Source organism: Clostridium senegalense (assembly GCF_018916625.1).
Lineage (GTDB): Bacteria > Bacillota > Clostridia > Clostridiales > Clostridiaceae > Clostridium_J > Clostridium_J senegalense.
On record NZ_JAHLNC010000010.1, the window covers coordinates 1 to 57,671 of the forward strand.

Sequence of the window (57,671 nt, forward strand, 5' to 3'; positions counted from 1 at the left end):
AAATCTTTCTTTATATAATGTTCCGTTTGATCCTTTTTTCTTATTATAATAAAATGTATATCTTTCTTTTATACTTTTCATAATAACTGATATATCCCCACCATAAGAATCCACTATGAGATGAACATGCGTATCCATTAAACAGTAAGCATATATCTTAAATTTATATTTTTCCATACTTTTTGATACTTTGTCCATAAACATTTCTTTATCATAATTATCTTCAAACAAAGGTTTTGCTTTGCATCCTCTTATTCTTACATGATAAATTGCATTTTCTGCTTTGACTCTTGCCTGTCTAGCCAAAATAAAATCCCTCCTAAAATGACTGTTATTATCTAAAGCTTTGACAGTATATAAATAATTAATCAAGAACAAAGTAACTTTTATATAATAAAAAAAGTCATCACACTACTAAATTTAATTTAGTTTTGCAATAACTTTCTAAACTCTACAATTTCAACCTCTTTTTTAGCGTTAATCCTATTGTAATTGCTGATATGTACTTTATTATATCAACTATGATAAATGGCGCTACACAAACTATTAATGCATCTTTTAGAGTAACTTGTGCTAGAAAAGCATATTGCATAGCCCCTAGTCCATAATTTATAATCATAGAACCTATTACACCTAATATCATATAATATAATTTATCTGTCTTGTAGGATATATACCCCATTAACGCAGCTATTAAGGGAAATGATAAAATAAATCCTCCAGTGTAACCTACGATTAAATGAAAACCTCCACTAAGTTGTGTAAAAACTGGTATTCCTATAGAACCTAGTAATATGTATATTATTTGTGATATAAAACCTCTTTTGCCACCTAAAACAACACCAGTTAGAACCACTGCAAAAACCTGCATTGTAATCGGGACTGTTGAAAAAGGCAATGGAATTGCTATCTGTGCAAGAAGTGCGGTTATACTCACAAATAGCCCGCATATTATCATGTCTTTAACTGTAATTTTCATATTTTCCTCCGTAAACTTTAATTTATATTTTAAGTTTACAATCATTTTAAAGTATTGTCAACTTATTTTTTTATTAGGTTTACAATATGTTTTCATAGTAATTTATCATAACTTATTGCAACAAAATACATATTAAATTAAAAATAAGGCACTTTTTTAGTGCCTTATTTTATACTTATTCCTATTTTAACACCAAATGATCTATTAATCCTTTTAAAGTATTGTCCTCTAATTTTTCATTCTCTATACTTGATTTTAATATGGTTTCAGCTTTATTTATATCAATATTTCTTTTTATTAATTCCTTTTCAAAAGTTTCATTCCATTTTTTCGCCCAAGATTTTTTATCATTTTTAATAATTATCCTTTTTAGTGATTGATTAAAGGCTAAGTAACAAGCGATAATTGTAGTTTCACTATAATTTTCTATCTCATCATTTAAAGCATAAACTATATATGATAATCCTTTATTCAATAGGTTTTTATATATATTTATTTCTTCTTTTCCTTCAGTGAATCCTATAATAGACTTAGCTGTATATAGTATTTTATCCTCACTAGTATCTAATATTGAATCCGAGAACGCTCCACTTGCAAATTGATGAGATGCTAAAATCCTCATCATTTCTTTTCTAGTAGCTTCTGAAAAATCTTTATTTAAAGAATTTCTGTAATATACTCCACAAAAATCATCTATATTGTCACTTTCTTCATATTTTATATTAACTGGTAGAAATTTTTTAAATGCAGTGTTTAAAACTGGATCATATACTTCTTCTATAAGAATAAAAGATGTTTTACTTGTTAAGACTCCAATTTTTTTAGATAATTCTATAAGTTTATTTTTCATAGAATTATAAATTTCGCCTCTTTCAAATCTTATTCTTTGTTCAATAGAATCGCATCTTTTTTTATACCAAACCTTTTCTATAACATTCGCATTTTCTTCAAGCTCTAAATTGTTTAAACTAACTCTTCTTTGAACTCTTCTCTCTCCAACCATTCCAGTTAAAGTAACTACCCCTTCTGCTTTTCCTCTTACTTTAGCAAATATAGAAAATGGCTCCTCATCATACATATACTCTATAGTTCTAGGATATGTTTTTTCAACATTCATATCTCCAAAATCTAATTTTATATCTGTAACTTGCAATCCCCTTATTCTATTGAATTGGTTTAATATAGTATCCTCAATTTTATTGTTATCATTTATATACTCTGCTTTACCATAAGTTATTCTAGCTAATTTGTTTATAAAATACGTATTTACTGATGCATCTATACCAAAAGGAAATATCCTACTATTTTCACAAACTTTTTCAACATAATCTAATATCTCTTTTTCATCATCTACTATATCATCAGTAAATAGTAATATAGTATTTTCCTTTCCTTTATGATCATCTTTTAATCCATGTTTTATACCTTCAAATATTAGTGCATCATCTTCACATTGAAGATTATCAATAAATTTTGAAGCTAAAATTAAGTTTTCTTCATTATATAGGACTTTTCCACCTTCATTAAAATAATGAAGTTTGTCACCCATAGCAACTATATTAAATGCATCTTTCTCATTTAAACTTCTAAGACATATTTGAAGAGCATTTTTAGCTTGTAATAATTTTTCTCCTTCCATAGAACTAGATATATCTACCAAAAACTCATACTCATGTACTAAATTTTCTTCTTCCTCTTCTATATCTGGCATAAATCTTAAATATAGTATATTACTATTATCTTTAGGATTTTCATATATCATTCCTGTTGTTTCTTCTAATTCTTTTTCTGTTATATAGATAACTAAATCTCTGTCTAAATATTCTGTTTTATTGAAATAAATTTTATATATATATCCATCACCTTTTTCAACTGCTATATCATGAGTTGGGCTTTCAAATTCTACTTCATTAAAAGGTTCAACTAATAAATTTAAATAGCATTTATAATCATTTTCATTCATCAAATTCTTGCTATTTTCTATGTTTATCGGTTCAACAATTTGAGGTATTGTAAGTTTTAAACTTTTTTCTTCATATTCTAATTCTTCTATATATGATATTTTAAGTTTTATAGTTTCTCCTGATATAATTTTTCCTATAGATATTTTAAAATCATTTGCATTAATTTCTTCTAATAAAAAATTAGAACTTTCTTCTTTTAATTTATCGCAAATCTTTTCTGCTTCTTCTTTACTTTCAATAGTAGTCTTTATAGTTCTTCCACCAATATTCGCTTCAAATCCTGAAAGTACTGCTGTTTCTGGAATTGGGAATGTAAATACCGCTTCTACATCATTTCCCCCTCTATTCTCATAAACATAACTTGTAGAAAACTCTACAAACTCTCCACATACGTAGCCCGTAACGTCAACTTTATCTAATATTACATTGTTATCAGTATCGTATATCAAATTAGGATTTTTCATAAATTACCTCTCCTTTAAAGTTTCTCTCTCTTTAAATTCGTTAATAACCTTTTAAATACTATAGCATTCCAAATTAACTTTTGAACTTATCCATTTGAAAACTTGGATACCTAAAATAGTGAAACATTCTCTGAATCTCTTAGAATTCAACACTGCATTTTGTATGAAAATATTTTAAAGTTATTGAATAAATTTAAATTTGAGCTTGTTTCCTTATATTTATTGATAATAAAACTTCAAAATAAATTTAGATTTTTTGCCTCGTTAATTACATAATTTATTTTAAATAAATACTTAATATATTATTCTTTTAGTTATTTAATTATGTATTTATCTAAGACTAAAATCTTTATAAATTTATCATAATCATATATTAATATAAATTTTATCAAATAATTTAAAATAAGTTAAGATTATTTTGAAATTTCTTTATTTTTAAAGTGATAAATATACTTGCCGTGCTTAATTTTAAAAATAGAGCAAATTTATTTTGCTCTATTTCTATATTAATATTTATCTAAATCTCTAATAATATACTAACCAAATGCTTATCTTATTACTCTTAAATTTTCTTTTTTACGGCATTTTTATAAAATTTTAATTTATATCAAATACTAATTTTCTAAATTATATCACCTTTTTTATTTAAATACATTTCAGATTCATCTTTTATAACTTTTGCCACTCCATCATAAAAATTCTCTACTTCATCATATTCAAATGGTATTATCACTTCATTTTTATCATTAACAAAACCCCATTTATCATTTAACTGTACTGAAAATAATCCTTCATTAAAGTCAAATACATTTTCGTAATTACAAGGTATAACAATTTCACCAGCTTTATTTATAAACCCATACTTATCTCCATCAAATATAGCTGCGTACTGAGAAATGAAGTTATCACACCATTTATATTTATTTTCTATAACAAATTCACCTGTTTTATCTATGAAACCATAAAAATCATTATAACTTACCGCTGCTAGCCCCTCATTAAATCCATTGGCAAATTCAAATTCTTTGTCAAAAACTTTTTTTCCATTCTTATCTATAAAGAAAAACTTGTCATCTATAGCTACTACCGCTAGCCCATCACTAAAACTGCTTCCAAAATCATATATAAAGTCCACTATAACTTCTCCACTACAATTTATAAATCCAAATTTTTCGCCTTTGCGTACTAAAGCTAATTCTTCTTCAAATTGACTTGCGTCATCATAAGAAAAAGGTATAACAACTTCACCTTTTTTGTTTATGTATCCATATTTTCCTAGTAATTTTACACTTCCAAGACCCTGTGTAAAACCTTTAGCTTCTTCATATTTAAGTTTTATAATTTCTTTTCCACTCTCATCTATGTAACCAAACTTATGATGTATTTCTACAACTGCAACACCTTCATTAAAATAATTTATATCATCATATTTAGGATTTATAATTATCTTACCATCCCTATTTATAAATCCACATAACCCATCTATTTCTACCAAAGCCATATCATTTTCAAATTCATCTGCAAAATCAAATTTATAATCTATAATTAAATTTCCCAATTCATCTATATAACCGTATTTATCATCTTTTTCCTTTGGATATAATTTAACTTCCATTTAACAACACTCCTAACTATATTTCTATATCTTTCAAAATTATATAATACTCTATTGTCCTTAAATAGTAAAGCCAATGGGTATTAAACCCATTGGCTTTTATATGGATAAAATTTAAGGTATGGTGCTATAGGTTTTGCACCATTTAATAAATCTCGTTAGCTATTTTATTTTTACATATTTAGGTAAACCATTCTCATATTGAATTTTAGGTTCACCAAATATTAAAGGAAGTGTATATTCATAAGCTTCATCAGTTACATTGTTACATTCACTATTAATCCAAGTTTTTGGAAAGTATTTAACCTTGTTTGCAACTAGATTTGTGCTTAAAGTAAATACTTCTGATTTATATGGAATATTATTTACTCTTTTTATAGCAACCATATAACCACTTTCTATATTTTCACAATTTTCTAGGGCAAATTCCCCTAAATTATATGCTTCTTCTATATCCCTTTGAGATGCATAATGCATAGAACATCTTTGAAGTGTAGATAATTCAACTGCTCTTACCTTTTTCACACCACTTTGCTTTAGTAAATTTTTAAGATAATTGGCTACACCACCTAATTGAGCATGTCCAAATTTATCAGTACCAAAGGAATTCATTTGTGATATAAATTTTCCATCTTTATCTCTTAATCCTTCAGAAACAACTATAGTTACTGTATTTTTAACTTCAAGCTTTTTCTTAACATCATATAAAAATTTTACTTTATCAAAAGGCATTTCTGGTATGTATATAAAATCAACTACTGGCTTATTATTTATTCTTGCAATAGTTGCACTTGCAGCTAACCATCCTGTATCTCTTCCCATAGACTCAATTATAAAAACATTTTTAGTGTTGTATACATCAGCATCTAAACTATTTTCTAGTGCTGTTGTTGCTATAAATTTAGCTGCACTACCAAAACCTGGTGTATGATCCATAACATCTAAATCATTATCTATAGTCTTAGGTATTCCTATAAATTTAATATTTGAATTTATCTCTTTTCCAAAAATACTTAATTTATTTACTGTATCCATGGAATCATTGCCACCTATATAAAAAAATGTATCTATGTTATATTTGGAAAGTAATTCAAATAATTTTATGTACTCTTCTTTAGAACTATTAGCATTTTCTAATTTATATCTACAAGATCCTAATCCTGATGATGGAGTATATTTAAGATTGCAAACAATATCTTTATCAATTTCAGATAAATTTACTATATTCTCATTTAATATACCCTCAATCCCATTTATACCCGCATACACATTATCAAACTTTTTATATGTTAAATTTTTTTCAAAAACACCTATTACACTTGAATTTATAACAGAAGTTGGACCTCCTGATTGAGCTATTAAACAATTTTTCATACGCTTTCCTCCAATACTAATATAATTTATATTTAAAGGTAAATCTATTTTAAGTTATGTATATATCACTAAAAATGTTAAACACTATTTATTTTTTAAATATTAATATAGTATAATATTTTAATCAAAAATACTTTTTTCTTTAAAAAGTATATCACATTTATTTTAATAAAGCTATACTATTTATTTTATTTTTTACTATTTTTTATATTTATCTTTTATTATCTAAAATAATATATTTTATTTAATTATTAATTATATGTTAAATAATATTATAATTAGTATATAAACAACTATTATAAAAAGGGATGAAAAATATGATTTCACTAATTATAGGGGGAATTTTTGTTATTTTAGGACTTATTATATTTATCCAAGCTCTTATAAAAAAAGAAATTTCACCTAGTAATTTATATGGGATTTCTAAAGAAAAATATATAGTTACAAACAAAGAAACTTTTACTAAAATTATGATTAGAGAAAATTACATATGCTAAATATACATTATGTTTTTAGGAATACTTTTAATTTTAACAAAGGAATCTATACTGGCCAGTTGTGGAGCTTTTATTATGATTATACAATTAATATGCAGACATTATGCAAAGAGATATGTTGAAATACTCTAATTTAAAAATGATTATATTTTTTTAATGTATACAAATTATAAATATATATGTATATATTTATATTCCGTACTATATATTAATTGATTTTAAAAATTAAGGGGGAATTATATTGAGAAAAAATAAATTATTAAATGTTCTTAGATTAGCTACTTTGTCAGTGGCCGTGATATGTATTTTAATAGCTTTAATTAAAGGTGAGTTTGGTGCATATTGGTTAATAGGATGGATTTCAATGATTCTATCATCTATAATAAGTCTTAGTATACATAAACTAGTAAAAAATAACTAATGCAAAATTTATTCTATTCCTAATTAATTATGTTATTAAATAAAAAGGACAAATATACTTGCCCTTTCTATTTAATATTGACATTTATTATCTTTACTCTAATGGTTCTACTTGCAGTGAATTTTTAACTAGAATTATATATTGAAAATAGTCTGTTGTTACCTTATCATTGTCCAATATAATCTCATCTCCAGTTAATAAATTTTGATCTAAAGCTTTTGAGTATGGTGATTTTTCTCCATTCAATTTAATTATGGAGTTGTCAGTATTTATGTGTTTTTCAATTATATTGTTATTATTATAATCTGTGTAATTAATTACATCATTTAAATAGTGATTGCAGTTTTCATATAAAGTCATTATAGTGATCATTTTAACATTATTATCTTCATTAATTAACGTACCAAAAGATCTATTTTCTTTTAACTCATCTGATAAGTTTATCCCAGAAGCAGTATAGCAATGTTGTCCTCCAAATTGTCCAAAATATTTTCCTTCATTAAAATATTTTGATATTGTTTTAAAATTGTTATACATAATATTGTCTCTAATATTAGTAATATTGCTTAATATATCATCTAAATTTTTATTTTCATCATCAAAATTAACAGCATTTTGAGTATTATATATTGAATTTAATACTAAAAATAAATCTCTATTATTTTCTTTGCTTAAATTTTTCTTATAATAATCTTTATAACCATTCATTTCTTCATATAGCTTTAATATGGATTGTTTTACATTGTTATAATCTTCCTTATTAACGCTATTATTATTTGCTACTTCAGTACTTATTTTATTAATTTCTACAATTTTCTTAAGATGTTCTTTACTTTTGCTATCTAATTTTATTTTAGATAATTCTTCTTGTAGATAATTTAATGTTTCATCAGTTGTTGCTGCGTCTATGCCTAAAGTGATAATTCTATCTTTTTTATCTAAAGTTGAGTTGAATTTATACAATTCTTTGTAAAATTCATAGTCTTCTTTATTAAAAAAATATATATCATCTAAAAGTTTCTCATCACCTGTATCCAAGTATCTATTTATTTTTATACTATTAACATAACTACCTTCAAGCAATAGATATTTTAAATCAAAATTTTTACTCATATACTTTAAAAACTTCATCTTAATAGAATAATTAGCCTTAGTTCCATGGCCTTCACCTATTAAAATCAAATCTGATTTTTTCATATCTGAATCTAGAAAGCCTAAATTTGAAAAATTATCAACTTCTTCTAAATTTAATGCCTTAACATTTTCATTTAAATAAGCATTATACATTTCTTCTGTAATTTTTTCTTCTTCACAACCTATTAAAAACACACATAAGAACATCGTAATAATAATTACTGAAATTTTTTTCATTTACACTCCCCCCTATTCCTTAAATCCTTGGTTATATTATAATGTATATAAATGTAATTTACTACCTATGATAACTATTCTTAAGATTTTACTTCACTATAGTATATCTATAATTTTTTTGAAAATTTACAGATTACTATTTTACATTTTTTGTTATTGCTCTTACCACTATAGTCTTATAATTTATAAATTTAGTCTTAAACCTATTCTTTTTCCATATATCGTTATCTATTTTTAATTAAATAGATACATTTTTCAACTCATTACTTTTTCTTTTTTTACTACTAATCCATAAAATTAGAGCTCCTAACATCATTAATATTGTAGATAAATAAAAACCTATTACTTTTGAACCTGTTAAATCACAAACTACTGCTGTTATATAAGGGGATAATACTGAACCGGACATTCCAAAGAAATTAAATATCCCTAAAGTTAATCCGTAATTCTTTGGTTCTGTGATTTCTGCAACATAAGAAACAATAATTGGATCTATTGCAAGTTTTCCAAAGAAGCCATAACAAATTAATCCAATCAATAATATTACTTTTGAACTAGCCTGCGCGCTGACATAAAGTGAGATTGCCGAAAGTATAATAAGATAAACTATTATTTTTAATTTATACTTATTAAATTTATCAGAAATTCTCCCAAAAAATATTGCACTTGGTAATGCTGAAAATGCACTTACAGCAGAAATGTATCCCACCATCATCCCTTCAAATCCACGTTCAGCTTGTAGAAAATTAGGTAACCACGTAGCCATCATATAATATCCATAACAAATTGAAAAGTAAACAAATGAAACAGCTATTAATCTTAAATTCAAAATAGTTTTTAATGAAGTTTTTTCACCTTGACCTTTTGATTTTTTCACTATTGGTGTATTGTTTGGTAGAAATTTTATAAAAATTAATAATACCATTACAATGATTGCGCTAGTAATAAATAATAATGTTCTCCACTTAAAACCTAAGATACTCAAAAATGTAGATCCTATCATACCGATTCCCATACCAATAGCCGTACCACTATTAATCACTGCATTTGAAAAAGTTCTTTTATTTAACGGAATATTTTTTATTGAAAGAGAGTAGGAGCAAGCAAAAAATACCCCACTAGCTAATCCACAAAAAAAATTAGCAACATACATGACTTCTATTGAAGGTGCTAATCCCATACAAAAACTAGCTATTGCAAAAATAATAAAACTTGGTAGTAAAATTCTCTTTTCCCCATATTTATCTGACATTATACCTGCTGGTATTTGTATTAAAGTGTAAGCTAAAAAATAAGAACTAAATACTAATGCTATTCTTGAATCAGATTGAACATTTAATCCTGCCTTAATATTGGGCAAAACAGGATTTAAAACTGTTCTACTAATCCAAATAATAGTCCATCCTAAAAATAATATGGTTATAATCTTCTTCCAAGAAACTAAATCCGAATTACTTTCCATTAAAATTCCCCCTAAAATAATAAATTTGTAATATTTTTAAAAATACTTAAACATATCACAACATTATAAATAAGAATAATAACATTAAACCTTCTTATATTTTACATAATTTATATAATATAGTAAACAAAACCACTATGTTGTAATTACATAAAAAAGGTATGTAATAGTTAAAGTTCCAGTCTTCTTTACACTATTTCATACCTTTTATTTCACTTGTTTTTTATTCTAATTTTATTTATTCGATTCTTTAAATAAATCCATTAATCCTGCAAATGCATCATTTATTGGTGCATCAGCTTCTTTTTTCATCTTCTTCATATAATTATTTACATCTCTTTTATTAACTTTATCACTTTTTTTATCAAATCTTTTATTAAATGATGAAGCTTTTTCTCTAAAGTTACAGTTTGCACCAGAACATACATAAATTTGTCCATCCCCATGTCCTTTTAAAAGAAGTTTTTTCTTACACTCTGGACATCTTGCATTTGTTGTTCTACTTATAGATTCTCTATGTCCACATTCTCTATCTTGGCATACATTCATAACACCAGTTTTAGTTTTTACTTCCAACATATATTTTCCACATTTTGGACATTTACTTCCAGTAACATTGTCATGTACAAATTTATCACTACTTGATTTTACATCTCCAACAAGTTTAGTTGCATAGTCTCTCATAGAAGTTATAAATTTTTTATCATTAGCTTTACCCTTACTTATAAGTTCTAAATCACTTTCCCATTGAGCAGTTAAAAGTGGTGATTTTAAATCTTCTGGAACTAAATCTATTAGTTGTATTCCTTTAGATGTAGGAATTATATCTTTGCCTTTTTTCTCAATATAAAACATATTATATAATTTCTCTATTATATCAGCTCTTGTAGCAACAGTACCAATTCCACCTGTTTCACCTAAAGTCTTAGCAGCGTTTTTATCTACATGAACATATTTTTGTGGGTTCTCCATAGCAGATAGCAATGTACCTTCATTAAATCTTGCAGGTGGTTTAGTCTCTCCTTTTTTCATGTCCACAGATAAAATTTTAACTTTTTCACCCTTTTCAAATTTAGGTAGCATTTGCTCTCTTAAACCATCTATATCTTCTTTATCATCATCCATTTCTCTATCGTATACAGCTTTCCATCCCTTAGACTGTACAACTTTACCTTTAGCTAAGAACCTTTCGCCTTTTACATTTACATCAACTGTTGTTTGAATGTATTCAAAAGGAGGCAACATTACTGATAAGAATCTTTTTATAACTAAATCATATACATTGCGTTCTTCACTACTTAAATGTGAGATAATTACTCTTTCTTCTGTTGGAATTATAGCATGGTGGTCACTTACTCTATTATTATCTACAAAAGATTTATTAGCTTTAATACCTTTTCTTATTATATCATCACAAAACATTCTATAATTCCCAAAAGAAATAGATTTTAATCTATCTTTTAATGTTGGAACTATATCTGTTGTTATATGTCTTGAGTCTGTTCTTGGATATGTTAATATTTTATGATTTTCATAAAGTCTTTGCATTATAGACAAAGTCTGTTTTGCCGAATATCCAAATATTTTATTACAATCCCTTTGAAGTTCTGTTAAATCATAAAGCATAGGTGCATAATTCTTTTTAGCACTTTCCTTAACTTCTACTACAGTTCCTTCTTCTTTATTTGTTTTTGCAACTATACTTTCTGCCACTTTCACATCAAATATTCTAGAATTATTCTTATTATCTACATGTGTTAAATTAAACCCATTACATTTCCCATTTATTGTATAATATGTTTTTGGTTTAAAATGCTTAATTTCATTTTCTCTATTTACAATCATTGCAAGTGTAGGAGTTTGAACCCTTCCTGCTGAAAGAGATGCATTATATCTACAAGTTAATGCTCTTGTAACATTTAATCCTACAACCCAGTCAGCCTCTGCTCTAGCTGTTGCTGCCTTATAAAGATTTTCATATTCTTTTCCATTTTTTAAATTTTTAAAACCATCTAAAATAGCTTTATCCGTTTGAGAACTTATCCAAAGTCTTGAAAGGGATCCTCTATAGTGACATTTATCAAGTATCCATCTTGCAACAAGTTCACCTTCACGACCTGCATCTGTTGCAATCACTACAGACTCTATATCATTTCTTCCTAAAAGTTTTTTTATTTCATAAAACTGTTTCGAACTTTTCTTAATAACTTCAAGTTTCATTTTATTGGGAAGCATCGGTAAGTTTTCCATGTTCCAGCTTTTATATTTATCATCATAGCTTTCTGGTGATGCTAATGTTACTAAATGACCTAAAGCCCAAGTAACTATATATTTATTTCCTTCTATATATGATCTTTTATTTGAATTACATTTTAAAACCCTAGCTAAATCTCTTCCTACACTAGGTTTTTCCGCTAATACTAATATTTTTGACATTTTAATACCTCACTATATTTCTATATTTAATTTTAGTAATATTAACAAAATATAGGTCTGTAAACTTATTACATTGTTAAATAACAAAATAATTTTTCACCTTAAACCAACCTTTTGATACAGATAAATAAAATTATTCAAAGTTAAATTTCAAATCTATTTACCTACTTTTAATTTACTAATTGAACATTTTGGTAGTTACTACATAAATGTTATACTATAAAATTTAAATTATCAACAATAACTGGTTAAATAATTATTTTTTCATTGCAAATAATATTAACTTTTTATAATTAAAGTAATTTATATATTTTACTTTAATGTATTATTTTTCAATATATAGTGCAATTTCAATACCTTGTTGTAATATTTTATTTTTTATTTTATTTTATGTAAATATATTTTTTTAAATTTTAGTGCCCACTTACACATTTTTCACATATATTAAAGTACAGAACTATATTTAAATTACATTATTTTATAGTGAAACAAACTCTAATTTAAATTAAAATCATTATATGTTTGTATCACTGTTTTATATGTTAAAGTTCTGCATTAAATAAATTTGATAATAATTTAAAATACCATAATAAACTATTATATAATTAATTTACAGAGTAGTTTTGTAGAAGTATTTTATAATATACTAAGTTTTATCCCTTAGTAACTTCATACCATAGAGGTGTTTGTATGCTAGAAAATACTTTTCAAAAAGAGTTAAATATTCTTAAACAAAAACTTACTTTTGCAATTGGTAACTACTCATATATTAAAATAGAAGAACCTATGTTCTTGGAAAATAATATATATCTTATAAATATATTTGTAAATTGTAATGACAATATAGCAAAATGTATTAGAGCAATACTTCCAAAGTTTTATAATCTAAAAAATACAACAGTATATGTTAAAGTGTTTAATTCTTCTAATACAGAAATTAATTTTGAAATTTCTTCTTTTACAGAAGAAGATGTTGCACATTTATTTTATATTGCACTTTATAATAATATATATTTTAAAGGCTGTTTGCTTACAAAATACTACTTGCCTATAGAAATATTAGATTTTATAGGACAAGTTGTCATTGTAGTTTATAGTGAAGTTCTTTTCTCTAAAGATATAAATAAACTTTCTTTTCCTATAGAAACCATTTTAAATGAAGTTTTCATTTTATATTATAACCCTGATATAAAAGTTAGTTTTGTAAGTAATAAAAATATTTTCTTTAACAATAAATTCTTATAGTAGCAACGGGAGTTATTTAAAATTAACCCTTTCTTAGAATTAAAAAGCTCCCTTGCTTTTTTTATATTACAATTATTTATCCTAGACAATTGTAATACAGAAAAGTACTAAATTATTTTTTAAAAGGAGTTTCTAGTATAATTATTGAATTTTAATATTGAAGTTTGCGTAACTTTTATTAAACTAAGAATAAAGCGAGGATAATTATGAAAGATAAAATTTTGAACATAAGTATATTTATATTAAGTCTTATTTGCTTATTAATATCACTTAAATTATTTTGGAATATGGGAATTTATGTTGATGAATTTGATACTTCACTTGATGTAGTCTTAGGTGGAGATTTATGGCTGTCTATGGATTGGGCAAGATTAGGATTTTCAGCAATATTATGTGTATTATCTGGTGTAAACCTATTTAAAAAAATTGACAAATAATCTAACTTAATAAACTGGTACCTATAGACTGTACACAATACTAAAAGTGTCTTATCTATAGATACCAGCTTATCAAAGTTTTCTTTTTAATTTAAATTATTTTTTAGCTTTTTGAATTTTAACTTTTTTTCCTTTTACAGATATTTCTTTATAACTGCTTAAAAGTTTTTTTCCTTTTCCGTTTAATATATCAACAAAAGAACATCCATCCTGAACATCTATTATACCAATGTCATCGCCAGTAATTCCTTCAAGATTACTTATAGCTCCAACTATATCTATTACTCTTATCTTCTTCTTCTTTCCACCATTTATATAAAGTTTTACAACATCACTATGTATAGTTTCTTTACTAATTTTCTTTTTGTTATCTTTTAAATCATTTTGGCTTTCTTTAAACTTTTTCTTTCCTTCTCTAACTTTTTCATCAGTTGGGAATTCTCCCTCTTTTATTTCATAGCCTACATATTCTTCTATTTGTTTTAAAAATCTTTTTTCATAATTATCAACAAAAGTTATTGCCTTTCCTTCCTTACCAGCTCTACCAGTTCTTCCTATCCTATGCACATAACTTTCTTTTTCCATTGGCACTTCATAATTAAACACGTGGGTTATACTATCTACATGTATACCTCTTGCTGCTATATCTGTTGCAACAAGAATTTTAAACTCTTTATTTTTGAATTTTTCCATAACTTGCATACGTTCATTTTGTAGCATATCACCATGAAGCTCTTCAACTAAAAATCCTTCTCTTTTCATAAGTCCATACACGTACTTAACTTTGTCCTTAGTATTACAAAATACTATTGCACTATCAGGTATTTCACTGTAAATATTAGTCCATAAAGCTTTAAATTTTTGTTTGTCTTCAATGTGTAAATAGCTTTCCTCTATTTTAGCCTTATTTAATACTTTAGATTCAACGTTTAAAATTTCAGGAGATTTCATATAATTCTTACTTAAATTTTCAATTTCTTTTTCAATAGTTGCAGAAAATAATGAAGTAACCCTTTCTTTAGGTAGCTCATTTAAAATTTCTTTTATTTGATCTATAAAACCCATATTAAGCATTTTATCTGCTTCATCTATTACAACAAAGTTTATGTTATCTATTTTTAATGTTCCTCTATTAATATGATCTATTACTCTTCCTGGAGTTCCTATAACAATATGTACTCTTTGTTTTAATTCTCTTATTTGATCATTAAAAGGTTGTTTACCAAAAATAGCTGCTGCTCTAACCTTTTTCAATCTTCCTATGTTAGATATGTCCTCTTTAACTTGCATAGCTAATTCCCTTGTTGGAACTAACACTAATGATTGTACTACTGAATTTTCTATCTGTGTTTTCTCACATAAAGGTATACCAAAACTTGCAGTTTTACCACTTCCAGTTTGGGATTTAACTATAATATCTTCCCCTCTTAAAAGATATGGTATTGCTTTTTCTTGTACTTGTGACGGTTTATTAAAACCTAAATTTTTTAAAGCTTTTAATATATGTTCATCTAGATTTAAATCTTCAAATAATATATTTTCCATTAAAACTCTCCTTATTATATAATTATTTATAAATGTAAATATAGTGTTATAAAACAAATTAAAGGAGGCACATTCTCCTCCTTTAAACCCACTATACACTTGACATATAAAAAAATAATAAATTAATACACTTATATATTATTTTTTCTATATGTCTTGCATAAAATTCCACCTTTAAAGTCTCTATATATAGTATTATAATTTGTTAAATAATTCAACACCTTTATTTTTTAATATATTACATAAAATAAATATAATACATATCAAAACTAAAGCTAAAATGCTAATAAATATATTTATATTTTTAAATTTTAAAAGTATAAAGCTAATAACTGGTATAACTACAATAACCATACCAAGCATTACTCCTAAAAAGGAACTTAAACTTTGCTTTACTACTACTGTTTCTGATGTCCAAACAAGCTTTGGAAAATATAAATTTATAATAAGCCCTCCTATAGCTACTGTAATTCCGTATAACGTAGGTATTATTAAATACCATAACAACTGAATTAATGTTGCTTTAAATGCTATTGCTAATAATACTGAATTTATTATTACAGCTGGTAAAATTAGACTTAAGTTAAAGATAATTTTACTTTTAAATATATCTATTGTTCTTATAGGAGATGACTTTAATATCCACAAATTATTACTTTCTAAAGATATTGAAGATGAAGTTGTACATGTCATTACTACACAAAATGACATGATTACTATTACAAAATTTCCAATAAGATCCTTAGCTACTGGAATATCTAAAATTTTCATTAATTGATCCTGTCCGAAAAACAAAGCTATTATTGACACTATTGTTAAAAGAACTATACCAAAAAAAGTGTTTAAAACATATACACTACTTGAAAAGTATCTTTTCATTTCCTTTTTAATTAATGCCTTTAATTGAGATGACTCAGCTAACTCCTTCATTTTATAGTTATCTTTTTTATAAGTTTCCATAAGTTTAGAATTTATAAGTTTAAAACTTTTATTAAATACATATATAAATAAACCAAATACTGCTATAGAAAGTAATATAAAGTTAGAAGCATATAAAAAATTTAAATCTTTTATTGCTAAAGTAAAGTAGTAAGCTGGTGGATATACTTTTTTAAGGATATTACAAATACCATTCACATCTAATGCTTCTGGACTAATACTATTATCTAAATTCATAGATATTGCCATAAATAATATTACTGCTATAAAACTCATTATTATTGTTGCTAAATTTTTATATTTCATTCTTGATGAAACATAACTTATTATAAAAGCTATTATAGATGCAACTACTATTGGTATAAATGGTACAAATATAAAAAGTATAATGAAATTTATAACATTTAAAAAGTTTGAATTACTATTTATAAAATAAATTATAGCTGGTGGAACCATTACTATAATCTCTACCAAATAATTTATAACTACTAAGTTGAGAAGTTTACTTAAAAGTATTGTATATGATTTTAATGGCAATGCCATTAGAAAGTCAAAATCCTTTTGACCAAAAAGAAATCCCTGTGCTTTATATAATGATGTGAAAAATATAAGAGCAGTACTTCCAATAACTCCAAAATATAATAAAATTTCTAATCCTCCAATAGTACTTAACAGCTTTCCTATTTCCATAAAGTATTTAGAGGCAATAAAAACTAACATTCCAATACTTATAGCAACAGTTAAAAACATAAGTATTATTCTACTTTTCTCTTTTTTTGAAGTTTCTTTTAGTAGCTTATTTATACCTGTTAAATTTAAAAAATCTACTTTTATAAGTGCAATTAAATTACTCATTATCAACCAACTCCATAAATAAATCTTCTAATGAACTATCTCCTTTAACTTCATTTACAGGTCCATTAGCTACAATTTTTCCACCTTTTATAATTGCAATTTTATCGCAAAGTTTTTCTGCTACTTCTAAAACATGAGTTGAAAAGAAAATAGAATGTCCATTTAAACAAAGCTCTTTCATTATCCCTTTTAATGTATGAGCAGCTTTTGGGTCTAAACCAACAAAAGGTTCATCTAATACTAAAAGTTTAGGCTCATGAATTAATGCAGATATTATAGCAAGCTTCTGCTTCATTCCATGTGAGTAAGATGCTATTAAATCACCTAATGAAGCTGTTATTTCAAATTTTTCACTATATTCATTTATTCTTTCTTCTCGTTCTTTCTTGCTTACTCCATATATATCAGCTATAAAATTCAAATATTGTATTCCTGTTAAAGCATCATATAAATCTGGATTATCTGGTATGTATGCCATAATTTTTTTACATTCTAAAGACTTTTCTTTAATAGAGATATTATCTATTAGGATATCCCCTTCTTCAAAATCTAATATTCCTACTATAGATTTTATAGTTGTTGTTTTCCCTGCACCATTATGACCTATAAATCCAAATATTTCGCCATTTTCAACTTGAATTGAAACATTATCAACTGCTTTTTTTCCACCAATATAAGCTTTAGATAAATTCTTTATCTTTAACATTGTTAATCCCCCTGTTATTTATTCTTTATTTTATATTAGATATTTAGACAATTATCTAAATATCTAATACGATTATATTACTTTTATTTTATTTTGTCTATAATTAAACATGATTTTAAATACCAACTTAGAACCCTATATAAAATCACTTTCCATAGTGAATTAAGATTTATACCATTAACTTGATAAAAGCTTGTAAAATTAAATTTTACAAGCTTTTATTACATATTAAATTAATTTATAAAATACTTTATGCTCTTTCTATTCCTTCAACTAATTCATCCATTAACTCTTTAACTGTAGTTATTTTATCTATTTTATATCCATTATCTCCTATAAATATTAATCCCTCATCTACATTCCCTTTTACTGAACTTATAAGAGCTTTTGATATACAATATGGTGTTTTAGTTGGGTCACATGGTATTAAACAATTATAACATCTTGTTATTTTTTCTTTTTCCTTTGAAACTTTTAAAATAAAATCATTTTTAACTGCTCTACCAGGCATACCTACAGGACTTTTAACAATTCCTATATCTTCTTTTTTTGCATTCACATAAGCCATTTTAAAATTTATATGAGCATCACATTCCTTTGTAGCAACGAACCTTGTTGCCATTTGTACACCATCTACACCTAATCTAAGATACTTTGCAATATCTTCCCCACTATAAATTCCTCCAGCTGGTACTATAGATATATGTTTTTTATATTTTTCTTCATAACTTCTTTTTAACTCTAAAATATCTTTAACTGTTTTATTAAAATCTAAGCTTTCTATATTCTCAAGCTCTTCATTATTAAATCCTAAGTGTCCACCTGCTCTAGGACCTTCTACAACAATAACATCTGGAATCCTATTATATTTTTTGTCCCAAACTCTTAATATTAATTCTGCAGCTTTTACACTTGATACAATAGGAGCTATTTTTACATTATATCCTTCCACTAACTTAGGTAAATTTCTTGGTATTCCTGCACCAGAAATTATAAGATCAACTCCAGCTTCTAATGCTACTTTTACATGTTCCTCATAATATCTTGTTGCCACCATTATATTAATTCCTATTATTCCATTTTTACATTCTTCTTTAGCTTTTAAAATATGTTTTTTTAAAGCTCTTAAATTAGCCTCTATTGGGTTTTTTTCAAAATCTTCTTCATCATATCCAATTTGAGCCGTAGAAATAATTCCAACTCCTCCGCACTTTGCAACTGCTGCTGCTAAAGACGATGATGAAATTCCAACTCCCATTCCACCTTGTATAATTGGTAGCTTTGCTACTAAATCACCTATTTTTAATCCTTTAAAAAGCATAATTATAATCTCCTTTTAAAAAAATTATTTTGATTATCAAAATATTTTATAATCAAAATAATATTATACATCTTAAAATTTGTCAACTTTTATTCCATAAAGTGGTTTTGAGTTGGATTTATATTTATATTAATTTTAAAGTTTTAAATAAAAAAATAAAGAACTCTACATTTTAATTATTGTAGAGTTCTTTATTAATTTTCTTTATAATTAATATCTAGTTAAAAAGAGCTTTTATTTTACTGTTAATTTTACCATATAATATTTAATGCTAATAAACATGATATATCATATTTATTAGATTACTAAATAGAAAATACATAAATAATATTGTAAGCAATATATAAAATACAATTCTAAAAAACATATATTTAGAACACTCTTTTAATATCTCTTTAACTTTTAATAAAATATCTTTAATTGCATAAATTCCAGCTATAGTAAGTGTTAAATAAAAGGCTATCTCTATATAGTAGTTACTCATTATTTTCTCATTTCTAAATAAAAATAGAAACGTAATAAGTAAAATAAAATTTAATATTCTTAGCATAGTATAAATCCTATTTTTCATTATTTACATTACCTTTCTAATCTTTTACTTGAATTGATTATATCACACAACTTCCATTTCTTTACTTAAAATTTTCTTAATTCCGATTATCTTAAGTATTTTACTTTGACATATAAAATAAGCTATATCAAAATAAACTTTACATATCATATTAAAGTTATATTAATTTTAAAGTTTTAAATAAAAAAATAAAAACTCTACATTTTAATTATCGTAGAGTTTTTTTATTGGTAATTTAATTTCAAATATAGTTTTTTCATCATCACTATATGCACATATTATTCCATCATGTAATTCAATGATATTTTTAGTTATGGCTAAGCCTAATCCAGACCCGCCTATATTACTATTCCTTGACTTTTCTACCCTATAGAATCTATCAAATATATGAGGGAGATCTATTGATGATATTGATTGACCATAATTTATAATTTGAATTATAGCCGTATCACCTTCGGCTTTTGTTTTTATATCAATATAATAGCCATCTTTCCCATACTTTATAGCATTAGACAATAAGTTTTCAAATGCTCTTACTAATTTATCTCCATCTGCACTTACTACCAACTTATCTTCTGAAAAATCAACCCTTGATTCCATATCTGCACTCTTAAATTGGTACTCAAAATAAGCTACTACCTGTCCTAACAAATCAACTAAATTTATATCTTGCTTATGTATATTAATAGTATTATTTTGCATTTTAGTAAGTTCAAATAAGTCATTTATAAGTACATTTAAACTCTTCGACTTTTCATATGCTATATTAACATAATACCTAAGTGCAACTTCATCTTTATATTGATCATTATCAATAAGCTCTAAATATCCCATTATTGAAGTTAGAGGAGTTCTTAAATCATGCGAAACATTAGTTATTAAATCATTTTTAGTCTTTTGTGCATTTCTTTCTGCTACTGTTATATTTTTAAGTTGTTTGGATATATCATTTATATTGTCTGCTAAATTTTTAATATCTCCTTTTCCATCAATATGTATTTCCTTATCTAAATTTCCATTAGCCATTGTTTCAGTTTCTTCTATAATAGCTACAAAATTTTTATCCTTTTTATAAGTTATAATTAAATAGAAAATTAAAAATAAAACTAATCCTACTATAAAATTGATGTATACTCCTACTATTTCATACTTAAGTACTCTCCAAAAGAACCAAAAATAATAAGCAAAATCATTATCAAATTCCACATATAAATAATTTAATAATATTTTTATAATATATGCCGTTATTAAAGTTAATATTAAAGACATTAACATATCTCCTAATGAAGATAATTGATATTTATATAGTCTTTTATTTCTCAATTTTGTAACCAACTCCCCATACTGTATGAATTATTTTATTGCCTTCCATATATTCCTCTATTTTATCTCTTATTCTACTCATATGTACCATAACCGTATTGTTTGACTGATAATATCTTTCTTTCCAAACCTTCTCAAAAATTTCTTCTGCACTAAAAACTCTTCCTCTATTATTAGCTAACAAATATAAAATTTCAAATTCCCTTGCTGTCAAATTTATTTCTTTATCATTTATAGTTACTTTATGTTTGTTTTTATCTATGATCATTGATTCTATTCTTATCACATCTTCTAAATTTTGCAATTTAGCATTTAGAAAGTATGCTCTTCTAAGTAATGCTCTTATTCTTACTGTAAGTTCCAACTGATTAAATGGTTTGCATAAATAGTCATCAGCACCAGTCATGATTCCTTGTATTTTATCTATATCTTCAGATTTTGCACTTAACATAAGAATAGGCATATTATATTTTTCTCTTATCTTTTTGCAAGTTTCCAGACCATCCATTCCTGGCATCATTATATCTAAAACTATTAGACTGATATATTCCCTATTCAATATTTTTAAAGCCTCATTTCCACAACTTGCTTTAAATACAGTATACCCTTCATTTTTAAGATTTATTTCTAATAAATCTCTTATTTCCTTCTCATCATCTACTACAAGAATATTATTATTCATTTAATCCTCCATATATATGATTATTTTTCAAGTATTCTTCTAAGGTAATTTCATTATTATAAATAGACCTAGCATTTTCTTTACCCACATACCTAATATGCCAAGGTTCATATTCTATTCCCGTTATATGTTTTTTTCCATAAGGATATCTTATAATAAATCCAAATTTATAACAATTTTCTTCAAGCCAATCAGCTTCTTTTGTTCCTTTTACAAAATATCTATCTCCATTAGTAATGTCTATACATAAACCTGTTTGATGTTCACTAAATCCTGGTTTAGCTACATAATCATCTGCACTTTCTTTGCCCTCCCACATTACCCTACTTCCATAAGTCTTTTTTTGTAATTTATATGACCTATATCCTGAGTTTCCAAGTAATGTTATTCCATCTAATTTAGCTTCATTTATTAATTCTTCTAATGGCTTTACAATAATTCCTGATACATGTTTCTCCTCATCTGTAGCTTCATCTGTAAACTCTATATTAGGTATTGTTAAATCTTTAGGTTGATACTCTTCATCTAAACCATACTCATAATTTACTAACATTAACTCTGTATCTTTATTAATAATCTTTTTTTGCTCTGACAAATGGTTAGTTTTTAAGTTCAGATTAATTCCTTCTAAATTTAAATCATATAATCCTACAGATAAATAAATAACTATATAAAAAAGTCCACAAATTATTATAGTAATTCTTAAGATATTTTTAAATATATTTTCCATAAAACTTACCTCTTTTTCTATGTGATAAATATATTTTAGAAAATAGAGTTTACAGTATTTATAAAAATTTCTTAAGAAATCTTAAGTTTTAAAACATATATATAGTATTTTCACATACAAAGTTACTTTCCTTTAGTTATACCCCATTAATTTTTGAATAAAACCTTTAATATTTATAAACTCTAATAATAATTTAAAAAACATATTAAGATTTTACTTTATATCAATTGTATATTTTTAAAATACCTAGACCTAAATTTTTATGACAAAATAGAACTTAATATAATAAATTAAGTCCTACTTTATTTTTATTATAAGTAAATTTAATAAATTTTCATTTACTATTCCTTAAGTTTATATCTTCACCTTTGTATATTATTTCATAAACTTATCAATTGCATTATTTAAATCTTTAAGTACCTTATCATCACCTGTTTCTATAGCATCAACAACACAATTTTCAATATGATCTTGTAAAATAATTTTACCAATATTATTTATTGCTGATTTCACCGCAGAAACCTGTATTAACACTTCACTACACTCTCTACCTTCTTCAACCATTCTTTTTACAGATTCTAAATGCCCAATTGCTCTTGAAAGTCTATTTACTACAGCCTTTGTATTCTTATGTGTATGCTTATGTTCATTGTTCTCATTCATATAGCCATTCTCCTTTTTATTCATTATATTAATTATATAACTATCTTCTTCCATTTTCCATTTAAGAAGCGCTTTAATAAAAGAATCCCTCTAATTGTAATATCAATAACATAAGCCATCCATACACCTACCAAACCAAACCCTAATGAAACACCAAATAAATAACCTATACCTACTCTAATTCCCCAAATACCTATTAAAGTTGAATACATAGGAAACTTAGTATCTCCAGCACCTTGTAATGCACTAGTAAATATTTGTGTTATAGCAGCAAAAGGTTGAAATAAAGCTATCAATCTTAAAACTCTTATTACCATTTCTTGAACTTCTTTTGTATTTGTAAAAATGCTTGCAAGTTGTGGTGCAAAAATAAAAAATATAATTCCAATACTAACCATTAAAATAGTTGTCATAACATAAGATACAAAAACCATTTCATTAGATTTTTTAACATTATTCTCTCCAAGAGTTATTCCAATAAGGGTTGTTGTGGCAACACCAAATCCCATTGCTGGTATATAAGAATAACTTTCAATATTACCAGCTACATTATGGGCTACATATGCTGATATACCAATAGAAATAATCATACCATTATAAACTATTTGACCTAATCTCATAATTAATTTTTCAATTCCTGCTGGTATTCCTATTTTTACAATAGACTTAATAGTTTCCTTTTCAATACTCCATTTTTTCAATTGAATATTAACTCCATTTTTATTTTTTTTCAGTTTTACTATAAGAATTACAACGTTCATTATACGCGAAACTGTTGTAGCTAATGCTATTCCAACAATACCCATTCCTATATTTATAAAAATAAAATTTAATAATACATTTAATATATTTGCAATTCCAGTAGCTATCATTGGTGTCTTAGTGTCCTTTGTTGCTCTTAAACAACTAGATAAAATAAGTGATAAAGAAAGAACTACTGATGGAACTACCACAATTATGTAATAAGGTGTTGCATAAGATAATACTTTGTCAGAAACACCGGATATCATTAGTATTTGCTTATAGAATATAAAATTAATTAAACCAATTATTAAACCAATTATCCCAGCTAATATAATAGATTGTTTTATAACAGAATTTACTTTATCAAAATCTTTTTTTCCAAAATTTCTAGCTAAAATAGCACTTGTTCCTATACTAATAGCTGTAAAAAATGTAATAAACACATTAACTATTAAATTGGTAACTCCAATTGCTGCAATTGCGCTGTCATTAATTCTACCTGCAAAATATGTGTCAACAGTTCCTAAAAAAGTTTGAAGAATATTTTCAATAACTACAGGTATAGCTAAAATACAAATAGAAGCAATATTATTTTTATTTTTCCTTAAATATGACATCATCTCACCCCTTTGCATCCCCCCATAGGGGATATAAGAAGAATATCATTTATTTGTAAATTTTACAATACTTAATCTTCACTTTAATTACTCATGTATTTTATCATCCTAAATTTTTAAAAAACATTTCCAATATAAGAATAACTAACAAAGAGATGGATTGCTTTTTTAAAGCACTCCATCTCCTTTATTTTAATATTTTATTTATGATAATTGTTTTTCTACTACAGGTATATAAATATTCATTACAGTATCTTTTCTTCCATGACATCTCTCATCATAAAACTCAAAATCCAATTTACTTTCATCAAATATATATTTACTATCTTTAAACCAATCTTCAAATATATATTTCCAAGTTTCTTTTATTACATTAGCAAATTCTATCTGTTCTATATCACTACTTGTGTCTACTGGTGGAGTTGTAAATATAGCATATGTTGCTTCTGGTACATCTACTGATATCATATCATCTGTAACCTTTGTAAAATCATCAACTATAACTCCAAGAAGATATATTGCATCTCCACTCTCATCATTTGATGACACACACAATCCTACCTCTCCATGTTTGGGTGGATTTAAAATTTCATACATTTTACTTTCTAAATTTTCACCATTATAATTACTCCAAAATGAAGCAATATCTTTTGTATAATTTCCATTAGTAACATTTGTTTTAATACCATATCCAGCAACTTTAAATGCTGGTTTTTTTGATATAATAGGATTCATAATATACCCTCCAATTTTTAAAATTGATTCTTCACCAAAATATCCATCCATACGTTTTAAATATTCTGTAGGACTAAATCCATATTCTTTTTTAAATGCCTTTGAAAATCCATTATGTGTATCAAAACCATACTCAAGTGCAATATCAATTATTTTCTTTCCACTAAATAGGTCTATTGCTGCTAATGCAAGTCTTCTTTTTTTTACATAATCCATTAAAGTCATTCCTTGATTAATATTAAATACTCTAGAAAAATGGAAAGTAGAATATCCACATTCCCTAGCTATTATTTCTGGTGTCAAATCCATCTTTATATTTTTTTCAATAAATTCAATACACTTTGATATAGACTTGCTGTAATTCAATGTATCACCTATCCTTTTCTCACTTGATAATTATATTTTATCAGTAAAATTTAAACTCTACTGTTCCTAAATTGCTAAAAAAATGTTAGTACTTAATAACCCTTCTACTATTTTCTTTCCAACAAAATAAGTTTAACCTATTATTAAAATTAATCTCCTATACGTTAATATATCCATTGAATAAATTATACTTTTATAAGTACTTTTTAATTTTTTTATTTTGAGATTTGTACACATTTTTATAAAGAAAATAGAGCTATTGCTCTATTATTTTAATTAACTTTACAATAGCTCATTTAATTTAAATTCTAAAATTCAAAGTATTTAATTTACATAATAGTAATAAAAGATATATATTTTAAAGGAACTATATAGAAAGTTGGTGGAAAACCAAATTCTACATTTTGAATCCATACTAATTGAGAATCATAAGCTACTATTTTACCTCTTGCAGGATTAAAAGAACGATCAATAGCATCTATGCCTATTTCATATATAGCAGTACTATTAAATGGATTACACTTACAATTAACTAGTGCATCTAGTATATCTTTATTACATGAACAATCAGTATTATAAATTTTTGTGCCTCTATATAATCTTTTTAACTCTCTTAATAAAATGTCAACGCCTCGTGGTTCAACTACAAATGCTACAGCTCTTAAAGCACATACTGGTATTATTGTATTTCTATCTGTATTATCAAATGCTGGATTATAACCAGCTGGTACACTTATATCTGCTTGTAAAGATATAAAATCATCATAAGTCAATGAAGGAGTGATTCCTCCAACTGCATCAAGTCTATTAAATAAAGTATAAAATCTCAAACCATAATGTTGAGCAGGAACATCTATAGTTAAATCTAAATAATCAAAATTTAATACTAGTTCTAAAGCTTTTATTAAACTATCTTTTAGACATAAACTGTTTTTTGGACATAAATTATTGTGTTCTGGTTTATTATTATTGCAATAATATTTTTCTGAATATTCACCCATATAAAAACACTCCTCATAACTATAATTTATAGGTAAACTTCGACCTATATTATATTATATTTAAGTTATGCATATAAGTTTCCTTTTAAATTAAATTTTTATAATTATGAATACTCATTATTACTTTTCTGTATTATAATTGAAAGCCACTAACTATGTGGTTTTAACAGTATTTTATTTTTTTATAATTAATTGTAAAACGTTTTAAAGTAAATAAATCTATGTTACTATTTCTTTTTATTCTTTTAAAAATATTTTAAATTTTCAAAAAATTATTTAAATAAGTTCATAAAAAGTACAATAGTTGGAATACCTATAACATCAATTAAAAATGCCCCTACCAATGGAACTATTAGAAAAGCTTTTGCAGATTGTCCATATTTTTCAGTAACTGCACTCATATTAGCTATAGCATTAGGAGTCGCCCCAAGTCCATGCCCTGCCATTCCAGCTGCCATAACTGCTGCATCAAAATCTTTTCCTACTAACTTAAATACAACAAATGTAGTGTATATTATCATAAATACTACTTGTGCAATAACTATTATTAATAATGGTCCAGCAAGTCCTGATAACTCCCATAGTTTTAATGTCATTAATGCCATTGATAAGAAAATTCCAAGACAAGTATTGCCCATAAGATCTATTAAATTAAAATTTAATTTTACAATATGTTTTTTATCATTTATATTTCTAAAGATTACTGCTATAAACATAGCACCTACATAACCTGGTAAAGAAAGCCCTGTAACATTTGAAAACCACTCACTTACAATTGACCCTATTGTCATACACACTGTTATTACAGCTAGATGAATCATAATAATCTTAGTTGTAACTTTTGAGCTGTTTTCATCATTTACTACTTCATCATAGGATGTTGTATCATACTCACTAATTGTAGACGGTTTCAATTTGTATTTATCTATTAGTCCCTTTGCAATAGGTCCTCCTATAAGGCCTCCACATATGAGTCCAAATGTAGCTGCTGCTATAGCAACTGTTTTTGCCCCACTAACGCCCATAGTCTCAGCAGTTTTTCCAAAGGCAGCTGCAGCTGCATGTCCACCTTCCATAGATACTGAACCTGCCATAATTCCAAACATAGGATGAATGCCAGTAATTTTTGCAAATACAACTCCAATAACATTTTGAGAAATAGCAAGAACCCCACAAAGAATCCAATATATAACTAAGCACTTTCCACCCTTTTTAAGTAGTTTAAAACTTGCACCAAGTCCAATAGTTGTAAAGAAAGCTATCATAAAAGGTGACTGAAAAGTTGTATCCATATCAATTGTTACTAAATTGCTTTGTTTTAAAATTAAAGTAAGTATTGAAAATAGTAAACCTCCAATTACAGGTGCAGGAATACAAAATTTTTTTAAAAAAGATACTTTTTTTATAATCCAATAGCCTAATAATAATAACAAAATTGCAATGGCTAAGGTTGCCACCATATCAACTTTAAGAACAAGTAAACCTTCTATTATTTCTGTTTTCATGATTCTACCCCCTATAAGTCATATAAAAATAGATAATAAAATGGCTTTATATCTTATTAGTATTCTAATATTATTTCCATATATTATCTACATATATAATAACTATTAATAAAAGGTTTACATTATTTTTCACCTATTTATTCAAGTCCCTTAAACTACTTAAAATTCATAGTATATATTAGCTTAAAATTAATGTTATAATCAACTGCTAATATATAAATAATAGCTTATAGAAATAGGCACAATATGCACGTATTTTTATATAATTAAATTTTTAGATACTGTATTATGTAACTATTCTTATGAAAGTATAGAAGTACTTAAAAGAGCTGATATATATTTTTGTAGTTAAATTTAAAATTATTGAATTGAAACAAAAGGAAATTATCTTTTTATATATTTTAATATTGTAATTCCATTCTCAATAATACATTCTTGTAGGTGTAAATCTATTTTAGGGTTATTTTTTAAAAATAGCGGTCTTCCACTTCCTAATATTGTAGGTATTATACCAATTATATATTCATCTATAATATTAGACTTTATAAAGTTGTCAATAAGAACTCCACCACCAAATAAAAATATGTCTTTACCTTCTTTTTTTCTTTCTTCTAATATTTTATTACATATGTCACCATTAATAAAATGTATATTGTCATAGTCCTGTATGTTTTCGGATGTTGCTACGTATACCTTTTTATCTTTAAAATCACTAAAAAAATTTTGCTCATAACAATTTTTCCCCATAACTACAACATCTATATTATTTAAAAACTCCTCATAATCCCATTTCTTTTCTGTATTTAATTTATCATAACCATCTCCAACTATCCAGTCAAATCCTCCTGTTTCTGATGCAATATATCCATCAATACTTATTGCTAAATTTAATATTATTTTTCTGCCCATACTATTCTCCTCACTTTCTATTATATCTAGTGTATTTCCCCAATAATACTTGTATTTATAATGTTTCATATATAGACTACATATAAATAATGTAGTCTATACTTTTTTATTTAATATACATTCACTATTGGACATTATAATAACAAGTTATTACATCTTACATACTGATGTACCCTTAATTCATACTATCCAAAAGTTTTATAATGCATTTGGATGTGTAATTCATCTGCTCTTTATTTGTTATAGTAGCTTCTCCATCACCACTTTGATGTCCATAATCCCCAAAGCCTCCATGATTTCCACCTTTTATTTCAATGAATTCTGAGTTACTTGGCATAACATTTTTAGCTTCTTTTACTTTATTTAAATTTGCTACCTTATCATTGCTTCCCCATAAAGATAAAGTTTTTATGTTGCTATTTCTAAAATCTTTTTTATCTTGAGGATATGATGCTAACAATACTAACCCCTTTATACTATCATTTTTAAGTGCATAATCCGATGCCATAACTCCACCTAAAGAGTGCCCTCCTATAACCCAACTATGGATATCACTATACTTATTTATTATATCATCTGCTTTATTTGGAGATAAAATTGCTAAATTAAATCTCATTTTAGCAATAATAACGGTATAGCCATTAGACGCTATTTCTTTAGCTATAGGTGCATATGCTGACATTTCTACCTTAGCACCTGGATAAAAAATAAATCCTATATCTTTACTATTAGCCACTGGTTTAAATAAAATATCTCCATCTTTTTCTACTTGAACTACTGAATCAGATTTTAAGTTATCCAATGCTAAAGAACTAGCTCTATAATAAGAATTTACATAAATAAAAAATGTTGAAACTAATATTACTAATAAAATAGTCATTGCTGTAACAATCTTAAATTTTAAAGATTTTTTTCCTTTCATATTAAACCTCCTTTATTTAATCAATTTATCTATTTTAAATAAATATTTTGCCATGTTTAAAATCTTATATCATAACCACTTTTTTATTTTTTATAATATAAGATTTATATTATATTCATCCCACTTATACATACAATAATTATATATATAATTATTGTATAACTCATTTCTTAAAATAAATTATTATGCTATTTATTACAAATTGATTTATCTTTTAACTTCTTACCACTTGAATTGATAATTATTTTTAATATATTTCCAAACCCTTTTTTAAACAAATTAATATTTACATTATAAAAATAGTTTGAATTAAGCCAACCTTTTTCTTTCCAAAAATCATAGTCTGCTTGAGAAGTAAATGTCTTACTTCTTAAACAGTTAAACATAAAAATATCATAAAACGTAGGAATATGTGGTATATTATCTATTATACTTTTTATAAATATTTCCGATAACTTTTCAACCTTTTCAACCTTTCTTTTATGGTAATTTTTATCATATACCCATGCTGAATTTTCATTTTCAAAAAACATAGGAGATATAATGCCAATTGTTCCCACTAAATTACATCCCCAACCACATACAGTCATTTTGAGATATTTATTTACTTGCCTATGTCCACCACCACCTGTGGTCACAACTGTTAATACTGGTTTTCCTATTAACTCCTGGCGGTGAAACATATACGATAATCTATCAAATATTCGTTTTAATGGTGCAGGCACTTGATATGCATATACTGGTGAAGCAAAAATAATACCATCGGCATTTAAAAACTTATCCTTAATTTTATATAAATCATCTTTACATGGACAAAACTTTTCACCCTTTTGAAAACACGTATCACAGCCTTTGCATTCCTCAATTATATAATCATTTAAAAATATATATTCAAAATCTACAGTATAATTTTTTTCAAAATTCTTTTCAATTAGTTTACATATGTTATAACTATCTCTTTTTCTAGGACTCCCCATCAATACAACAACTTTCATTTAATTGCCCCTTTCTTTCTAACACATCAAACATGTTATATTTGTATTATATATTCAATATTGGTTAATATCACGTATCAATTAAAATTATTTTATACATTTTTTATTTTTTGCAATACATTTATATTAAATACAACAAAAGCGTGCATTCACACGCTTTTATATGTATTTTATAAATTTTTATAGAAATTTATAATTGAATTAATTTCATAGATTTGTAGCTACTATTTTAAAGTTCAAATTTCTCTAGAAAATCAAGTTATAAGATAGTAAACATTGCACTTACTAAGTAATATTATAGATATTTTTTATCTGTAAGCTGTTTTTAATGCATCTTTTAAAACCTTTGGATGTTTTTTATAAGGAGTCACAGGACGTACTTTTTTATTTTTAACATTAAATAATGTATATATGGCAGTTCTTGCTGCACGTACAGAATATTCTTCTGTAAATACCATATCTTCTGGTATTTCAACAAATTGACTAATCATAGCAAAATTTGTTGAACCCTTTGGCACAACCTTTGGACGATCTGTCATCTTACGTGGTTGAAACTGTGAATCTATATATGGCATCATACATGGAATAACATTTACTACCGTCTCTATTATCTCCTCAAGTTCATCTTCCATATGTAGATGATGTAAAAGTTCTATTAATATCTCTTCACCGGTACAATTACGCATAGGCTTTTTCACATAATCACCAATTTTATCTGTATATAGACCATATCCCCAAAAGATAGTTGTATCCATTGGTTGATTTTTAAAATGTGGTTGTGCTGCAACAACAATACTCATTAACCAACTAGAATCTTTAAATGTCATCAACGCTCCACTACCAGGAATATTAGAAGAATATTTTTCAATTAATTTTAAAAGCTTATTACCTTTACAAGTTACAGTAAAGCTTTCCCAATTAGTTTCTTCTGGATGTCCGAAGAAAGGCTCTGGATTACCTAATCCATCCTTCTTATCAGCTACTTTCCTCCAAAGTTCTCCGGATATTGGATTTTCCGGTTTATACTCAGCAGGTGTATACATATCACCTAAAGTTGCACAATCAGTCATACATCCATTAGTCATAATACAAACATCTCCAGGATTTAATTTTATAATTTCTTTTCCTTCATCATTTTCTATATGTATGGCAGTTACTGTAATACCTTCTCCCTGTTTAAAATCTAAATCTGTTACATTTGAATTAATACTAAAATCAACTCCAAATTCATCTAGATAAGTCCTTAATGGAAGAATAACCGATTCATATTGATTGTATGCTGTACGTGTAACACCTTCTAAAGTTTCAATACGGGAAAATTCAAAAATCATACGTTCCATATAACGTTTAAATTCAAATAAACTAGACCATTTTTGGAACGCAAAGGTTGTTTGCCACATGTACCAAAAGTTAGTTTCAAAAAAATGAGGGGTATTTTCAAACCATTCCTCAATAGTCATATCATCTAAACTCTCTTCTGGAGTAATCATTAATTTACCAAGAGCAATCCGATCAGAATTATTAAATCCCATGGTAGTAACATCTTGAATAAATCCATATTGGTCTATTAATCGTGCTTGTGCATGGGTTGGATGTAAATGGTCAAAATTAAGAATTTCTTCAGTAACACTTTTGCCTGGCAACTCTAAAGATGGAATACTTGAAAATAGTTCCCAGAAATTCTCATAGGTTTCTTCATTTAACATTCTACCACCACGACATACAAAGCCATATTCTTCATTACCTGCACCATCATTACTACCACCAAGGACTTTCATTCCTTCTATAATATGAATGTTTTCTCCTTTAAAATTACAATCTCTTATAAGGTAGGCTGCACCAGCTAAAGAAGCTAATCCCCCACCAACAAAATATACTTGCTTATCTTCATTTTCACCATATGTAATTGATATTTCAAATGTTTTTGAGTTATTTTTAATCTTTTTCGCTCCTACAGATGCTATAGTTACTGCACCAGCTAACGCTCCTAATATAATAAAGGGATTTATACTATTTTTTTTACTCATATAACTATCCTCAACTTTCACTTTATTAATATATTATTTTCTATATTAGTTTAAAACAGATTAGTTATAATTATTCAAATTGTACATTTTATCTTAAACTTATACCCTTTTTATAATACTAAAAACCGTATCACTTAATTAGTAATACGGCTAAAACTTATCTATAAATATAAACTAATATCTTATTTATTAATATCTACATGTTCTATGTTTTTTATAGATAAATATGCAATAAATACCCCTATAAGAGCAAGAGTTATTGGTACTGCAATAATGGAATTTAATGAAATACCATTACCATTTGAACATACAATAGATACTATTATAATTGCAGATATTATTGTAGTAGGTACAGATTTCTTTTTCATACCAAAGTATAAAGGTATTAGAGATATACCAGCAGAAAGTAATCCACTAATGAAAATATTTCTAAAACTGTTTATTATTAAAGAAACTGTTATTTTATCTGTAGTAAAGTTATAAAAATTATTAATTATACATAAAGCAGAATCTATAAATATATTTGATAAAACTGTAGCTATAAAAGTAAATGATGCTACTATAATTAGTTTTGCCATAATCAGTTTTTTTCTATTTATAGGATACATAAATAGAATGGTAATTGTATTATTTTTATATTCTTCAATAATAAACTTTGCAAGAAGCACTGAAGCAAATATTATAAAAGTAGCTCTTATCATGGAGTCAACCATTGAAAAAATAAAAGTATATCTAGTAAATTCTAAATTCCCTTCACCTATTGCTCCAAAAATTGTTATTGCTAATAAAGCCATCATAACTAAATTTGAAATTAGGACCCCTTTAACATATCTAACTTTAGTTTTTTTCATTTCTAATTTTATTAATTTAAGCACTAATAGTACCTCCATTCAGCAAACTTAAAAAATAATCTTCTAAAGAAATACTTCTAGTGGTTATCTCTTTAATAACTATATCATTTATAATCAAAGTTTTTAATATAACACTTTGAGATATATTATCTTCATATATTCTAATTAAGTTATTATCTACAACCTTAAAATTAGATATATTAAGAGTATTTGATAAAACATAAGTTGTTTTTTTACAGTCATTTGTAACTAGTTCTATGTACTCTGTATTATTTTCCCTAATGCTATCCATAGAAACTTCTTTTATTAATTTTCCATTATTTATAACCCCTATGGTATCTGCCATTTGTTCAATTTCACCTAATATGTGACTAGAAATTAATATTGTTATACCATATTGCTTACTTAACATTTTGAATAAATTTCTTAATTCTTTAATACCTATAGGATCTAGTCCATTGATAGGTTCATCTAATATTAATAATTCTGGCTTTGTAGTTATAGCCCTTGCTATTCCAAGCCTTTGCTTCATACCTAGTGAAAAGTCCTTAACTGGTTTATTATTAATATTTTTTAAATTTACAAGTTCTAATGCTTTATCAATTGCTTTCTTATCGTAATAACCCATGTACTCACAATGAAGATCTAAATTTTCTCTTGCTGTAAGTTTCTCATAAAATACAGGATACTCAATTATAGTACCTAACCTTTTCAAAAGCTCATAAGAGGTATTTGTTAATTTTTCACCAAAAATCTCAATTTCACCACTTGTAGGTTTAATCAAATTTGTTATCATCTTCATAATAGTAGTTTTACCTGCACCATTTGGACCTAAAAATCCATAAATCTCACCTTTTTTTATATTCATACTTACATTCGATATAACCTCTTTGCCATTATATGTTTTTATTAAATTATTAGTTTTTAATATATAAGACATGATAAATTCTCCTTTCAATTACTGTTCCTATACTTATATTTTAGTAATTGAACTTCTCTTTTTTATTACTTAAATCTTACAAAATCCTTAAGTTGCATTTTTTTATTTTATTTTTCTTTTCATCTATTACTCTTAACTATCTAAAGCTCCTAATCAATGAATATTTTACAGCTTTACATCCATCACAAATGGAACACTTTGTTATTAACTTCTGCATATATTTGTTAATAATTTATTCTCTTTAATCTTACTGTAAAGCTTGTCTTATCAAAAGGTTTACTATCTAAAAAAATCTCCCCTTTTAATTTTTCTACAAGTCTTTTAGTTATTGTAAGTCCAAGACCTCCACCTTGATACAGTTTATTTCTTGAATCTTCAAGAGTATACATTCTTTCAAAAACCCTATCTTTATGTACTTCATTAATTCCTTTACCTTTATCCCAAACTTCTACATATACATACTTTTCATCACTTTTTAAGGATAGTCCTAAAACTCCTCCTTCACTACCATATTTGATAGCATTTGATATTAAATTATTTATAATTCTATCTAATGCCTCTTCGTTTCCTAAAGAATACATATTCTTTTCTGGAATATCAATAATAACCTCAATACCTTTGCTTGTTAATATATCATAAAAATCTAATATATTTTTTCTACAAACTTCATTCATATTAATTCTTGTAAGAGGAATATCTTTATCTCCTGATTCTAGCTTAGCTAAATCAAAAAACTTATTAATAAGCTCCATTACCTCTTTTGTTTTATTTTCTACCTTTCCTAATAAAACTTCCCTCTCTTCATTATTTATGTTCTTGTCTAAATTTATTGTTTCAATATATCCAAGAACCACTGTAAGGGGGGTTTTTAAATCATGAGAAATATTTGAAAGCATTTTTCTCATTGCTACCTCAACCTTTGAGTAATCTGCCTGTATTTTTTGATTATGTTCTAAAAGCTTATTAATTTCTATTAATATATGTATTAATTCTTTATCATCAGTAAAAGCCAAAAGTTTTTCACTGGTGTTATTAGCTATAATACTGTTTAATTTTTCATATATGTATTTTAAATTTGTACTTATGTGCCTCTTAGATTTGTATTGAAAGTAAATTATATATAGTAAAATAACTATTACTATTATTAAAAAAACACTCATTTTAAAATTCTCCTAATTTATAGCCTATTCCCCATAGTGTTTTAATATATTTAGGCTCTGAAGGATTGTCCTCTATTTTTTCTCTTAATCTTCTCATATGTACATTTATTACATTATCATCTCCAAAATAATCATCATTCCAAATAAAATTATAGACTTGTGCCTTAGTAAAAACTCTATTAGGATTAGATATAAACAACTTTAAAATATTAAATTCTTTTGAAGTTAGCTGTATAATTACACCTTTTTTAGTAACTACATAACTATTTAAATCAATAGTTATATCGTTAACATTAATAATATCTTCCTTTTCATCATTTTTATCATATTGGGTTGCACGTCTTATCATCGCCTTAATCCTTGCAGATAGTTCTACCATAGAAAATGGTTTTGCAATATAATCATCAGCACCTAATCCTAACCCTATAGCTTTATCAACATCACTATCCTTTGCTGACATGATTAAGATAGGTATTACGCTTTTTTCTCTAATAATTCTCATAACTTCCATTCCATCTAGTTTAGGCATCATTATATCAAGAATAATTAAATCAAAAGAATTATTCAAGAATTTAACTAATCCCTCTTCACCATCAAAAGCAGTAGTTATATTAAATCCTTCTTTTCTTAGATAATTTTCAACCATTTCACTAATAGCTATATTATCTTCAATAAGTAGAATTTTATTTTTCATAAATATTTCACCTCTTTTTAATATCTAGTGTATAATTTTATTATAGCTTATTGATTATTGTAAATATATGTTTGTTTCTAAGTTTATATATTATTATATAGAGATACAGGCTTCATTATATTGAAATATATCTATAATATTTTTACATAAAAATAGCTAGCAAATTGACTATATTTTACTAGCTATTCTTAATACTTTTCTTGACCATTTTGGCATCTCTTCATTACTCCATATAAGTTTTCCATGTTGAAATTTCATTATTTCATTAAGTTTGTATGTATTATCATAAATATTTATTTCATCACATAACTCAATTAAACCTATTAAATTTTCTAGCGAATCATAATATCTTCTTTCAATAGCCTCATCTGGTATTCCATGTCCACCTTTACTAACTCTTATTTTAACTCTTTCTTTAGCAACCTCAGGACTTTCTACACCTATATAATTCATTACAATATAAAAATTATTATTTTTTGCTTTCTTTATATTATTAATAATACTTTTACCTGATAAAGTTGTTTCTTGATTAAATGATGTTCCTTCCAAAATATAAGTCTTTATTAATTTAACAGCTTCTCTTGCACATCTTATCTGAAGCTTATTATCTTTCCACGAACCGATTTTTTCAACCATTTCATCAGTGTTTATTCTTTTTTCATCTCTATTTTCACTTAAATACATATACCTATACATTGATGTTTTCCCTGCACCATTTACTCCTGCAAAAATAGTATAACGTAACTTATCTTTCATATTATAAACCTCCTGAAAAACTATTTATACAGTATTATATATCTAACTATAATTTAGTTGTCAAAACTTCTTGATAATTCCAGAATATCTTTTTACATATATAATTTTCTAACTTAATAGAGTCTATCTTGTAAAAATACGTGAAAAAAGTTGAAATAATGCAACTAAGCCACCAATAGCAATACCTATACCTAATTTTAAAATAATGTAAAGTTTAGTACCTATTAATGGGATTGTTTTAATTTTTTCATATTGAATACATGAAAGAGCTTCTACTCCCCAACCAGCAAAAAATAAATAAATACTGCAAAATAAAATCAATACAAATTGGCGTTGCCCTTTAAACCCTTCCATATATGTCATATACATAGGAACAGTGGCAATTCCTATACCAAACAAAATTTTTATCATAAGTTTTATTTCTTTAATATAAAAAAGGAAAATATCCCTTTTATGATTTTTGCAATACTCTTTATAACTAGCTTTTATTGTATTTTGAGTGTGAAACTCCATTTTATTCATATTATTATAGCGCATTTTTACTTCGCTAAAACTACTATTTGATGGGATTTGTAAAATTGTAAATATATCGCTTTTCATTTCATGCTCCTTAAAAAGATTAAAATCTAACTTGAAATATTCATTTTAGACAAATATAATCCCTACTTAAACTCTTTTATTATTTTATTTTCTTATGTCAACATAATAATATGACTTTAAATCTTTTTTTAATTTTCCTTCAAAATTATTTTTATATATTTTTTATGTAAAAATAAATTTCCTTATCCAATTCACATTAATCCTATGCTTGTTAAATTTCTATAAATTAACACATCTATAGGGTTCCAATTTGACTTTTAAAATTACCCATTCCAAAACTTGGATACCCTAAATAGTGAGACATGCTCTGAATCGCTTAGAATTCAACACTACATTTTGTATGAAAATATTTTAAAGTTATTGAATAAATTTAAATTGGAGCTTGTTTCCCTATAATTCTTATAATGAAAACTTACTTAAAATATGTTTCAAACCCATTGTTCACAATATATGAACCCTTTGGAACTTGAATTGCTACAATACATATGTTTAAACAATCTACACAGGATCCCATTGCATTTATTAAACATAAAAATATAGTAAACCAATTTAATAATCCAAAAATATTAAGAATGAAAGGTAATAGAATTGATAATAAAATGAATGGCATAATAGAAATAATTAAAAACCTGTTCTTTTTTATTTTTTCAGTAGTAAAAACAAATCCACAAACTCCATTAATACCCCAATATGTTTTATCTGACTTTAATACATTAGGTATGAAACAAGCATGTAGAAATTCATGTATTGTCATAAACAATAAAATCACACCAATATATATTAGCGAAAATGAATCTAATTTGAATTCAATACTAAAACTATGTGTACTACTAAAAAACTCTTTTAACGGTGGATACAAATAAAATGCAATAGCAACAGAAATAATTCCATTTATAAACATGAAAGGCACTGAGAGTAAAGTTGCCATAGCTAAATTAGATGGTTCCTTTAGTTTTTTCCATCCTTCACTTATTAATTTGTTGCTTAACTCTTTATCCGAATTGGGTATTTTTTTTATATATTTCATTAATCACAATCCTTCCTTTAAATATATGATATATTACCTATATAACATACTGAAAATACTATAACATGCTACTATTTTTCATTAAATTGTATTTTATATAATATTTATTGTAACATAATTTACAAAATATCACATATATTAGACTTATATTTACAAAAATTTTACTTTATTATAAAATTTCAACTTATTTTTTTTATAAAGTAATTTTTTCACCTTTTTAATACGTATAAACTCCCATAATTTTGCATGCAAAACAAAACAAGATAGAACGTTTAAGTCCTATCTTATTAACTTTATAAAATTTATTAATTATAAATATATATAAGAGTATCTAATGCAACAACTAAAATCCCTGCTAATCCACCTAAAATTCCTATTATTTTTACTACATACTTTTCAGGAAATACTTTTTTTGCAAACTTATAAATAATAATTCCTAAAAAACCGCCTAATGTGTTTAAAAAAACATCATTTATATCTAATGCTCCTATTCTAAATATATATTGAGTTAATTCCACAATTACACTGATTTCAAAAGATAATAGTAAAGATTTTTTCCAATTATCTTTTATAACTATATTATAAAGAATAGGAAGTGGTACGAATAACAAAATATTTCCTATTATTGAATTTTTATTATAACCTACAGAACAATTAGCATCCCAAATATTTTTAAATAAAATTAGATTTATTCCTCGATAATCTGGATGATTCCATGTAATTAGCTGCAATGGATTATCTAAGTACTTAAATATTAAAATATTAAGTAATATAAGAGTGTAAACTATTATAATAAAACCATGTATAAATTTCCATTTTTTCTTCATTTTTAAACTTCCTTTCTATTAATGGAAAAAGTTAATGCTATAAAAGAGATTATAAATACTATTAATACTTCAATCATAATTTCATATGGTTCCCAAATTCTGAAATCTAAAGAAAATTCATTCATACTGATAAACACCTGATGAGTTGATATAGGAATTGCATTTAGTAAATATTTTATTAAATTTGTTGAAAATGACATAAACTTACTTACAATTATATAAAACATATTTAAACCAACACCTATAGCCATAACTACAGTGGTTTTCTTTAATTTTAAAGATAAATATCCCATTACCGTAGATAACGCAAAAACCCCTATAACTTCTGCCATTGCCATAATTAATATAGTTTGTCCTATTGTAAAATTACCATAAGAAAATAATGAAATCATTTTAAAGCTACTTTTTAATCCTTTAAATCCAAACTTAGAACTTATTATAAATACTGTTCCTAGAGTAGCTATTATAGTCAATAAAACTCCATAAATAATTACTGGTAAAACTCTTATGAACATATTTTTTTTATAAAATTTTGTTGTCATAATAATATCCATACTACCATCTTCAAAACTCTCTGAATAAGTACTTACTGCAAAAAATGTTACTAGAAATGCAATTATCATATAGATGATTTGAATGTTTCCTAGTACAAAAGGATATATTTGATGTCCTTCATATTGCTTAAATGGAATCTTAACTTGATTTAATTTCTCCTTAGCTATTTCTTGTTGTGAAGAAGGAAGTTTCTTAATTAATGCCTCAAACTTATATTTCCAACATTGATAAAAATCTTTTGCAAATTTATCTGGAAAATCCTTAACTTTATTCTCAGTATATAAAATACCTGGATAAGCATTAACAAGACTATTAATAATATATAGTTGAGATATATAACGTGATTCTTCAGATTTTTCATCACGAACTTTTTTAAGTGCAACTAAAAGCTCATCTTCTTTAATATCACCTTCATAAAAATACTCTTGTTGCAAATTATAGCTTGTGTCATTTTCATCATGTATTAACATAAAATTTAAACTTAATGTAATAATTAAAATGCCGATTATAGAAAATAGAACATATTTTGTAAACAAGCGGCGTTTTATTTCTTGAAACAACATTTTATCCCCCTCCTAACGTAAGTCCATGAAGTCAATATCAAACTAATTAAAATTAGTAACATACTTATTATTAAGCTTAGTTTGAAAGATAATATTGCTTTGCCAAAAATAGAAACCACCGGAACCCCAATATTAAAAAAAGAAAATATTACACTTCCTGGTAAGATAAAATTAATAAAACTTATTATAGAATTACTTGCATCCATCATTAAAGACAATATGAACCCACTAATAATTACTAGCACTATAATGCTCATTGCTATTGAAGTTTTCTTACTTATAGATGAAATAAAAGTAGTAAATGCAGAAATAGTAATTATTCCTACTAATCCAAAAATAATCATATTTTTCATAAGTTCATCTAAATTATAAGGTAGCACTGTTTTCATAAATACTTGAACTGATGTTTGAAGGGCATCTGCTGGTAGATAATGCTTTAAAATTACTACATATGTTCCCATTCCCACAGTATATATTAAAACTGCCATAATTATTGGTAACAAAAGTTTGGGACATAATAAATTTTTTCTTCCTTTTTTAGTTGTGGATATAATTTCATCTAAACCACTTTCCCTGTCTCTTGCAACAATGCCACTTGAAAAGAATCCAGCTATTATTAAAAGAATAAAAGTAAAAATTTGTATATGTTCAGCACCCTCACTCCAAACCTCATAACCTCCATAGTAAGTGTATGGTTTTTCTACTTCATTCCACATTTTTAAAGCTAATTCTTTTTCAGCTTCATTTTTCAACTTTAAATTCATCATATGCTCATAACATATATCTTCATTTTCATAAAAACTTTTTCCTGCATTCTCAGGAAGTTTTGCATATCCATTTATAGATTCTCCCCTAATGTTTTTCAATTGAAAATTCTGCATTACTAAACTATCAGCATAAACAGCATATTGTAATAAGTCTTTAGTAATTTCCACATCACTTTCATCATCACTTCTTAATGCATTAACAAATGCATCACGCCCTTTTTGAAATTTATCTTCAGTCATTTTTCCAGCAGTAACATTTCTATCCTTAGCTGCAACTTCTATTGCTGCTTTACCTTTATATTCTTTATAACACCCTACCTGCATAAAATCTGCTGTGGCTCCTCCTATAATAAACCAAGCCCATAAAACAGCAAGAATTATAGAAATCAAAATATATGATATAAATCTTTTTGCGCTTATTTGACGTTTAAATTCAGAAATAAACAGATCCATTATTTAACCTCCTTTATTGTTGAAAGGTAAAAATCATTAAGATTAGGTTTCACTTTTTTACTATTTTCTAATGGTTCTTTTGCAATATATCTAATTGCTACTAATCCATCTCCTTCATTTCTAAAATTCATTACTTTATACTTCTTTTCTAACCTATGAATCTCTTCTTCTCTTACCAATGCTTCAAAAACCATACCATCAATAGAATTAATTAAAGCATTACTTTCTCCATATTCAATAATTGCTCCTTTTTCCATAAGTATAAGATAGTTTGCGATAAATTCTATGTCAGAAACAATATGAGTAGATAAAATAATAATCTTTTCCTTACTAATTGTTGTTAAATATTGACGAAAGTTTTTTCTCTCTTCAATATCTAAACCAGCTGTTGGTTCATCAACAATTAAAATACCTGGATCATTTAACATTGCTTGGCAAATACCTACTCTTCTTTTCATACCTCCAGAAAGCTTATCTACTTTTTTACGTCTTACATCATATAGATTAAACTGTTTTAATAAATCTATAATCCTTTTATTTCTTAATTCCTTATCAATTCCTTTTAAAGAAGCTATATATTTTAGAAAATCCTCTACGGTTTGATTTTTATCGTAACCAAAATGTTGAGGCAGATAACCTATTTTATCTAAATACTTTCCACCTAAACTAGAGATTGAATTACCATCAAAAAATATTTCTCCTTTACTAGGCCTTAGATTTCCTACCATCATTCTCATAAGTGTTGTTTTTCCAGCTCCATTATGTCCTAAAAGTCCCCATATTCCAGGTGTAAAATTTAAATCAACATCCTTTACAGCCTTTAAATCTTTAAATTCTTTTGTCACTTTGTCAATTTTTAATTCCATGTTATTCCTCCTAAATATAAATAAACCTTTGTCTTACCATTAGTTTATCAATGATTGAACAAAGGTTTATTTATGATTTATTTAGAATTTATAAAGATTTTATAAAGATTTTGGTAAATGAATAATAAATTTAGTATGTCCTTTTAAACTTTCTGCTTTTAATATTCCATTATGTCGTTCAACAATCTCTTTTGCAATAGCAAGTCCTAAACCAGAACCAGATGATTGACTTCTAGCCTTATCTCGACGATAAAATTTTTCAAATATAAGCTCAAGTTCTTGCTTAGATATTATATCTCCATCATTTTCAACAATTATAATTACTGAATTATTTTCCTCTTTACCAGTTACTTTAATAATTGAATCATTATTACTATAACTAATTGCATTTTTTAATAAGTTATTTAAAACTCTCGCTAAAAGTGTTCCATCACCATAAATTCTAAGATTTGATGAAACATTCAAATCTAATTTCAATTGTTTTGGCAATAGTAATGGATATAATTCGTCAGTTATTTGTTCAAGAAAAAACTCTCCATTAATTTCTGTTTTATTTAAAGGGATATCTTGAAGATTAAATCTTGTAATATCAAAAAATTGATTAGTTAAATCCTCCAAATGATATGCCTTGTCCAGCACTCTCTTTAAATATTCTTTACGTATATTCTCAGCTACTTCCGATTCCTCTAAAATATTAAGATAGCCAATAATACTAGTTAATGGTGTTTTTAAATCATGGGCAAGATATGTAACTAAATCATTTTTCTTTTGTATTTCCATTTCTATACGTTGTCTTATCTTTTCTTTTTCATTTAAAATTGATTTAATTTCCATATCAATCACTTTAAACTCTTGAACTTCACTTGGATTTTCTCCATTTTGAAATAAACTTATTCTTTCTTCAACTTGCTCTAAAATTTTTTTATTTTGTCTATTTTTTGATATTTTAGAAGCAAAATGAACACATATTTCTAAAATTAAAAATCCTCCAACAGCAAGAAATGTTAATATATCTCTTAATCTATCCCATCTAAAACTTCCCCTTATAATATGAAATCCACCTACACTTAATGCTTCTTCTCTATCATCAAGAATTGTTCTTACAAAATACTCTGCTACACTTCCTTCTAAATAACCATCAATAAATATAAGTACAAATATATATGCTATAAATGCAATAATATAAAAATTCCAGTTCCACTTCTTACGCTTCAATTATGTAACCTACCCCCCATACAGTTTTAATATATTGCGGTTTTTCAGAAGAATCACCTATTTTTTCTCTTAAATTTCTAACATGTACTGTAATAGTATTAGTTGATTTTGAGAAATACTCATCATCCCAAATTAAATGAAATAATTCCTCTCCACTTAAAACTTGTCCTTTTCTATCTAATAAAGCCTCTAAAATCTTAAACTCAGTTGGTGTAAGCTTGACATCTTCTCCATTGATGTTTACCTTTTTGCTTTTCTTGTTTAATATAAGACCCTTATAATAGATTTTATCTGAGTTATCCATATCAAATTCATTCTCTCCGTATTGATTATAACGCCTAAGTTGTGCTTTTACCCTAGCAATAACTTCTAATGGATTAAATGGTTTTGTAATATAATCATCAGCACCATAACTTAATCCTAATATTTTATCCTGATCTGCATTTTTAGCTGTAATCATTATAATAGGAAAATGATATTTTTTTCTTATATTTTTGCAAATAGTAAGTCCATCTATATCAGGAAGCATTAAATCTAAGATAATTAAATCTAGTTTATTATCTATTTGTTTCATAGCTTCATATCCATTTTCAGCTTCTAAAATCTCATAAGACTGACCTTCTAAATAAATCTTTAAAATTTTTCTAATATCTTCATCATCTTCAACAATTAATATTTTCTCCATAAAATCACCACCTTTATTGATTCATATATTTATTATACATAATTTAAATATATTTTTACAAAAAAATTAATAATAAACATAAATGTTAAATATAACTTAAAATATTCTGTTAATATTTACGTTATTCTTTACTAATTTCTTTTATTTTTTAGTTTACAATATTTTTAATAACTTAATTTTTATTATGTAAACTAAATGTTTTAAAATATTATTCGAAAATATTATTGTAATGTAGGATTCTAAGTTTTAATTTAAATTTATTTCTGAATTATTTGTTACTCCCCCGAAACAAATGTAATTTTATTTAAATTTAAATCTTAACTTATTTACCTATATTTCTAGATATTTTTTAAATCTATTTATTCTAAAATTAAACCTATTCATTCCCTTTATATTTAAATTATGTATTTTTATGTTATACTCATCCAAGAATATTAGGGAGATTATTTTATTATAAGGAGATGATATTAAATGAAGAATTTTGTGAAACTTTTAATTATTCAATTATTATTCATTGGCTTTACTTTAGGAAATTCAATAAATGTTTATGCTAATGAAGTAAAACAAAAGGAACTTTATATATTAGAAGATCCTACATGGCTTAGACAAACTGGTTTTTCTAAAGGACTAGGCCATGACCGTCAAGACTTAGGAATTATTTTACCTGCAAATGTCCAATTAACTATTAAACAAGTAAATCCTAATTTTAGAGGAAATTTAACTTTACGGTTGTTAAATGATAACAATAAGCATGAAACATCCCGTAATTTTAATCAAACACAAATCACCGTATCAGTTCCTTACAGTTCTGTACCTTTTGTAGATACTGTATATAGTGGAACTGAAAAACCTAAAATAGAATATACAATAACTAACAATATGCAAACGTTACCTATCTATAAAAAAGGTCAAAATCAACAAGACTTTTTTTCTCAATGGGATAGAACTTCAGCTCCCTTTGCTTTAGTAGTAGACGATTATTTTCAATTATTAGTACCTCAAAAGGATAAAGCATTTATGAAGAGAATGAGAGACTTTTCTTCTATAGATGAATTAATTCTTTATTATCGTGATATTTTCACATATTATAATAAATTATCTGGAATTAGTTTTGATACTAATATTAAAACTAATAAAAATGTTCCTAACAAATACTTTATAAAAGCTGACATAAGTGGACCTGGTGGTGGTTATTATGGTGGTAATCATACAGCTGAAACATCAGATTCTGTAGCTAGTTTTTGGTTATCAAAAGGTTGGGGTGCATTACATGAGATTGGTCATGGATACCAAGATAACTTTACAAGAGGAGAAGTATGGAACAATATTTATGCCCATAGTTTTCAGCAAAAAAATTTAGGTTCAGGAATATATAATAATGGTTGGTTATATGATTATGGAAGAAAAAACATTGTTGATAGCAATATAGATAATTTGTTACACAAAAGCCAATCAGCCTTTAACACTTGGGGCCTAAGAGAACAACTTTATGGTTTTATACTTTTAAAAAATAAAGCCGGAGATGATAGTTTTACTCATTTTAATCAAGAATACCGTAAATTAGCTAACTCTAATGGATTTAACATTAGTGATTATAATCAATTTGATTTACTTAGCAAAGCTTATGGAGAAATAAGTAAACTTGATTTTACTCCAGTTATTGAGTCATTTAAGGGTAAAATGAGTGATTGGCAAAAAGAATTAAATCGTTATCAAAATTATAAGCCTGTTGCAATTTTAAATGAAGTTGTTCCTACTAGCAAAGTTTCTGAAATTCAAAAAGCATTAAACTTAGAAACTCCTTTATCATTAGTGACTACAGATGATTTAGCTAGAACTGGCCTAACTGGAAACGTAACTTTAAACATTAAAATCGATGACTTTAATCAAATAAAAAATCAAACTATTTATTTAATGAATGGGGAAAAAGAAGTAAAGAAAGTTTCTATTACATCATCTAGTATTTCATTAGGTCAACTTCCAATTGGTATTTATACAATTTATTCAACAAATACCAATAATAAATGTTATACACTTGATACTCATTATTTAAAAGTTAAGGAATCTAATAATAACGTAACTTTAAATTATAAATTACGTACGAAAAGCGTATTACTTAATCAGGAAATTGAATTTTTAGGATTAGGCGATGATAAATTTGCTAGTGCTCATGTTGATTTAGAAAATCAACACTTAAACATTGAGGTAACTTCTAAGGACCCTCATAGCTATTTTCCTAATGAACAATATGGTAAAATCGAAATTTTAGATACTAATGGAAATATTACTTACTCAAAAGTAATGAACGGTACAAACACAACTTTAGAGCATAGTAGTCAAATTTTAAAAGAAGGTTATAAAATAAGATTATATCATGCTGAACCTTCAAGGTTAAAAATCAAAAATAATAAAACTACACTTACTAATAATAAAACTAATACTTTAGTAGTTACTTCCCAAGGACTTAAGAATGAAAATTTAAGTCAAAATCTAAATCAAGAACTTGCTACATCAATAGATACTTTTGCTTCTAAAATTTATGAAAATAAACTACTAAGCCAAAGTAATTGTGCAGAATCAAAAATAGAGTTAAAACTAGCTATTAACTCTTTAACAGAACCTCTAAAAACACAAATGTTAACTAAATATAAAGAGCTTTTAAAAGAGAATCCAACAACTAACGAAAACGAAAATGAAGGCTCTGCATTCTCATTTGATTTTAAAGGTTATAGTGATAGATTATTTGCCAAACTTAATTTAGATTTAGAAAATTTAAATGGTAAACTTACAGTGGAAAATATAATGCCACACTATTACTTTAAAGATAGTTATGCATCTATATTAATTCAAGACAAAAATGGTTCAAGTATTTTCTCTAGAGATTTTATAGGAAGCGAAACAAATAATAACTTAGTTGAAGATATACCTTTACAAGAAGGATATTATATCACTATAAAGCATAGAGAACATTCAAATAGACTTTTTGTAAATAATGATACCAAAAATATATCACTTGATAAAAATGCTGTTAATTCATATAAAATTATGAAAAATAAATTAGAATCAATTAATGAAAGTGATATACCAAACCCTAGTAAAAATCCTTACCTAGGTGAAAAATTTAATATTACTTTTAAAGGCTTAGGCGATTGGATTTTTGCAGAATTAAATTTAGATTTAGCATCTAATCAAGCTAATATTGATATAAAAAAAGGTGAACCCCATGTTTACTTTACAGATAGTTATACTTCAGTTGCAATTAAAGATTCTGAAGGAAATGATGTTTATACAAAAGACTTTATTGGTAATAAAGGAAATGATGCTCTTGTAAAAGATATTTCTCTAAAAGCAGGCTATTATTTAACAATAACTCATAAAGAACCAAATAACCGCTTAATAATTACTAATACAATTAATAAGCTAGAATTAGATAAAGATACAACTATAACTTATAAAATAACTGATACTGGATTAGTTAAATCTTCAGAAGATGAAATTCCAGTCCCATCTAATCCAATATATTATGGTAATGAGTTTAATACAGTTTTTAAAGGATATGCTGATAGAGCTTTTGCTGAAATGAATATGAATTTAACTGAAAAACAAGCAACAATAAACATATCAGATGGTATTGTTCATAGCTATTTTTCAGACATTTATACTTCAATTTTGATTGAAAATAGCAAAAAAGAAACTGTATATTCTAAGAACTTTATTGGAATTAATAACTATTCTAAAAATAGTGAAACAGTGACTCTTGAAGAAGGCTCTTTAATCACTCTTACACATTTAGAATCATCTAATAGACTAGAAATAATTAATAAAGAAAACCAGTTTTCTCTTCCAAAAAGTAACTCCGTTACTTACCAGGTTGTAGCTGGTGGATTGAAAAAAATTAATTAATAAAAAATCTTAGGTAAAAGCTTAGTAAATAAAACTTACTAAGCTTTTGTCTAGCTTAAAATTATTTTAATTAAAGTTTCTCGTGGTAACCCTTATAAAATTTATCCCATATACTAAATATACAGGTATATATAGAGAAACAAGTTCCAATTTAAGTTTATTTAATAACTTTAAAATAGTTTTATACAAAATTTAGTGTTAAATTCTAAGTAATTCAGAACATGTCTCACTATACAACTATAAACTTAAATAATTTTTAAAATCTATTTACTTGTAATACTTTAATAGGAGTTATAAACGTGATGAAATATATAAATAATTGTAATAATTCTATTTTACTGCCTAATCCAATAACTCAAGTTGCTAGTATGCCTTATCCTTTATATCTTTCCCTTCAAGGTAAGTATTTTGTAGGACATTCAGATGAACTAGAGTTTGGTAATAATACTAATGCATGGGCAGGTTTAATAAATCCTAGTTGTTCAGGGGTTAATCTTCATGTTTATGTATGGACAGTTACTAATTCAGGTAAATATCCAATAAATGTACAAATATGGTTTAATTCAAATCTACCTGGTTCACCATATGTATCAGAGTTTGTTACCCCATCAAATACAGCTCTTTGTCCATTGCCTAGTCCAAGAGTAGATCTGCTTCAAGCAACTGATGTTATAGACAAACCTATTGAAGGTGTTAATGCCTATATTAGAACAGCACCGCCTGATACTACAATCGTAGCTGAAGAAGATGGAAAGTTTATTTTTCCACCTGGCGGCTCATTTATTGTTTTTTTATCAAATCTAGAAAACCCAAATGAACCTGCTAAAGGCACGGTTTCCTTTGGATGGTGGGAAGAAAAAATTTAATAATGTTTTTTAATATTAAAAGACAGGCCATAAAAACCTGTCTTTTTTTATAAAATTATTTTGTTTACTTTTTCTCTACTGTCCATATGTTCTCATCTTTATAATAATTTATCCCTTGATTTTTCATTCTTTCCCCTTGACTTTTCAATCGATTTTTATACTCATCCCAATTTCTAGCATTTTTAGGTGTCCACCCTATTTCAGAATACCCTAATAATCTTGGATATATCATATAATCCATAGCTTCTGTATTTAAGATTGTTTCTGTCCATAATGGTGCTTCCACACCTAAAACTAATTCTTTTGGAGCATAATCTGTAGGATCCCATTTATATGCAGTTTCAACTGGAATATATCCTGCCCAATCTAATCCATATGGAGTATTTTCATTATACTTCATATCTAAATATGCTTTTTCTGCAATTGAAATAATCATTTTCATATTTTTTGCTCTAGCTGCTTCATTAGAATCTTTCCAATTTTGTAATATCACACTTGAGTTTATCTTTGATGATGTATCAATTGGATCCCATCCTATTGCGGTTTTTCCATACTTTTCAACTATCTTAGATACTCTTCCTACAAAATAATCATAATCTTCTTTTTTAGTGCTATCCGCTTCATCTCCTCCTATATGTATATACTTAGAAGGTGATATTTCAGAAACTTCTCTTATTATATCCTCAATAAACTCATATGTTTTTTCATCATCAGTCATTAATGAACTAAATCCTACTTTTGTATCTGTATATAAAGGTTTCTTTTGACCATCTTTATTTAAAAATCCATAAGAAGCTAGTGCTGCATTAGTATGACCTGGCATATCAAATTCAGGAACTATTTCTATATATCTTTCTGCTGCATACTTAACTAAATCTTTAAATTGTTCTTGAGTGTAATACCCTCCTGGTCCTCCTCCTACTTGAGTACTTCCACCTATATTAGTCAAATCTGGCCATTTTTTAATTTCTAAACGCCATCCTTGGTCATCACTAAGATGTAAATGTACCTTATTTATTTTATATTGAGCTGCAAGATCTATTTGACGCTTAATTTCATCAACAGTAAAAAAATGTCTAGCTACATCAATCATTACACCTCTATATTCATACTCTGGTTTATCCTTTATAGTTGAAACTGGAATAGTCCACTTTACATCAGCAGTTACAGTATTTTTTTCAATATCTGATGGTAATAATTGTCTTAGAGTTTGAACCCCTCTAAAAATACCTTCTGGCTTGTATCCTATAATTTTAACGTTTTCAGGGGTAGTTATTACTTCATACCCTTCATTTCCCTTATCTTTATTTGCACCTACAGTGGTTAAATATATACTTCCTGATGGAACATTATTGCCCTTAACAATTTTCAACTCAAAACCTGTTGAAGGTTTTAATTTTTCTTTTAAAAACTCTGCAATTTTAACAATTTCTTCTGTTTCTTCTTCAGTATTTCCTTTTACATATATGGAACTATTTTTTGTAAGAGTAAATGCTCCTTCACCACTTTCATAGTTTAAAGGCTTAGGAATAATATTATTTACAATATTACTTTGCATAGAAAAAGTTGGCTCCACTTTATTATTTTCATCTAAAATTATTATAGAAGAAACTGCTACTAACACTAAAAATACTATTAGTATATATACAGTTTTTAAGTGCTTTGTATATATATTCTTCATTAGCTCACCGTCCTTACATTTTTAAAATCAATGTTTAATTTATAATATATTATTCATTAATTATTTTGAAACCTTCTCTCTTATTTTGCACCTAAATATCGTAGTATATACTATAATTTACTAATAAAATAATATTTAGTTATATATCAAACAAAGCCTGTCCTAGAAAAGCACGTCTATCATTTCTAGTAAAAAAGTTACTAGTAATAACTGGTCACTTTTAACTTTTAATCAAAGATATGTAATACGTTCAATGTGTAGCACCGTAACAAATGGGGCATATCACTCCTCTAACCTCAGTTAGTTTTGCAATAGCCCCTTTTAATAACTATTTATTATATATTAATTATTCATATATTCTGCCATTTTTTTATTAATATCAGCTTCACAAAAGCGCATAGCCATAATTGTTTCTTCAAGCAGTTTATTTAGTTCCCATCCAAGCATTTCTGCACCTTGTTTAATTACATCACGTGAACATCCTGCTGCAAATTTTTTATCCTTAAATTTTTTCTTAAGACTTGAAAGTTCCATATCCATAACACTTTTTGATGGACGCATTCTTGCTGCTGCACCTATTAATCCTGTAAGTTCATCTACTGCAAACAATACTTTTTCCATCTCATGCTCTGGTTTTGGTTGTTCTTCTGCACAAAGACCGTAACCGTGACTTGCTACAGCTCTTATTAGTTTTTCATCAAGACCATAATCTCTCATAATCTCTTGTGTTTTACTACAATGCTTTTCTGGATACATTTCAAAATCTAAATCATGAAGTAAACCAACCATTGACCAAAAGTCCGCTTCTTCTTCATACCCTAATTCTTTTGCAAAATATTTCATAGTTCCTTCAACTGTTAAAGCATGTTGAATATGAAATACCTCTTTATTGTATTTAGTAAGTAGTTCCCACGCTTCTTCTCTTGTTATCATAATAAATTCCTCCTCTTAAATTTAAAATACAATATTTAATTTTTGTTGATTCTTTTAACTCTTTGATATATAATACTTTACGAATGTTAAATATATTTAACGTTTATTTTATTTTACTTATGTTAATTATAATTGTCAATATGATTATTGGAGGTTTCTTTAATGAATATAAATTTTATTATTGCAGAAAACTTAAAAAATCTTAGAACTGAACGAAATTTAAGTTTAAGTCAACTTGCTGGCTTATGCAATGTAAGCAAAGTTATGTTATCTCAAATAGAAAAAGGAGATACTAATCCTACTATAAATACTTTATGGAAAATAGCTAATGGATTAAAAGTTCCTTATACTTCATTACTTGAGCAAAAAGAACATGATACTCAAATTATAAAAAAGAATGATACTGATATTCAACTTAGCGAGGAAGGACATTATAGAGTATATTGTTACTACACTAATACACCTTATCGTAATTTTGAACTTTTTCAAATTGAACTAGATGAAAATTGTACTTATAAATCTGTAGGTCACTCTGAAAAATCAGAGGAATATATAATGGTGTTAGAAGGTGAATTAACTTTAGAAATAAATGGTTCTAATTATAAACTAACTCCTAATGATTCAATAAGTTTTTTAGCATCACATGAGCATGTATATACTAACAGTGGAAAAGGAACTTTAAAAGCTACAATAACAAATTTTTATCCTGTTTAATATTATAGCTGTATTCTCATTTAATTTATTACTTAAATATAATATATAATATTCTCTAAAAGATAATACATTTTTAACATATACATGTAAATATTTCTTTAATTGTATACATTTAATATAATTCGATGTTATAATTATTCTGTAAATATATTGTAATGAATGACAATTAAAGGGGAGGCACAATAATGTACGAATATAAAGTTTTTAAATGGAGATTTGATTTAAATAGTGCAGAAGATTTGGAAAAAACTTTAAATGATTATGGTAAAGAAGGTTGGAAAGTATTTAATATCATATCTAATATAAAAGGAAACGGTGGAGTATTATTTGCTTCTGTAGATGGTAATGAAGCAACAATTATTCTTGAAAAAAGTAACTAACATTATTTTTAATAATTTTAAGGGAAGTCAACTAGACTTCCCTTAAAATTATTAAAAATATCAATTATATTAAAACATAATTTTTTAAAACTAACTGTTTAGTTTCAACTATAGCTCTTTACTTCTAATTTTTTAATATATTTTACTATCTTTTAGGTAAAAATACAGTTATTCTTGTACCTATCTCTTTTCTGCTTAAAACGCTAAAGTATCCTTTGTGACTATCAATAATCCATTTAGCAATTGAAAGACCTAGCCCTGTACCACCTTTTCTAACTCTTGCAGTATCAGCTCTAAAAAACCGTTCAAATATGTGTAACACATCATTTTCATCCATCCCTATTCCATTATCTTGAATAGAAAAATACGGTTCATCTTTATTATTTTTTCCCGTTTTTAATATTATATCTTCGCCTTTATCTGTATACTTTGCTGCATTTTCTATTAATATCCTAGCTGTTTGTTTAAGTAATGATATATCACCATAAACACTTACATTATATGAATATATATATTCATATGCATGTTCTTTATCTATCATCTTAGATTCTTCTAAAACCTCTTTCATCATATCATTAAGTGAAAATTCTATTATATTAAGCTGTGTTTTACCGTTAATACCTCTTGCTAAAAATAATAGCTGCTCTATTAAGTTTTTCATATTTTCCGATTCACTTTTTATAGCTACAATAGATTCTTCTAATACTTCTTCATCATCTTTACCCCAACGATCTAACATATTAGCATACCCTTGAATTACAGATATAGGAGTTCTAAGTTCATGAGATGCATCTGAAACAAATCGTGCTTGTTGCCTATAAGAATCCCTCATTCTATCTAATAAATTATTGATTGCTTCTTCTAAACCTTGAAGTTCACTATCGCCAATATGAATTCTTTCATCAGATATAGTAGGACTTATCTTAGATATAGCATCCTCAAGACTATGAAATTTTTGCTCATCAAAAGCCATATCACTAAGTCTACTAGCAGCTTCTGCTATTTCATTAAGTGGTTTTAAAATCCTTCTATTTTTTGCAGTACCAAATATCATTTGTGTTAATAACATAATTCCTTCTACAATTCCAATAGTACTAATTACTCTTATAAGAAGGTTTAAAAAAGTACTAGCCTCTTTTATCATGACTTTTCCATTATCCCAAATAACTTTATAAGTTGCTGTTTCTATAGGATAAAATTCAAATGACCTTTGAGCATTTCTTACAATCTCTCCATAAAAATTAATTTCATTTTCAATGCACCAAACTCCAATAAATCCAGCGATTATACATATATCAATAATAAGAAACTTTAAAAATAAATTTCTTACAAAAACAGAGTTTAATTTTATTGCAATAGATATAACATTTTTTGTCTTATTTTTTCTACTCATCTTTAATTACGTATCCCACACCGCGAACTGTAGTTATTATTTTAATGTTAAAAGCATCATCTATTTTTGTTCTCAAAAATCTTATATAAACATCAATAACATTAGTTTCTCCAAGATAATCATAACCACATAACTTTTCCATAAGTATATTTCTAGTTAACACTATATTCTTGTTTTCCAATAATATTTGTAATAAATTAAACTCTCTATTGGTTAGTTCTATCTCATTTTCACCATACATTACTTTATGTCTCATTTTATCTAATGATAGTAGACCACACCTTATTATATCTTCATCCTTTTTCACTGTTACTATTCTTTTTTTAAGTGCTGTTCTTATCCTCGCAAGTAATTCTTCTATTGCAAATGGTTTAGTTATATAATCATCTGCTCCTGCATCAAGTCCTGATACCTTATCCATAACTGCATCCCTTGCAGTAAGCATTATAATGGGAATATCAGAAGTTCTTCTAATCCTTCTTAATACTTCAAGACCATTTATTTCTGGAAGCATTATATCAAGGAGAATTAAATCCACTTCACCTTTTTCTGCAATTTCAAGACCTGTTCTGCCATTATTAGCTTTTATTACCTCATAACCTTCGTGTCTTAACTCAAGCTCAATAAACCTTGATAATTTCTCTTCATCTTCAACTATTAAAATCTTAACCATTTCTATCCGCCTTTTTAAATTTTTCTTTTATAATTTTTACATTATCTGAAATATTCTTCAATATCCTATTAGCTTTATCTGCATTAATAGTTTTTGAATATATATATAACTCTATGTCTAAAAATAATAAAATAGTTGTTAAAGGTATAATCATCCAAAAAGCAAAAAATAAAAGAATAATAATTACAGTAAGTGGTATCTTTAAAAATATCCTATCTTTCTTTTTTATTTGTAAAAAAATATTATTGCATGTATCTATACACTTACATATAGCTTCAAAAATTCCTTGAAAATTATTATTTGATTCATATCTATTTTCTTTGTTTTTCTTATTCTCTTCCTTTTTTTCACTATACCTTGTTTCATTAGTATAAAATATATTTACAGAAGGTCTTTTTACCCTTCCCTTCTCTTCCAAATATAATAATGCATCTAAAATATCCCAACCACTATTTTCTAAAGCTATTTTAGCTTCTTCATAGCTTACATTTGTTTTTTCCCTCAATTTATCTATTAATTTAAGTTTATCCATAAATAACCTCCATATCTATGGCACAAATACAATTGTTTATTATAGGGTTCCAAATTAAATTTTCAACTTATTCATTTATCAAATTATAAAACTGAAATTAATATTTTATCAATAACTAACAGATTATTTTAGTTAAAAGTTAAGAGTGAACAGTTACTGATAACAAAAATTTGATGTATAAATTTAAGTTAGAGATTGTTTCCCTATATAATTATATCCTTAGATATTAAATTATACCATTTAATTTTATATAATCCTAAAAATAAAGAGACTTTGAAAATATTCAAAATCTCTTTACTATAATATATTATTTTGCATAACCTTTTTTAAAGTCATTTTTAATATTATCTGCTGACTCTGATGCTTTTTCAAAAACATTATTTACACCATTATAATTATTATGAGCACCAGACAATGAATATTTATATCCACAGAACAATCCGATTAGTAATAATATTATAGTTGGTACAGATAAGAATATTAGTAAAAGTATTGATATTGTTAATGATATTCTTATTGGTTTTTCATTTTCTTTTTTTACCTCAAAACAGTTCTCATTTCCTTTTTTTATAAATTTACTTATAAACTTAAACACTCTACCAACAACCTCTCCAATTCCACCATATCTTTCTTCATGTTTTTTTCTATTTTTCTTTTTATCTTCTCTGTTCTCTTCTTGCTCTTCTTCCTTAACTTCAATTATTGTAGCATTTTCAATTGTATTGCTTTTTATTTTTCCGTTTTTCTCTAAATATATAATAGAATCTATAACATCCCAGTTACATTTTTCTAATGCTTCTATCGCCTCTTCACGAGTTACATTAGCCTTTTTAATTATAATTTCAATCATTTCGTTTTTTTCCATTTGACTTACCTCCGTGTATTTATTAATCATTCATCATGGTTATATAATACGTTTAGAAGATTAATCTAAAATATAAGAAAGATTAAAATTAGATTAAAAATTAAAATTAATTATAATTTAGTAGTTTTGTTACTACTTTAACTTACTTGATAGCTTCATATTTGATATAGCCATTGTAGAAATAGTTGATATTATAAAAACTAACAAAGATATCAAAATGACTAATACATAAGTAGGTATAACTTTACCTGCTATATTGTAAATCTCAGGGTGAATATAATACTTATTAAAATTAATCATATGGTACGGTAAGAATGCCTTAAGATAATGATTAATCTCAAAATTATTTTT

52 protein-coding genes (1 of these 52 running past the window's edge) are annotated in these 57,671 nt (G+C 25.9%); 8 read left to right on the top strand and 44 right to left on the bottom strand.

Features of this window, described 5'->3' with window-relative positions:
• From KQI36_RS14930 to KQI36_RS14950, 5 genes are all read right to left on the bottom strand, one after another.
• Positions 1-306, bottom strand: a 306-nt coding sequence (locus KQI36_RS14930) for a transposase (protein WP_216451589.1), incomplete at its 3' end; no start/stop codon positions are given.
• A gap of 145 nt (positions 307-451) precedes the next feature.
• Entirely contained in the window at positions 452-937 is a 486-nt protein-coding gene (locus KQI36_RS14935) for a biotin transporter BioY (protein WP_342357398.1), read from the bottom strand.
• 223 nt (positions 938-1,160) lie between these two features.
• The gene (locus KQI36_RS14940; protein WP_216451591.1) at positions 1,161-3,407 is read right to left on the bottom strand and encodes a VIT and vWA domain-containing protein; all 2,247 of its coding nucleotides are present in this window, start codon (positions 3,405-3,407) and stop codon (positions 1,161-1,163) included.
• Positions 3,408-4,029: 622 nt separating this feature from the next.
• The gene (locus KQI36_RS14945; RefSeq protein WP_216451592.1) at positions 4,030-5,022 is read right to left on the bottom strand and encodes a WG repeat-containing protein; all 993 of its coding nucleotides are present in this window, start codon (positions 5,020-5,022) and stop codon (positions 4,030-4,032) included.
• Positions 5,023-5,184: 162 nt separating this feature from the next.
• Positions 5,185-6,396, bottom strand: coding sequence for a 6-phosphofructokinase (locus KQI36_RS14950; protein WP_216451593.1), 1,212 nt, complete (start codon positions 6,394-6,396; stop codon positions 5,185-5,187).
• A gap of 317 nt (positions 6,397-6,713) precedes the next feature.
• On the opposite strand from KQI36_RS14950, the gene KQI36_RS14955 reads away from it, so the two are divergent.
• Together KQI36_RS14955 and KQI36_RS14960 are read left to right on the top strand one after the other, a co-directional pair.
• Positions 6,714-6,893 (top strand): hypothetical protein, encoded by a 180-nt coding sequence (locus KQI36_RS14955; protein WP_216451594.1) that lies wholly within the window; start codon positions 6,714-6,716, stop codon positions 6,891-6,893.
• Positions 6,894-7,134: 241 nt separating this feature from the next.
• A complete protein-coding gene (locus KQI36_RS14960) occupies positions 7,135-7,314 on the top strand; it encodes a hypothetical protein (protein ID WP_216451595.1) in 180 nt (59 codons plus the stop codon).
• Positions 7,315-7,407: 93 nt separating this feature from the next.
• On the opposite strand, the gene KQI36_RS14965 is transcribed toward KQI36_RS14960, so the two are convergent.
• From KQI36_RS14965 to KQI36_RS14975, 3 genes are all read right to left on the bottom strand, one after another.
• The gene (locus KQI36_RS14965) at positions 7,408-8,685 is read right to left on the bottom strand and encodes a TraB/GumN family protein (protein WP_216451596.1); all 1,278 of its coding nucleotides are present in this window, start codon (positions 8,683-8,685) and stop codon (positions 7,408-7,410) included.
• A 238-nt stretch (positions 8,686-8,923) separates the two neighbouring features.
• On the bottom strand, positions 8,924-10,147 hold the full coding sequence (locus KQI36_RS14970; RefSeq protein WP_216451597.1) for an MFS transporter: 1,224 nt from the start codon (positions 10,145-10,147) through the stop codon (positions 8,924-8,926).
• Positions 10,148-10,381: 234 nt separating this feature from the next.
• Positions 10,382-12,583 (bottom strand): DNA topoisomerase III, encoded by a 2,202-nt coding sequence (locus tag KQI36_RS14975; protein WP_216451598.1) that lies wholly within the window; start codon positions 12,581-12,583, stop codon positions 10,382-10,384.
• A gap of 690 nt (positions 12,584-13,273) precedes the next feature.
• On the opposite strand from KQI36_RS14975, the gene KQI36_RS14980 reads away from it, so the two are divergent.
• Positions 13,274-13,828, top strand: a complete 555-nt coding sequence (locus KQI36_RS14980; RefSeq protein WP_216451599.1) for a hypothetical protein — start codon at positions 13,274-13,276, stop codon at positions 13,826-13,828.
• Between the two features lie 206 nt (positions 13,829-14,034).
• Entirely contained in the window at positions 14,035-14,265 is a 231-nt protein-coding gene (locus tag KQI36_RS14985) for a hypothetical protein (RefSeq protein WP_216451600.1), read from the top strand.
• A gap of 96 nt (positions 14,266-14,361) precedes the next feature.
• Here KQI36_RS14985 and KQI36_RS14990 read toward each other — a convergent pair whose 3' ends face one another.
• The 29 genes from KQI36_RS14990 to KQI36_RS15130 all read right to left on the bottom strand — a co-directional run bounded on the left by KQI36_RS14990 (position 14,362) and on the right by KQI36_RS15130 (position 45,380).
• The gene (locus tag KQI36_RS14990; RefSeq protein WP_342357401.1) at positions 14,362-15,801 is read right to left on the bottom strand and encodes a DEAD/DEAH box helicase; all 1,440 of its coding nucleotides are present in this window, start codon (positions 15,799-15,801) and stop codon (positions 14,362-14,364) included.
• Between the two features lie 204 nt (positions 15,802-16,005).
• Positions 16,006-17,604: an ABC transporter permease gene (locus KQI36_RS14995; RefSeq protein WP_216451602.1), complete on the bottom strand. Its 1,599-nt coding sequence runs from the start codon at positions 17,602-17,604 to the stop codon at positions 16,006-16,008.
• Positions 17,597-18,310 carry an ABC transporter ATP-binding protein gene (locus KQI36_RS15000; RefSeq protein ID WP_216451603.1) on the bottom strand — a complete coding sequence of 238 codons (714 nt, stop codon included), beginning with the start codon at positions 18,308-18,310 and terminating at the stop codon, positions 17,597-17,599. Before KQI36_RS15000 ends, KQI36_RS14995 begins: the two co-directional genes overlap by 8 nt.
• 250 nt (positions 18,311-18,560) lie before the next feature.
• Positions 18,561-19,631 (bottom strand): NAD(P)H-dependent flavin oxidoreductase, encoded by a 1,071-nt coding sequence (locus tag KQI36_RS15005; RefSeq protein WP_216451604.1) that lies wholly within the window; start codon positions 19,629-19,631, stop codon positions 18,561-18,563.
• Positions 19,632-20,406: 775 nt separating this feature from the next.
• Positions 20,407-21,525: a sensor histidine kinase gene (locus KQI36_RS15010; protein WP_216451605.1), complete on the bottom strand. Its 1,119-nt coding sequence runs from the start codon at positions 21,523-21,525 to the stop codon at positions 20,407-20,409.
• The gene (locus tag KQI36_RS15015) at positions 21,515-22,207 is read right to left on the bottom strand and encodes a response regulator transcription factor (RefSeq protein WP_216451606.1); all 693 of its coding nucleotides are present in this window, start codon (positions 22,205-22,207) and stop codon (positions 21,515-21,517) included. The genes KQI36_RS15010 and KQI36_RS15015 overlap by 11 nt, the downstream gene beginning before the upstream one ends.
• On the bottom strand, positions 22,200-22,937 hold the full coding sequence (locus KQI36_RS15020; protein WP_216451607.1) for a M15 family metallopeptidase: 738 nt from the start codon (positions 22,935-22,937) through the stop codon (positions 22,200-22,202). The genes KQI36_RS15015 and KQI36_RS15020 overlap by 8 nt, the downstream gene beginning before the upstream one ends.
• A 375-nt stretch (positions 22,938-23,312) precedes the next feature.
• The gene (locus KQI36_RS15025; protein WP_216451608.1) at positions 23,313-23,600 is read right to left on the bottom strand and encodes a metal-sensing transcriptional repressor; all 288 of its coding nucleotides are present in this window, start codon (positions 23,598-23,600) and stop codon (positions 23,313-23,315) included.
• Between the two features lie 32 nt (positions 23,601-23,632).
• Positions 23,633-24,961: an MATE family efflux transporter gene (locus tag KQI36_RS15030; protein WP_216451609.1), complete on the bottom strand. Its 1,329-nt coding sequence runs from the start codon at positions 24,959-24,961 to the stop codon at positions 23,633-23,635.
• Between the two features lie 204 nt (positions 24,962-25,165).
• Complete coding sequence (locus KQI36_RS15035) at positions 25,166-26,062, bottom strand: AraC family transcriptional regulator (RefSeq protein ID WP_216451610.1); 897 nt, start codon at positions 26,060-26,062, stop codon at positions 25,166-25,168.
• A 329-nt stretch (positions 26,063-26,391) separates the two neighbouring features.
• Positions 26,392-27,063 carry a hypothetical protein gene (locus KQI36_RS15040; protein ID WP_216451611.1) on the bottom strand — a complete coding sequence of 224 codons (672 nt, stop codon included), beginning with the start codon at positions 27,061-27,063 and terminating at the stop codon, positions 26,392-26,394.
• Between the two features lie 272 nt (positions 27,064-27,335).
• A complete protein-coding gene (gene gltS / locus KQI36_RS15045) occupies positions 27,336-28,568 on the bottom strand; it encodes a sodium/glutamate symporter (protein ID WP_216451612.1) in 1,233 nt (410 codons plus the stop codon).
• Positions 28,569-28,952: 384 nt separating this feature from the next.
• Positions 28,953-29,477, bottom strand: a complete 525-nt coding sequence (locus KQI36_RS15050; protein WP_216451613.1) for a dihydrofolate reductase family protein — start codon at positions 29,475-29,477, stop codon at positions 28,953-28,955.
• 175 nt (positions 29,478-29,652) lie between these two features.
• The gene (locus KQI36_RS15055) at positions 29,653-30,399 is read right to left on the bottom strand and encodes an alpha/beta hydrolase (protein ID WP_216451614.1); all 747 of its coding nucleotides are present in this window, start codon (positions 30,397-30,399) and stop codon (positions 29,653-29,655) included.
• 188 nt (positions 30,400-30,587) lie between these two features.
• Positions 30,588-31,394 (bottom strand): flavodoxin family protein, encoded by an 807-nt coding sequence (locus KQI36_RS15060; protein WP_216451615.1) that lies wholly within the window; start codon positions 31,392-31,394, stop codon positions 30,588-30,590.
• Positions 31,395-31,702: 308 nt separating this feature from the next.
• Positions 31,703-33,421, bottom strand: coding sequence for an oleate hydratase (locus KQI36_RS15065; RefSeq protein WP_216451616.1), 1,719 nt, complete (start codon positions 33,419-33,421; stop codon positions 31,703-31,705).
• 182 nt (positions 33,422-33,603) lie between these two features.
• Complete coding sequence (locus KQI36_RS15070; RefSeq protein ID WP_216451617.1) at positions 33,604-34,296, bottom strand: ABC transporter permease; 693 nt, start codon at positions 34,294-34,296, stop codon at positions 33,604-33,606.
• On the bottom strand, positions 34,289-35,212 hold the full coding sequence (locus KQI36_RS15075; RefSeq protein ID WP_216451618.1) for an ABC transporter ATP-binding protein: 924 nt from the start codon (positions 35,210-35,212) through the stop codon (positions 34,289-34,291). The genes KQI36_RS15070 and KQI36_RS15075 overlap by 8 nt, the downstream gene beginning before the upstream one ends.
• A 224-nt stretch (positions 35,213-35,436) precedes the next feature.
• Entirely contained in the window at positions 35,437-36,372 is a 936-nt protein-coding gene (locus tag KQI36_RS15080; protein WP_216451619.1) for a sensor histidine kinase, read from the bottom strand.
• A 1-nt stretch (position 36,373) separates the two neighbouring features.
• Positions 36,374-37,066 (bottom strand): response regulator transcription factor, encoded by a 693-nt coding sequence (locus KQI36_RS15085; RefSeq protein WP_216451620.1) that lies wholly within the window; start codon positions 37,064-37,066, stop codon positions 36,374-36,376.
• A gap of 168 nt (positions 37,067-37,234) precedes the next feature.
• A complete protein-coding gene (locus tag KQI36_RS15090) occupies positions 37,235-37,822 on the bottom strand; it encodes an ATPase (RefSeq protein ID WP_216451621.1) in 588 nt (195 codons plus the stop codon).
• Positions 37,823-37,945: 123 nt separating this feature from the next.
• Entirely contained in the window at positions 37,946-38,422 is a 477-nt protein-coding gene (locus KQI36_RS15095; RefSeq protein ID WP_216451622.1) for a hypothetical protein, read from the bottom strand.
• A 412-nt stretch (positions 38,423-38,834) separates the two neighbouring features.
• On the bottom strand, positions 38,835-39,449 hold the full coding sequence (locus KQI36_RS15100; protein ID WP_199870171.1) for a DUF3267 domain-containing protein: 615 nt from the start codon (positions 39,447-39,449) through the stop codon (positions 38,835-38,837).
• A 305-nt stretch (positions 39,450-39,754) separates the two neighbouring features.
• Positions 39,755-40,276 (bottom strand): VanZ family protein, encoded by a 522-nt coding sequence (locus tag KQI36_RS15105; protein WP_216451623.1) that lies wholly within the window; start codon positions 40,274-40,276, stop codon positions 39,755-39,757.
• A gap of 2 nt (positions 40,277-40,278) precedes the next feature.
• Complete coding sequence (locus KQI36_RS15110; protein ID WP_216451624.1) at positions 40,279-41,394, bottom strand: hypothetical protein; 1,116 nt, start codon at positions 41,392-41,394, stop codon at positions 40,279-40,281.
• Complete coding sequence (locus KQI36_RS15115) at positions 41,376-42,614, bottom strand: ABC transporter permease subunit (RefSeq protein WP_216451625.1); 1,239 nt, start codon at positions 42,612-42,614, stop codon at positions 41,376-41,378. Before KQI36_RS15115 ends, KQI36_RS15110 begins: the two co-directional genes overlap by 19 nt.
• A complete protein-coding gene (locus KQI36_RS15120; RefSeq protein ID WP_216451626.1) occupies positions 42,614-43,480 on the bottom strand; it encodes an ATP-binding cassette domain-containing protein in 867 nt (288 codons plus the stop codon). The genes KQI36_RS15115 and KQI36_RS15120 overlap by 1 nt, the downstream gene beginning before the upstream one ends.
• 99 nt (positions 43,481-43,579) lie before the next feature.
• Positions 43,580-44,695 carry a sensor histidine kinase gene (locus tag KQI36_RS15125; RefSeq protein ID WP_216451627.1) on the bottom strand — a complete coding sequence of 372 codons (1,116 nt, stop codon included), beginning with the start codon at positions 44,693-44,695 and terminating at the stop codon, positions 43,580-43,582.
• Entirely contained in the window at positions 44,685-45,380 is a 696-nt protein-coding gene (locus KQI36_RS15130; RefSeq protein ID WP_216451628.1) for a response regulator transcription factor, read from the bottom strand. Before KQI36_RS15130 ends, KQI36_RS15125 begins: the two co-directional genes overlap by 11 nt.
• A 471-nt stretch (positions 45,381-45,851) precedes the next feature.
• Between KQI36_RS15130 and KQI36_RS15135 the strand changes: the two genes are divergently transcribed.
• Complete coding sequence (locus tag KQI36_RS15135) at positions 45,852-49,283, top strand: putative mucin/carbohydrate-binding domain-containing protein (RefSeq protein WP_216451629.1); 3,432 nt, start codon at positions 45,852-45,854, stop codon at positions 49,281-49,283.
• Between the two features lie 302 nt (positions 49,284-49,585).
• The gene (locus KQI36_RS15140; protein ID WP_199870164.1) at positions 49,586-50,149 is read left to right on the top strand and encodes a DUF6143 family protein; all 564 of its coding nucleotides are present in this window, start codon (positions 49,586-49,588) and stop codon (positions 50,147-50,149) included.
• A gap of 64 nt (positions 50,150-50,213) precedes the next feature.
• On the opposite strand, the gene KQI36_RS15145 is transcribed toward KQI36_RS15140, so the two are convergent.
• Both KQI36_RS15145 and KQI36_RS15150 read right to left on the bottom strand, forming a co-directional pair.
• Positions 50,214-51,830, bottom strand: coding sequence for a beta-N-acetylhexosaminidase (locus KQI36_RS15145; protein ID WP_199870163.1), 1,617 nt, complete (start codon positions 51,828-51,830; stop codon positions 50,214-50,216).
• A gap of 342 nt (positions 51,831-52,172) precedes the next feature.
• Positions 52,173-52,763 carry an HDIG domain-containing metalloprotein gene (locus KQI36_RS15150; protein WP_199870162.1) on the bottom strand — a complete coding sequence of 197 codons (591 nt, stop codon included), beginning with the start codon at positions 52,761-52,763 and terminating at the stop codon, positions 52,173-52,175.
• Between the two features lie 162 nt (positions 52,764-52,925).
• On the opposite strand from KQI36_RS15150, the gene KQI36_RS15155 reads away from it, so the two are divergent.
• Complete coding sequence (locus KQI36_RS15155; RefSeq protein ID WP_199870161.1) at positions 52,926-53,477, top strand: helix-turn-helix domain-containing protein; 552 nt, start codon at positions 52,926-52,928, stop codon at positions 53,475-53,477.
• Positions 53,478-53,662: 185 nt separating this feature from the next.
• On the top strand, positions 53,663-53,857 hold the full coding sequence (locus KQI36_RS15160; protein ID WP_216451630.1) for a DUF4177 domain-containing protein: 195 nt from the start codon (positions 53,663-53,665) through the stop codon (positions 53,855-53,857).
• A 145-nt stretch (positions 53,858-54,002) separates the two neighbouring features.
• Here KQI36_RS15160 and KQI36_RS15165 read toward each other — a convergent pair whose 3' ends face one another.
• From KQI36_RS15165 to KQI36_RS15185, 5 genes are all read right to left on the bottom strand, one after another.
• On the bottom strand, positions 54,003-55,250 hold the full coding sequence (locus KQI36_RS15165) for a sensor histidine kinase (protein WP_199870159.1): 1,248 nt from the start codon (positions 55,248-55,250) through the stop codon (positions 54,003-54,005).
• Entirely contained in the window at positions 55,243-55,923 is a 681-nt protein-coding gene (locus KQI36_RS15170) for a response regulator transcription factor (protein WP_199870158.1), read from the bottom strand. Before KQI36_RS15170 ends, KQI36_RS15165 begins: the two co-directional genes overlap by 8 nt.
• Positions 55,916-56,455, bottom strand: coding sequence for a UBA domain-containing protein (locus tag KQI36_RS15175; protein ID WP_216451631.1), 540 nt, complete (start codon positions 56,453-56,455; stop codon positions 55,916-55,918). Before KQI36_RS15175 ends, KQI36_RS15170 begins: the two co-directional genes overlap by 8 nt.
• A 307-nt stretch (positions 56,456-56,762) precedes the next feature.
• Positions 56,763-57,320, bottom strand: a complete 558-nt coding sequence (locus tag KQI36_RS15180; RefSeq protein WP_199870157.1) for a UBA domain-containing protein — start codon at positions 57,318-57,320, stop codon at positions 56,763-56,765.
• A 132-nt stretch (positions 57,321-57,452) separates the two neighbouring features.
• A protein-coding gene (locus KQI36_RS15185; protein ID WP_216451632.1) for a hypothetical protein crosses the window boundary here: on the bottom strand, positions 57,453-57,671 show its final stretch. It continues 933 nt past the right edge of the window; 219 of the gene's 1,152 nt are visible here — the last part of the coding sequence; its start codon lies beyond the right edge, outside the window; it ends in the stop codon at positions 57,453-57,455.

Excerpts from the sequence above, each read along its gene's own strand:
- KQI36_RS14940 (WP_216451591.1), bottom strand. The coding sequence starts at position 3,407 with ATGAAAAATCCTAATTTGATATACGATACTGATAACAATGTAATATTA.
- KQI36_RS14945 (WP_216451592.1), bottom strand. The coding sequence starts at position 5,022 with ATGGAAGTTAAATTATATCCAAAGGAAAAAGATGATAAATACGGTTAT.
- KQI36_RS14950 (WP_216451593.1), bottom strand. The coding sequence starts at position 6,396 with ATGAAAAATTGTTTAATAGCTCAATCAGGAGGTCCAACTTCTGTTATA.
- KQI36_RS14955 (WP_216451594.1), top strand. The coding sequence starts at position 6,714 with ATGATTTCACTAATTATAGGGGGAATTTTTGTTATTTTAGGACTTATT.
- KQI36_RS14965 (WP_216451596.1), bottom strand. The coding sequence starts at position 8,685 with ATGAAAAAAATTTCAGTAATTATTATTACGATGTTCTTATGTGTGTTT.
- KQI36_RS14970 (WP_216451597.1), bottom strand. The coding sequence starts at position 10,147 with ATGGAAAGTAATTCGGATTTAGTTTCTTGGAAGAAGATTATAACCATA.
- KQI36_RS14975 (WP_216451598.1), bottom strand. The coding sequence starts at position 12,583 with ATGTCAAAAATATTAGTATTAGCGGAAAAACCTAGTGTAGGAAGAGAT.
- KQI36_RS14980 (WP_216451599.1), top strand. The coding sequence starts at position 13,274 with ATGCTAGAAAATACTTTTCAAAAAGAGTTAAATATTCTTAAACAAAAA.
- KQI36_RS14985 (WP_216451600.1), top strand. The coding sequence starts at position 14,035 with ATGAAAGATAAAATTTTGAACATAAGTATATTTATATTAAGTCTTATT.
- KQI36_RS14995 (WP_216451602.1), bottom strand. The coding sequence starts at position 17,604 with ATGAGTAATTTAATTGCACTTATAAAAGTAGATTTTTTAAATTTAACA.
- KQI36_RS15000 (WP_216451603.1), bottom strand. The coding sequence starts at position 18,310 with ATGTTAAAGATAAAGAATTTATCTAAAGCTTATATTGGTGGAAAAAAA.
- KQI36_RS15005 (WP_216451604.1), bottom strand. The coding sequence starts at position 19,631 with ATGCTTTTTAAAGGATTAAAAATAGGTGATTTAGTAGCAAAGCTACCA.
- KQI36_RS15015 (WP_216451606.1), bottom strand. The coding sequence starts at position 22,207 with ATGAATAATAATATTCTTGTAGTAGATGATGAGAAGGAAATAAGAGAT.
- KQI36_RS15020 (WP_216451607.1), bottom strand. The coding sequence starts at position 22,937 with ATGGAAAATATATTTAAAAATATCTTAAGAATTACTATAATAATTTGT.
- KQI36_RS15025 (WP_216451608.1), bottom strand. The coding sequence starts at position 23,600 with ATGAATGAGAACAATGAACATAAGCATACACATAAGAATACAAAGGCT.
- KQI36_RS15030 (WP_216451609.1), bottom strand. The coding sequence starts at position 24,961 with ATGTCATATTTAAGGAAAAATAAAAATAATATTGCTTCTATTTGTATT.
- KQI36_RS15040 (WP_216451611.1), bottom strand. The coding sequence starts at position 27,063 with ATGGGTGAATATTCAGAAAAATATTATTGCAATAATAATAAACCAGAA.
- gltS (WP_216451612.1), bottom strand. The coding sequence starts at position 28,568 with ATGAAAACAGAAATAATAGAAGGTTTACTTGTTCTTAAAGTTGATATG.
- KQI36_RS15050 (WP_216451613.1), bottom strand. The coding sequence starts at position 29,477 with ATGGGCAGAAAAATAATATTAAATTTAGCAATAAGTATTGATGGATAT.
- KQI36_RS15055 (WP_216451614.1), bottom strand. The coding sequence starts at position 30,399 with ATGAAAGGAAAAAAATCTTTAAAATTTAAGATTGTTACAGCAATGACT.
- KQI36_RS15060 (WP_216451615.1), bottom strand. The coding sequence starts at position 31,394 with ATGAAAGTTGTTGTATTGATGGGGAGTCCTAGAAAAAGAGATAGTTAT.
- KQI36_RS15065 (WP_216451616.1), bottom strand. The coding sequence starts at position 33,421 with ATGAGTAAAAAAAATAGTATAAATCCCTTTATTATATTAGGAGCGTTA.
- KQI36_RS15075 (WP_216451618.1), bottom strand. The coding sequence starts at position 35,212 with ATGTCTTATATATTAAAAACTAATAATTTAATAAAAACATATAATGGC.
- KQI36_RS15080 (WP_216451619.1), bottom strand. The coding sequence starts at position 36,372 with ATGAGTGTTTTTTTAATAATAGTAATAGTTATTTTACTATATATAATT.
- KQI36_RS15085 (WP_216451620.1), bottom strand. The coding sequence starts at position 37,066 with ATGAAAAATAAAATTCTACTTATTGAAGATAATATAGCTATTAGTGAA.
- KQI36_RS15090 (WP_216451621.1), bottom strand. The coding sequence starts at position 37,822 with ATGAAAGATAAGTTACGTTATACTATTTTTGCAGGAGTAAATGGTGCA.
- KQI36_RS15095 (WP_216451622.1), bottom strand. The coding sequence starts at position 38,422 with ATGAAAAGCGATATATTTACAATTTTACAAATCCCATCAAATAGTAGT.
- KQI36_RS15100 (WP_199870171.1), bottom strand. The coding sequence starts at position 39,449 with ATGAAATATATAAAAAAAATACCCAATTCGGATAAAGAGTTAAGCAAC.
- KQI36_RS15105 (WP_216451623.1), bottom strand. The coding sequence starts at position 40,276 with ATGAAGAAAAAATGGAAATTTATACATGGTTTTATTATAATAGTTTAC.
- KQI36_RS15110 (WP_216451624.1), bottom strand. The coding sequence starts at position 41,394 with ATGTTGTTTCAAGAAATAAAACGCCGCTTGTTTACAAAATATGTTCTA.
- KQI36_RS15115 (WP_216451625.1), bottom strand. The coding sequence starts at position 42,614 with ATGGATCTGTTTATTTCTGAATTTAAACGTCAAATAAGCGCAAAAAGA.
- KQI36_RS15120 (WP_216451626.1), bottom strand. The coding sequence starts at position 43,480 with ATGGAATTAAAAATTGACAAAGTGACAAAAGAATTTAAAGATTTAAAG.
- KQI36_RS15130 (WP_216451628.1), bottom strand. The coding sequence starts at position 45,380 with ATGGAGAAAATATTAATTGTTGAAGATGATGAAGATATTAGAAAAATT.
- KQI36_RS15135 (WP_216451629.1), top strand. The coding sequence starts at position 45,852 with ATGAAGAATTTTGTGAAACTTTTAATTATTCAATTATTATTCATTGGC.
- KQI36_RS15140 (WP_199870164.1), top strand. The coding sequence starts at position 49,586 with ATGAAATATATAAATAATTGTAATAATTCTATTTTACTGCCTAATCCA.
- KQI36_RS15145 (WP_199870163.1), bottom strand. The coding sequence starts at position 51,830 with ATGAAGAATATATATACAAAGCACTTAAAAACTGTATATATACTAATA.
- KQI36_RS15150 (WP_199870162.1), bottom strand. The coding sequence starts at position 52,763 with ATGATAACAAGAGAAGAAGCGTGGGAACTACTTACTAAATACAATAAA.
- KQI36_RS15155 (WP_199870161.1), top strand. The coding sequence starts at position 52,926 with ATGAATATAAATTTTATTATTGCAGAAAACTTAAAAAATCTTAGAACT.
- KQI36_RS15160 (WP_216451630.1), top strand. The coding sequence starts at position 53,663 with ATGTACGAATATAAAGTTTTTAAATGGAGATTTGATTTAAATAGTGCA.
- KQI36_RS15165 (WP_199870159.1), bottom strand. The coding sequence starts at position 55,250 with ATGAGTAGAAAAAATAAGACAAAAAATGTTATATCTATTGCAATAAAA.
- KQI36_RS15170 (WP_199870158.1), bottom strand. The coding sequence starts at position 55,923 with ATGGTTAAGATTTTAATAGTTGAAGATGAAGAGAAATTATCAAGGTTT.
- KQI36_RS15175 (WP_216451631.1), bottom strand. The coding sequence starts at position 56,455 with ATGGATAAACTTAAATTAATAGATAAATTGAGGGAAAAAACAAATGTA.
- KQI36_RS15180 (WP_199870157.1), bottom strand. The coding sequence starts at position 57,320 with ATGGAAAAAAACGAAATGATTGAAATTATAATTAAAAAGGCTAATGTA.